Here is a 57312-nt window from a genome sequence, read left to right as displayed (position 1 = left end):
CGGCCGAGCTTAAGGGCCTTGGCGCTTTCAAGGCAATTGTCAAACATGCTGCGCCGAATGCCATCGCCCCGATCGTCAATGTGGTTGCGCTTAATCTGGCCTATCTGGTCGTTGGTGTTGTCGTGGTCGAGGTTGTCTTTGTCTATCCCGGCATGGGCCAATATATGGTCGATGCCGTGACGGTACGTGACATGCCCGTGGTTCAGGCCTGCGGCCTGATCTTTGCTGCGGTGTATATTCTGCTTAACATGGTGGCCGATCTTGTCGCCATTGTCGCCAATCCGAGACTGAGGCACCCGCGATGAGATTACGTGAAATCCCGCTGACTGCCTGGATCGGAATTCTGGGCATTGCATTTGCATTTTTCTGTGCTGTTTTCGCATCCCTGATCGCGCCCTTCGGGGAACGCGAAATTGTTGCGGGTGTTTGGGAACCGGCCAGTGACCTTTATCTTCTGGGTACCGACAATCTGGGTCGCGATTTGTTGTCGCGTCTTATTTACGGTGCACAGACAACCCTGTTCGTCTCGCTTGCAGCATCGATCCTTTCATTCTCGATCGGGATATTCCTAAGCTTCACGGCAGCGGTTTCCGGCGGTCCGATTGATCAGGGCCTGTCGCGATTAAACGACTTGATGATGTCGATCCCGACATTGATCTTTGCCCTCGTGGTTTTGGCCGTTTTGCCGCAAAACATCTTCATCCTGATTGCGGTGATGGCCATTTTGGATTCCACTCGTGTTTATCGACTGGGACGCGCTGTTGCACTTGACGTTGCTGTAATGGAATTTGTCGAAGCGGCCAAACTGCGCGGCGAAGGCCGGATGTGGATCATCTTCCGCGAAATCCTCCCCAATACGCTATCACCGCTTTTGGCAGAATTTGGTTTGCGTTTCGCATTCTCGATCCTGTTCCTGTCCACGCTTTCCTTCCTTGGCCTTGGCATTCAACCGCCTGCAGCCGATTGGGGTGGCATGGTCAAAGACAACAAGGACGGCATCATTTTCGGTATTCAGGCGGCCCTTATTCCCGGCGGCGCGATTGCCGCTTTGGCTGTTTGTGTGAATATGGTGGTCGACTGGTTGCTTAAACGTACGTCCAGCCTGAAAGGAGGACGCGGCGATGTCTGATCTTTTATCGGTACGCGATCTGCGCATTGGCGCGACCATCTTTCCACCGGGTGAAGACCCGCAGGATATTGAGATTGTCCATGGCATTTCCTTTGATCTGCAACGGGGCAAAGTCCTGGGCCTGATCGGGGAATCTGGTGCGGGAAAATCAACCATCGGCCTTGCTGCCCTTGCCTATGGCCGGGGGGGTGTTCGCATCACCGGCGGTCAGGTGATGCTGGATGGCAAAGATATCCTGACACTGAATAAAAAGGGTATCCGCAGCATTCGTGGTGCCCGCGTTTGTTATGTTGCACAATCAGCCGCAGCATCCTTTAACCCGGCGCACAAGCTGGGCGATCAGGTGATTGAAGGCGCACTTGAACACGGTCTTATGACCCGAGAAGAAGCCCGTGAACGGGCCAATTACCTGTTTGAAATCCTTGGCCTTCCTGATCCGCAGAACTTTGGCGATCGGTATCCTCATCAGGTTTCAGGCGGTCAATTGCAACGTGCAATGACGGCAATGGCGCTTTGCCCCAAACCGGAACTGATTGTCTTTGATGAACCGACCACCGCCCTTGATGTAACCACCCAGATTGACGTTCTGGCCGCCATCAAAAACGCGATCGACAAAACCGGAACTGCGGCCCTCTACATCACCCACGATCTGGCCGTTGTCGCCCAAATTTCCGATGACATCATGGTTCTGCGCAACGGGGATACGGTCGAATATGGTCCGGTCGCACAGATCATCGAAAACCCGCGCCAAGACTATACCAAGGCACTGGTCAATGTCCGTCAGACCAAGCTGGCCGAAGCCCGCGATCAGTCTGATGCGTTACTTAAGGTCGAAAACATTTCGGCGGCCTATGGCAATGGCGTGCAGGTTCTTCATGACGTATCGCTGCATGTACCACGCGGTCAAACCTTGGCCGTGGTTGGGGAATCTGGATCGGGCAAGTCAACCTTGGCCCGTGTGATTACCGGTCTTTTGCCCCCATTCGAAGGCAAAATTACCTTTGGCGACGATGAACTTTCAGCCGAACAAAAACATCGGTCCCGTGATCAATTACGCCGTATTCAGTTGATCTATCAAATGGCTGATACTGCTATGAACCCCCGTCAAACGGTGGGGCAGATCATTGGCCGACCGCTGCAATTCTATTTCGGTGTTCGCGGTGCGCAGCGCAAAGCAAAAGTCATCGAACTTCTTGATGAAATCGAGATGGGCGAAACTTTTTATGATCGTTATCCGGCCGAGCTTTCCGGTGGTCAAAAACAGCGCGTTGCAATTGCACGTGCCTTGGCTGCCAAGCCGGAATTGATCTTGTGCGATGAACCGACCTCGGCCCTTGATCCGTTGGTGGCCGAAGGCATTCTTGATTTGCTGATGCGCCTGCAAAAGAACTATCAGGTGTCCTATCTGTTCATCACCCATGACATTGCAATTGTCCGCGCGATTGCCGATTCTGTTGCCGTCATGCTGCAGGGCAAGCTGGTCGATTTCGGGCCACGCTCCGAAGTCCTTAACCCGCCATTTGACGATTACACCGATCTTCTGTTGAAATCGGTGCCGGAAATGGAACTGGGATGGCTGGAAAAGGTTCTTGCCACGCGCAAAATGGAAAGTGCCGGCCACTAAAACCGGCCCCAACATAGATAAAAGGCGGCCCCGTCAAACGGGCCGCCTTTTCTGATAACCCACCATAATACAGTCAACATCAGCCCCAAAGGACGCCCCACAATGTCCGGACGCGACTATCACGTTATTGAAAACACCTTCATCACACTTGCCGATGGCACCCGCCTTGCGGCCCGCATATGGATGCCAGACGGCACAGAAACCGACCCGGTTCCCGCCGTTTTTGAATTCCTGCCCTATCGCAAGGGCGATGGCACCTGTGCGCGCGACGAAGCAACCTATCCTGAATTTGCCAAGGCCGGCATTGCCGGTGTGCGGATTGATATCCGTGGATCAGGTGAATCAGATGGTGTTATTGACGGCGAATATAGCGAACTTGAACTGGCCAATGCGTGCGAGTTGATCGCATGGATCGCCGATCAGTCATGGTGCAACGGATCGGTCGGGATGATGGGAATTTCCTGGGGTGGGTTTAACTGCCTGCAGGTTGCTGCCCTGAACCCGCCCGCCCTTAAGGCGGTGATTTCCATCGCATCAACGGTGGACCGCTATAACGACGACATTCACTATAAAAATGGCTGTCAGTTGGCTGTGCAATTGTCTTGGGCGGCCACCATGCTGGCCTATCAATCGCGCACACCTGACCCGGATCTGGTTGGTGATGACTGGCGGGCAATGTGGTTACATCGCCTTAAGGGTGAGCCATTCTTTATGGAAGAATGGCTCGCCCACCAAACCCGCGATGAATTCTGGAAACATGCTTCAATCTGCGAAGATTTTGACGCGGTAAAAATCCCGTCCATGGTTCTGGCCGGTTGGGCGGATGGCTATCGCAACACCCCGGTGCGGGCGATTGAAGGCATGCCAGACCGTGCCAAGGCGCTGATTGGTCCGTGGGTGCATAAATACCCGCACTTCGCCTGGCCCAAGCCGCGCGCAGACTTCACGGGCGAGGCCATCAAATGGTGGAACAAATGGCTGCGTGGTGAGGACAATGGCGTTGAAAACCTGCCTCAGATGCGCGCCTATATCCTTGACGGGGTTAAACCCGCCCCCCGCCGCGATTTTGATCCGGGATTCTGGATTGCCAAAGACAACTGGACCACGCCGGAAACAAGCACGCTTTATGTTTCAGATGGCAAGCTGTCCTTTGAGGCAGGGGATGAAACAAACCCGGCGGCGGACATATATCTGAAATCACCGCTAGATACCGGGACGGCATCGGGGGAATATTTCACACTGAAACCTGATGCCGAAATGGCAATTGATCAGCGCAGCGACGATGCCGGATCACTGGTCTTTGAAACCACCCCACTTGAAGCCGAAATCGATCTTTTAGGGCGCCCGGCTCTAAACATTGATCTGGCATGTGACGCCGATTGGTCAAACCTGTGTGCGCGTCTGGTTGATGTCCATCCCGATGGCACGGCAACCCGTGTGTCATTCGGGGTCTTAAACCTTGCGCATCGTGATCTGGATGCGAATTACGCCGATCCCAAACCGATGCCCCATGGTCAGAAAGTCCCCATCACGCTAACCCTTGATGCCTGCGGATATCGTTTTAAGCCCGGACACCGTATTCGTTTGTCCCTCTCGACATCCTATTGGCCAATGATCTTGCCGCCACCCTTTGATGCCGGGCTTAGCATTGCACCATCCTCAATCCGTTTTGATCTGCCATTGCTTGGCGAACACCAAAAGATCACGGTCAAGGAACCTGACAACCCTGATCCGCTGCCACGCTATATCGAACATAAACCCAGCCGGACCGAACGCAGTGTTCAGCGCAATCTGACGCAAAACGAAACGCGCTATCGGATCTATGAAGATACCGGTTTGTTCGAACATCCCGGTTCACGCCTTGCAACCCGCGAAGTCCGCAGTGAAACTTGGGAAATCAATCCGCTTGATCCCAATTCGATGCGCGGTGAAGCCGCATGGACATGCGATCTGGAACGTGATGACTGGTCTGTCAGAACCGACTGTCACGCCGAACTAAGCTGTGATCGCGATAATTGGTATGTATCGGCATGGGTGATTGCCTATGAAGGCAGTGATCCGATTTTTGAAAAGAAATGGGGAAAAGCCATTCCCCGCAATTTCATGTAATCCGCCAAACGATCCTCAGAACAAAACAAGGGCCGGTTATCCGGCCCTTCAGACTGCAGACAAAGTCCTCGCCAAGAGCGGTGACTTTTGATTCAATGGGGCATGCTGAAAAAGAAAGAACCCCATCAGGAAGAACTGGAAATGGTGACACTGTCATCTCTGGTGCCGTCCGATCATTTGCTGCGCAAGATTGATGCGGTGATTGATTTCAGTTTCATCCATGATCGGGTGGCACATTTGTATTGTGCGAATAACGGACGCCCCGCACTTGATCCGGTGATGTTGTTCAAGATGCTGTTTGTCGGCTATCTGTTTGGCATTCGCTCGGAACGGCAATTGATGCGCGAGATCGAGGTCAATGTTGCCTATCGTTGGTTCTTGCATCTTCGCCTGACCGACAAGGTGCCAGATGCCAGCACGATCAGTCAGCACCGTCGACGGCGTTTTAACAACAGCGAGATTTATCAGGACATCTTTGACGAGATTGTCGAGCAGGCGATCCGGGTCGGCCTGATTGATGGCACGGTGCTCTATAGTGACAACACACACCTTAAGGCCAGTGCGAACAAGAACAAGTTTGACCGGCATGTGGTCGAGAAATCGCGTGCGGATTATCTTGCTGCCTTGATACTGATATTGCCAAGGATCGGGCCGATCATGGCAAGAAGCCGCTCAACCGGTTCTGACGGTCATCACCAGTCTAAATCTGATTTTAACCACAAAACCCAAAAACACTGGTCAACAATCCAATACAAAACCCCGCATCAAAAAGACGGGGTTCGTCAGCAGTCTGAGGCGCCATATGGCGCCATTCTTTATGTTCAGTCGCAGCGTGATTGAGATGGCCAGAAACTTAAGGTGCGCTTGGAGTAAATTTCATCACAGCTTTGCCGTTGCTATCGCTAAGTACCAGCATACCGTCTGAAACCTGCCAGTTGGCAACTTGTCCGGTCGCATTGTTAAAGGCATTCTCGACGTTCATCGCAGTGTTGATACAGGCCATTCTGGTTGCACCAAGTGGCGAGAATGTCAGGTTCTCTGCGTTTTGGGTATATGTGCCAAAATAGCTGTTACAGCCGTTTGACCCGCTGACCTTCCCGTCATCGGCAAAATGGGCACTGGCAGTCACAGGTGCCGTCGGGCTGAGCATTTTATCCCGATCCACCACCATCGTGAGTTGCCAGTCCTTGCCGGTGACAGATGACCAGTCACTTGCCATATCGTTTTGGCCGGTGGTGTTGCACGCCGCCAGTAACAGGGCGGCTGAAAGTGCGATGGAAGAAAGCATCATCGGTTTAACGCTGAACATATTTGAATTCCTGTGTTTGATCGCAGTCCCATACGATCATTGAAATCAATCTTGTGTGCTTCAGATTAAGCCAAGCAGCATTTTGACAGCACGTGTAAGTAAGGTTCGGGCAGGGTGATGCATGTTTAGGGCGAGATTTTAGCACAGTGTCAGATATTTTTAAGGGGCGGTTATGTGCTGTGAAACCTATGGCGCATATGAAAACATCTTTGCCTGATGGCCGATCATGGGACTATGTTTGCAACAGGCTCTAAACCACCTGCCATCCTTTGCCAAAATCCCGCAATATCCAAAACCCAAGGTCCCATCACGATGAAGATTTCCCTGTCTGATGCCCACGCGCTTGTCAGCAACACCTTGATGCGCTGCAATGTAAGTCAAGATAATGCGGCCTCGGTTGCAACCGCGCTGGTTGCGGCTGAGGCATCCGGGCAGGGCGGACATGGTTTCCGGCGCGTTCCGGCATATTCCGCACAAGCCCGGGCTGGTAAGGTTGACGGGGTTGCCGTGCCACAGGCGGAAAAGCCCGCACCGGGTGTTTTGCGGATTGATGCGCAGCATGGGTTTGCCTATCCGGCACTTGATCTGATGATGGATCACTTACCCGATATGGCCCGCAAGCAGGGGATTGCGATTGCCTCTATATATAAGTCACATCATGCGGGGGTGATGGGCCTGACGGTGGAACGTCTCGCACAACGGGGTTTGGCCGCGATGATGTTTGCAAATGCGCCGGCTGCGATGGCGGCATGGGGTGGGCGGCGACCAATGTTTGGCACCAATCCGATTGCCTTTGGTGTACCGGTCGGTACTGCCGGTGATCCGATCATTATTGATTTGGCCCTGTCAAAAGTGGCGCGGGGCAAGATCATGGCAGCCAAGCAAAAGGGTGTGGCCATTCCTGATGACTGGGCGTTTGATCCGGATGGCAATCCAACAACGGACCCGGTCAAGGCATTGGACGGCACAATGGTTCCTGCGGGCGGGGTAAAGGGTGCTGCCCTTGCCATGATGGTTGAACTTCTTGCTGCCGGACTGACGGGTGCACAGTTTGGTCATCAGTCATCGTCGTTGTTCGATGATAAAGGCAAGCCACCGGCATTGGGGCAAATGATCATTGCAATTGATCCCGCAGCATCGGGTGGGCCGGGGGTGAGTGAACACCTTGCTGAAATTGCCAACGCACTTGCTGCGGAAGAGGGCGTTCGTCTTCCGGGGCGTCGGGGAAAGTCAGCGCGTCTTGCGGCAGAAGCGGATGGAATTGAAATCGAAGAAGACGTGATCGCAGCAATCGAAGAACTTAAGTAGTTTGTCATTTATGAGGTAACTGGTTTGCAGTGCGCACTATAAATTGTGTGTGTTTTTTTATTGTACACTTAAATATTGAATATTTTCACATAATTTATCTTGGATAATCATGTTTTGTTACAGTTCTTGTTTAAATAACTCGTTTGAGTATTTGTTCTAATACTTGATGTATAGACAAGTTTGATTGTTATCCGGAGAATTTAGCTGCCGTAATCATTGAACTGTAACATCAGTGTCACCGTAGAGTCGCCGTTCATGCGTAGTTTCATCTTCCAGCGAAACACATGCAGGCGATTCTTTGATGCTGGTTGTAGATATCTCTGGACTGAACAAAAGCTTTACCCGTGACAAGCGTGCGCTGAATGGCGTCAAGCTGCAGGTGCGGGAAGGCGAAATGGTGGCGCTGATTGGTGCATCGGGTTCAGGAAAATCCACGCTTATCCGTCACATTGCAGGTTTGCTGCGCGGCGATCGTGATGGCGGCAAAATTGTCGTGTTTGGCGAAACCATTCAGGAAAACGGCAAAATTTCCCGCGGGGCACGCAAAGTCCGGGCGGAAATTGGCGTTGTTTTCCAACAATTCAACCTTGTAAGCCGTTTGACGGTTATGACCAATGTGCTGATGGGCCTGTTGGGCCGTGTGCCATCATGGCGCGGGTCACTTTGCCTGTTTACCAAGGCGGAAAAAATGCGCGCGATGAACGCACTTCATCGTGTGGGCATTGATGGCCATGCCAGCAAAAAGGCCCGTAATCTTTCCGGTGGTCAGCAACAGCGTGCGGCGATTGCGCGGACCATCACACAGGGTGCGCGTCTGATCCTTGCGGATGAGCCGATTGCGTCGCTTGACCCGGCATCCTCGCGCAAGGTGATGAACACACTTGATCGCGTAAACCGCGAAGACAACGTGACCGTTATCGTTTCTCTTCATCAGGTTGATTACGCCAAGGATTACTGCAAACGTACCATCGCCATGCGCGATGGTGAAGTCGTATTTGACGGGCCTTCAACCCAGTTGACGCCGGAATTCCTGCACGAACTTTACGGCGAATATTCTTCCGAGCTTTTTGCGGATGGTTCTGATGACACCGACATGCCGGTGAAGGAAGCCGTCGCAGAAAAGGCACTGGCTAAAGCAATGAGCTAGCCGGGCCAGTTTTCATGACTGCCTTACCTCTTTGAAATCATGTCTAACCAAATCTGACAGGGGACTTCTTATGAACGTTAAGACAATTGCATCCGCAGCATTTGCAGCCACGATGCTGGCATCTGTTGTTGCCAAAGCCGATGTTGAATTCAAGCCGCTTGAAAAAGACCCGGAAACCCTCGTTTTCGGTTTCATCTCGACTGAGTCCAGTTCCAATCTGAAAGCCCAATGGCAGCCGATGATTGACGACATGGAAGAAGCACTCGGTATGGAAATTGAGGCATTCTTCGCACCAGATTATGCCGGTATCATCGAAGGCATGCGTTTTGGCAAGGTTCACGTTGGCTGGTTCGGCAACAAGTCGGCAATGGAAGCTGTTGACCGTGCAGGCGGTGAAGTTTTCGTTCAGACGACCAAGGCAGATGGCACTGACGGCTATTTTTCCCACATCATCACCCAGGCAAGTAACGACAAGGTCAAAACCCTTGAAGACATGCTCAAATGTGATGGTTCGCTGAATTTCGGTATTGGTGATCCGAACTCGACCTCGGGCTTCCTGGTTCCGTCTTACTATGTGTTTGCCAAAAACGGTGTTGACCCGAAAGAGTGCTTCAAAACCGTCCGTAACGCGAACCACGAAACCAACCTGATGGCGACTGCCAACAGTCAGGTTGATGTTGCTGCCAACAATTCCGAGCAGCTTGCACGTACCAAGATGGTCAAACCGGAAGTTACCGATAAAGTTCGTGTTATCTGGACCTCGCCGCTGATCCCGTCTGACCCGATGGTTTATCGTAAAGACATGTCGCGCGACCTGAAATCCGAAATCAAGGCGTTCTTCCTTGGTTACGGCCGTATGGGCGACACGGTTGCTGCGGAAAAAGTTCTGTCGGGTATTCAGGATGGCATGGGTAAATTCATGGAAAGCTCCAACGCGCAGCTTTACCCGATCCGTCAGCTTGCCCTGTTCAAAGACAAGTTGAAAATCCAGAACACCGAAGAGCTTTCTGCTGAAGAAAAAGCAGAGCGTGTTGCTGAGATCGACAAGAAACTGGCTGAACTCGACGTTCTGGTTTCTTACCAGTAATCGGCCTTTCGACAGGGAGTGCACCACAAGTGCGCTCCCTGTTTGCATTTACCATCCGGGATTAACACGATGAATAGCAGCATTTCTTCCGCATCATCTGCCGCAACGGAACTTCCGCCGCGTGACCTTAAACGGTCGGCAACGAGCTTCCTGCTTTGGGCGATTGTTCTTGGCCTTCTGGCCTGGTCATGGGAAGGGGCGGATATGCGCCCGATGTCGCTGATTGAAAACAGCGGCAACATGGTCGACTTTGCCGATGGCTTCTTCCCGCCTGATTTTCTGATGTGGAAGATGTATGTCGAAGAAATGTGGATCACCATCCAGATCGCGATCTGGGGAACGGCATTGTCTATCGTCTGTTCCATTCCGTTTGGCATTCTAAGTTCGGAAAACATTGTTCCGGTCTGGGTATATCAGCCGGTACGTCGCCTGATGGATTCCTTCCGTGCGATCAACGAAATGGTCTTTGCCATGCTGTTCGTGGTGGCCGTCGGTCTTGGTCCGTTTGCCGGTGTTCTTGCGCTTTGGATTCATACAACCGGTGTTTTGGCCAAACTGTTTTCCGAGGCGGTTGAGGCCATTGACCCTGAACCGGTTGAAGGCATTCGGGCAACCGGTGCCAACGCGCTGCAGGAAGTGATCTTTGGCGTTATCCCCCAGGTCTTGCCACTTTGGATTTCCTATTCGCTTTACCGGTTTGAATCCAATGTCCGTTCGGCAACCGTTCTTGGCATCGTTGGTGCGGGTGGTATCGGCATGGTTCTGTGGGAATATATCCGCGGGTTCTATTATGCGGAAACGGCTGCTGTCATGATCATCATCATCATTTCGGTCAGTTTGCTCGATATGGTTTCACAGCGTCTGCGTAAACTGGTGACCTGATCCATGAGCTTTCATATCACGCAGGCCAAACCGGCCATGAAGGCATTGTCACAGGAACCGACCATTGATCAGACAGCTATCGTTGTAGATTGCGACATGGGGATGTGGACCGAAGTTGGTCCGCGTACCTCGGTCCGGGAAACCAAAATGGATGATTATTCCTATGTCGTGAATGACAGCGAAATCATCTATTCCGACATTGGCAAGTTTGTAAATATCGCGGCCCATACCCGGATCAATCCGGGGCAACATCCGATGGACCGGGCATCGATGCATCACTTTCAATATCGTTCCAGCGCCTATGAGTTGGGGGACGATGACCCAAGCTTTTTCGACTGGCGTCGGGAAAAGCGGGTGAAGCTAGATCACGACGTATGGATTGGTCACGGGGCGATTGTTCAAGGCGGGGTAACGATCGGGATTGGATCGGTCGTTGGATCCGGTGCGGTGGTGACGAAAGACGTCGCCCCCTACACGATTGTAACGGGTGTTCCGGCCGCACCGCTGCGACCACGGTTTGAGGCCGATATCATCGATGCCCTGTTGCGCATTCGATGGTGGGACTGGAGCCATGAAATGCTGCGCGAAAGTCTGAACGATTTTCGCAGGCTTCCAGTTCGGGAATTTTGCCTGAAATACGATACGATCTAAGGGATCATATTTCATGGATGCGCTGAAACATATGCCGGAGGTAAAGTGACCTCCGGCATTTTTCTTCAATTTCAAAGTTGCCTTGCATCACCAAGATTCCCAAACTGCATCTACGTTGTTCAAAGCCAGCCTTTCAAAGAGTTTTCATGACCGATTTTCAACGTTATGCGATCTATTTTGCCCCAAACCCGCAAAGTGCCCTTGGGCAGTTTGGGGATGCCTGGCTTGGCCGGGATTGCATCAGTGGTGCTGATGTTGCGCGACTGAACGTCGATGGTCTTGATCCCGGCGAGATTGCCACGGCGACAACATCGCCGGTGCGGTATGGTTTTCACGGCACCTTGAAACCGCCGTTTGCCCTGCGGCCCGGTTACAGTCGTTCGGATCTGGAAGCGGCGATCAACGCATGTTGTGCAAAGATTGCACCGGTTTTGTGCGGACCTTTGACGTTGAAAGCCATCGGGCGTTTCTTGGCGTTGGTGCCGACCGATCCGGTTGCGCCATCGGGTGATCTGGCGGCGTCTTTGGTCCGGGGTCTTGATGGTTTTCGTGAACCGGAAGATGAAGCGGCGATGAATAAACGCCGTGCGGTGGGGCTGACAGATCGGCAGGAAGCTTATCTGACCCAGTGGGGTTATCCTTATGTGATGGAAGAATTCCGTTTCCATCTGACCCTGACCAACAAGCTTGAAACCGATCAGGTCTGCCGGTTTGAAAACGCCCTTAAACCGGTTGTCGGACCTCTGTGCAAAGATCCATTTGCAATCGCGGATGTCTGCCTGTTTGGTGATCCGGGGGGCGGTAAACCTTTCCGGCTTTTAAGCCGGTTCGCCCTGACGGGATAACAAAAATGCTGCAGCAAAACACTGCAGCATTTTTTGTGAAATAGAGTGGCCCGGATCGAACGTTACGCCCGATTGGCAATCGGCATGGGCATTTCAACGGCTTCGATGAACCGCGTAATCCCGGTTTCCAAATCCCCGTCATTATCGACATGGACGATATTGTCGCCATCCACATGATAGGCGGATGCACGGGCCAAGCGGCGTTCGATATCAAGGGCATCTTCACGCCCGCGGGCATGAAGGCGTTGGCGCAACACATCAATATTGGCGCGGATGCTGACCACCCGGACATTGTCCCGACCGACAAGACTATGGGCATCGTCAATCACGCTGCGTGATACATTGACGATGACTGTCTTGCCCGATGCCACATCATCCTGAACATGGCGTGGGATGCCATAGCACAGATTATGTGCCTTCCAGCTCAGCAGAAAGGCACCTTGTCGTGCCATCTGACCGAAATCTTCCGGCCGAACGGGAATATGGGCTTCCCCAATTGCGCCGGCTGGACGGGTGATGCAGCGGCGCGGAAAGCAAATATGGGGGGTGTTGCTCAGACGATCGCGCGCTGCATCAAGAAGCGTGTCCTTGCCGACCCCGCTGGGGCCGACAACGAGGACAAGAAGTCCAGATTGGGGGGCGCCATCTTTTGCATGGCGCCCGGTCATGATACGCGCCGACCTTGACGCCAGACACCGCGCACGATCGGGTGATGCGGTGAATGATGCACCCGGATCAGATCACCGCGTTTGCCAATCGCAATTTCACCGCGATCGGTCAGGCCAACATGGGTTGCCGGGTTGAGGGAAATGGTGCGAATGGCGCGGGGTAAATCATACCCGTCAAAGTCATCAAACAGCTTCATCGCACCATGCAGCAAGCTGTGCGGGACATAGTCGCTGGAAATAATGTCAAGATAACCGTTCCTGGCCAGATCACCGGCGGCAACGTTGCCACTATGTGATCCCCCACGCACAAGGTTCGGTCCACCCATCATGACGCCAAGCCCACCTTCATGGGATGCCTTTGCTGCCTCAAGGGTTGTCGGGAACTCTGCCACGGTCATTTTATCTTCAACCGCCTCGGCCACATGGGCCGTTGTCGCGTCATCATGACTTGCAAGGGCAAGACCCTTGGCATGGGCGGTTTCGACAACATGACGGCGATGCTTTACCGAATAAAGTTCGGCATCGCGTTTACGCGTCGCGATGAATTTGCGCATCTCTTCATCGTTCAGGCCATATTTCCCCTGATAGTAGGTGTAATAGGCATCCAGACTGACAAACTGGCGCTGCCCCGGTGTGTGATCCATCACCGACAGCATTTTGACCAATGGCATATCGACAAGTTTGCCAAGGGCCTCGATCATACCGGGGAAAGATGTTTCACAGCGCAGATGCAATTTATGGTCGGCACGCAAAAGATCATTGTCCTGCGCATGGCCAAGGGCCTCGACCGATTCAACCAACCGAACAATCCGCTCGGACCCTTCATTGACATCGCCAATCGATACAGCATCAAACACCGTGGTAATTCCGGCACTGGCAACCTGATTGTCATGCGCAACCACGGCAGCCGTGGCGGGCCAGCGGGTTTTAGGGCGCGGGGTCAGGTGTTTGTCGAGATTATCGGTATGAAGTTCGACCAGACCGGGCATCAGGTAATCCCCGCCCATGTCTTCCGCCCCCGGAAGGTTGGAAGGCCGGTCGGAAACATCCGTGATCAGGCCGTCTTTGACCTGAACCGAACCGTCAATGACTTCATTGGCCAGAACAAGTTTGGCGTTGGTAAAAATCTGTTCAGTCATTGGCCCCAACTTTAAACGAAGTCACATCAAACGACCCGGTGCAGACGGCATCACGGGTCTCGTGGTCATGGAAAATGCCGGCAATGGCGGCACCGCGTTTCTTGGCTTCTTCAATCAATTCCAGAACAGTGGCACGATTTTGGGCGTCAAGCGATGCGGTCGGTTCATCAAGCAGCATGATCGGATAATCGGCAATGAAGCCGCGCGCAATATTCACACGTTGCTGCTCCCCACCCGAAAAGGTCAATGGGGAAAGCTGCCACAGACGTTCAGGGATACGGAGGCGGGTTAAAAGATCACGCGCCTTATCCATTGCAGCTTCGCGTGATGTGCCCAATGCGACAAGTGGTTCAGCGACAATTTCAAGGGTTGGAACACGCGGGATCACACGCAAGAACTGGCTGACATAGCCCAATGTGCGTTTGCGAACATCAAGGATCGAATGCGGGTTTGCTGTGGTCAGGTCAAGCCAGCCGCCATCATGAAGAACCTTGATGGAGCCTTGTGAACATGTGTAATTGGCATAAAGCATGCGCATGAAGGTACTTTTTCCCGATCCGGATTCCCCGGTCAGCACGATGCATTCCCCGGCCGACAGGCCAAATTCCACGCCTTCAAAAACCGGAATTGTCACGCTGCCTTGGGTATGGAGCGTAAAGCTTTTGGCGACGTTATGAGCATGAAGCATTTCAGACATTTTCTGCGCCCCGGTCTAGTTCTGAAGAATGGAAGAAACAAGCAGCTGGGTATAGGCATGCTGCGGGTCATCAAGGACCTGATCGGTCAGGCCATGTTCAATGACCTTACCCTGTTGCATCACCATCAGCCGGTGCGACAGAAGACGTGCGACCGCCAAGTCATGGGTCACGATAATCACCGCCAGATTAAGGTCGTGAACCAGCCCGCGCAGCAGATCGAGCAATCTGGCCTGAACAGAGACATCCAGGCCACCCGTGGGTTCGTCCATGAAGACGAGGCGCGGGCTGGTTACGAGGTTACGGGCAATCTGCAGACGTTGCTGCATCCCCCCCGAAAAAGTTGACGGCAAATCATCAAGGCGTTCAGACGCGATTTCGACCTTGCCCAGCCAGTTATCGGCATTTTGGCGAATATTGCCGTAATGACGATCCCCGATGGCCATCAGGCGTTCACCGATATTGGCCCCGGCACTGACATTCATCCGAAGACCGTCGCGCGGGTTCTGATGCACGAACGCCCAATCGGTGCGCATCAAAAGGCGGCGCTGGGCTTCGGACATCTGATAGACATCACGGGTGCCATCAATGCGGGTTTGATATTCAACAATGCCTTTGGTCGGTTCCTGCTGGGCAGAAATGCTGCGCAGCAAAGTTGACTTGCCAGAACCGGATTCTCCAACAATGCCAAGAACTTCACCCGGACGGAGTTCAAAGCTGACATCCTTACAGCCAACCCGGTCACCATACATCATGGTCAGGTTGTCAACGTGCAGAAGCGGATCATTCATGCTGGTCATTATTCTGCTGCCTTTCCGCTCTGGGAGCTGCCAAGGGGTTGGTCATGATGTTGCTGGCCGCGATGGCCTGCTTCCTGGCGTTCTGCGCAGTAATCGGTGTCGGAACAGACAAACATGCGGTTGCCCTTGTCATCGAGGATGACTTCATCAAGGTAACTGTCACGTGCGCCGCACATACCGCATTCATCTTCCCAGGTCTGGATGTCAAACGGATGATCTTCGAAATCGAGGCTTTTGACCTTGGTGTAAGGTGGGAGGGCGTAGATGCGTTTTTCACGCCCGGCACCAAACAACTGCAAGGCCGCCATATCGTTCATTTTCGGGTTATCAAACTTGGGTGTCGGGGACGGATCCATGACATAGCGATCATCAACCATCACCGGATAGGCATAGGTGGTTGCGATGTGACCGTGACGCGCAATGTCTTCATACAATTTCACATGCATCAGGCCATATTCTTCAAGCGCATGCATTTTCCGTGTTTCGGTTTCACGTGGCTCAAGGAAACGAAGCGGTTCTGGGATCGGCACCTGATAGACAAGGATCTGATCTTCGCGCAGTTCCTTTTCTGGAATGCGGTGGCGGGTCTGAATGATCGATGCCTCGGCGGTTTTTTCCGTGGTGGCAACATTGGCGGTCTTGGCAAAGAACTGACGGATCGACACCGCATTGGTGGTGTCATCTGCGCCCTGATCAATGACCTTCAATGTATCATCCGGGCCAATGACGGCGGCAGTCACCTGAACGCCACCCGTGCCCCAGCCATAGGGCATAGGCATTTCACGACCGGCGAACGGCACCTGATATCCCGGAATTGCAACGGCTTTAAGCAATGCACGCCGGATCATGCGTTTGGTTTGTTCATCAAGATAGGCGAAGTTATAGGCCGTTGCCCCATCCGCCGGATTATATGCAGTTTGTTCCATGGGATTACTCCGCGGCTTTGGGTTGGGATTTGGCGTCTTCGTCGTCAAGCTTGGCAAGGCGTTCTTCGACTTCGGTCCGCATGCGGCGCACCAGTTCAAGTTCACCCTGGAAATCGACATAGTGCGGCAGCTTGATATGTTCGACAAAGCCGGTGGATTGCACATTGTCGCTATGTTCCATAACGAACTCGCTATCCTGTGCCGGGCCCATGATCTGTTCGCCCATTTCATTGGCGCGCATGGCCCGGTCAACCAGTGCCATCGAAATGGATTTGCGTTCGTTTTGACCAAACACCAAGCCATATCCACGGGTGAATTGCGGCAGTTTGGTTTTCGATCCTTTGAACTTATTGACCGTTTCACATTCGGTCAGTTCGATATCGCCAATATCAATCGCAAAGCCAAGTTCTTCGGGCTCGATTTCGACCGATACCGTGCCATAGCGGATTTCACCAACAAAGGCGTGGCTGTTGGCGTAACCGCGCTGGGTGGAATACCCCAATGCCAGAACGAAACCTTCGTCGCCTCGCGACAAGTTTTGCAGGCGCAGATCGCGACCTGCCGGGAATTTAACCGGTTCACGGGTTAGATCGGCAACCGGGGCATTTTCATCGACCGGGGTCGGTTCATCCTGAATCAGGCCTTCGTAATTCAGGATATCATCCAGAACACGTGGCATATTTTCATCAACCGGGAAATCACCGCTTGGTGCGTCGGCCGGTTCTTGGCCATTGGCCATCAGGGTGAAGTCCAAAAGTCGGTGGGTATAGTCAAAGGTCGGGCCCAAAATCTGCCCGCCCGGAAGATCTTTAAAGGTTGCGGAAATACGGCGCGATATGTCCATTTCTGCCGTTTTGATCGGCTTTGAAAAGGCAAAGCGCGGCAAGGTCGTGCGATAGGCGCGCATCAGGAAGATGGCCTCGATCAAGTCACCGCGGCCCTGTTTGATGGCAAGGGCGGCAAGATCGCGGTCATAAAGCGACCCTTCGGCCATAACGCGCGTTACCGACAGTGAAAGTTGTTGTTCGATCTGATCGGTTTCGATTTCGGTGACGTCTTTATCGCCCCGGCGCTGTTCTGCCAGCAACCGGTGGGCATTGTTGATGGCACGTTCGCCACCTTTAACGGCAACATACATGATTAAAAAACCTCAACCTTGGTGGTGCGCGAAAGGGCGGCGATCTTGGTGGGGCTTGCGAAGATCACATCAACACCGCAGGGGAAAAGATGATGGTTATCGGCCCGCCAGGCATGGAAATCTGCCGTAAGACCTTTGACCTCAAGATCATGGCTGTCTTTGATGCCCGGACCCTTAAGCGTCATGGAGGGGGCATTGGTGATATCGTCGACCATCAGGATCAAAGTGGCGGATTGATCGGGATATTCGGCATTCCCCACCGAAAGATCGGTGATGAAAGATAAATCATCCTCAATCTTTGCGACGGCAAAATCAGCCTGTGTGACGTCGGTTGTAATCGGGCAGCCGCAATGGAATTTCAAATGACTGGTTGCCGGTTTGCCCGCGCAGGATGGAGACAGCCAGATGGTGGTGTCCATATCGGCCATGGCAAGTAAGGCTGCCGTGGTTGTTGCGTTCAACCCGTCAGGGGACGCAATTGCAAGTGGCAGGTCATAAATCCGGCCCGGACGCGACATGGCATCAAGCAGGATCCGAAATACCGCGTTTGAATCAAATGCTGCATGATCAAAACCCGGAAGCACTTCAGTTGTCTGGAGCTGCACACTCATTCGTCTTCTCCGCGGACAAGGGTAAAGAAATCAACTTTGGTGGCAGCAACCTTGCGGGCATGATCGCGTTTGGCATTCGCCTGCGTTTCGGCCAGATCATCGATGAAATTGCTTGCCGATCCATCACGCAACATGATCGCGTCAAACAGGGCGGCATATTGTGCCTGCACCCGGTCGCGACCTTTGACGTAGGAATGGCCGACTGTTCCGTCCGACAATGTGACGGCACAGCGTGTCACGGTCATTTCGCCAAGGTTAAAACGTTGTCCGGCCCCGCCGGCACGACCGCGAACCATCACCATGCCGATTTGCGGTTCGCGCAGATGGGTCCAGTTCTCGTCGCCGTATTGCGCAGACCACTGGGTTTCAAGAGTGATGCGTGGTGTGCGGGCGAGAACAGACATCCAGCGTTGCCGCGCAGCGGTTGCTGCATCGACAGTCTCACTTGGGTTTTGACCTTGGCCGGGCCGGTCGGTCGGGGCGGTTTGCACCGTCATCAATCTGATCCTTCTTTCCTGCAACTCGACAAATGATAAATTTGTCTAGACGTCTATACCTATTGACGTTATAAGACGATTCATCGACCTTGGCAAAGGTCTTGCAGTGAAAGTTTTGTGAACGGGGAATGTAATGGATTGGGAGCCAGGGCTATCTATCTGGAAACAAATTGAAAAACAGCTTCTGAGTGATATTTCAGAAGGTGTGTTTGCGCCCGGTGACAAGATGCCAACTGAAATGGAAATGGTTCGGCGCTTTGGGGTGAACCGCCATACGGTGCGGCGCGCCATAGCAGCACTTGTCGATTCCAACGTTGTTCGGGTGGAGCAAGGGCGCGGTGCCTTTGTGCAGGAACAGATCCTTGATTATCCGCTCGGCTCAAAAACACGATTTTCTCAGATTGTTTCAGGCCGTCATCGACTGCCAGATAAAAGGTTGGTGTCACACGAAGTGCTAAAAGCCAGTGCGGCAGTCGCGCAACACCTTGATGTTAAACCCGGCACGCGCGTGATTGAGCTTTTTTCCGTTTCCGAAGCCGATGGCGTGCCTCTTGCCGTGTCGACAAGCTATCTGCCCGCTGGCCGGTTTGACGGCATCGTCGAAATTTTCATGGAAACCAAATCACTGACCGAGGCATTGAAGCGTTTCGGGATTGATGACTACAGCCGCAAAACCACACGCATATCGGCTACCTTGCCGTCCTCACGTGTAGCAAGCCTGCTTAAACAGGCCAAAAACCGCCCGGTGATTTCGACCGAAAGTGTCGATGTTGATTTTGCAGGTGTTCCAATTGAATACGGTGTGACTGCTTTTTCAAGCGACCGCGTTCAGTTGATCGTAGAATAACTCGATGGTCCGTTGTCAACTTGCAGGCTTTCGGCACCAGAACTGATACATGCCGCGGAAGGTGTCCGGACGCTGTGTTTCGTATTCGTGCCAAAGCAGAAGCTTTTCATTTGATGACCGGTCGGAAATTGAATCCCTGAACCTGATCAGATCACCGGCGAAGGCCATCTCAAAATCCAGAAATTCAAGCTGTAGCTTTTCAAGATGCTGTTGGACCATCGGAAGGCTGAACCGGTGTTCTTGCACGTGAAAGATCAAGTCGCGAAATGCGCTCAGGCTGAAGAAATCGCTGCGACGGCTTAGCTGCTGCAGATCCAGGTGTCCTTTGGTAGCCTCTTCAATCACAAACTGTCGACACTTGCGCATATCGTCGGCCGTTGCGGAGAAGCCATGTTCTTTGACAATTCGTCGGCCTGCGACGACATCTTTGCGTGCAAGTTCGCTATATAGACCGATTTTCATGAGCCCACCTGGGCGAAGCAGCTTGGTCAAAACTTGCCAACCCGCCATAGGGTCTTCCAGGTGATGCAAAACGCCAACACATTCGACGACGTCAAAGCTCTGGTTCAAGGCAGAAAGCTCAAGGATGTCTGCACGACCAAATTCTATGTTGGTGACACCAAGTTTTTTACTTTGGCGTTGCGCATAGGCAAGGCTGCTTGTGCTTAGGTCTATTGCTGTAACGCGCGCATTGGAAAAGCGCGTTGCAGGTTGAAGCGCGTGTTGCCCGGTCCCACATCCGGCAACAAGAATCTCAGGGGAAGCAGGGGCTTTGTAATCTGCCAAATTCATGTTTAGTGGCGCTGATTGGAGGCATTCAGACACGGATCTTGGATTGGTGACCGTCGTCGTATGAATCCAGCGTGGATACGGGTTTTCTTCATATTGGGAACGGACGGCTTTGGAAACGTTGTTTGAACTTCCAGTCCAATCAGGAATGCTGTTCCGTATTGATTGTTCTTCACATGGTTCTCGAACTTGCCGGGTAAGGACTTTTTCCATGTCTGGTGGAAAAGCGCTGTCTAAGAAATCATTGGTTTCAAATACCTTAAAGAGTGGCTCGTAACAGCCAAGCAATGCGAGTTTGGCAGGGTCGATTGAATGACCTTCGTTAATTTGGTCGCGAAGATGCTGTTTCAGTTTTTCTAGTTGCGTTTCTTCTTCTTGTGAAACGAGATAAGTATATTCCGTATTGAAGCATTGCAGGGCAAGGGCGCAAACAAACGGAAGCTTGATCTCGTCAATTGGAATAGAGCTAAGCAAAATATGCTGTCGTAAGGTTGTGAGAACTTTTTCGATCAGAATATTGGTAACCGGGTAGTCTGAAAGCAATCGCAGCAGCAAAGGCATTTGTACAAGTTGGCTGATATCTTGTGATATCGTTGCAACTGGGATGGTTTCTGCGGTGACATGTCGGGCATAGCGACCAATGATCTCGCGAAAGGCAGTCTTATGGAATAAGGCGCCTGCGATCGGCATCATAAGGTCATGCGGGGCGTGATCACCTTTCGCCATTATGATTTCAAGCTTGTCTTCCACATTGCCGGCAGGTGTCGGGAGTAACCCGTTAATACATGCACAAAAGGCTGCCCAGTGGCGGTTTTCACCCGGTTCGATACAGATTGCGAGGCTATTGAATTCCATTGCCTCGCGAAAACGGTTCTGCAACTGAAATGCGATGCCAGTATCGGTTTGCAGATTGGCATCTCTGGCATTGATCGAAAGTGCCTTTTCGAAAATCAGAAGCGCCTTGTCTGGTTGATCCATATGGAGCAAAGCATTTCCATAGGATTTCAAGACTTCAACGTGCTTGGGTGCATGCGAAAGGGCGGTTTGAAAATAGCCAATTGCCTCAGAAAATTTCTGCCGGTTAAAACAAATTAATCCCAGATTTCGGTAGGCTTCTACATTGTCAGGTTTCTGCTTTATCGCGGCCTGAAAATGTATTTCAGCTTCGTCGAACCGATTAAGTGAACAAAGTGTGGCCCCAAGACTATTTTGTGCCGAGGGATTGTTCGGGTTTATTTCCAACGACCTTTGAATATAGCCGGCGGCATCCGACAACGCATTCTGCTGACGTAGGCATAGGCCAAGGTAATGCAAAGCATCCACATGTTTCGGATCTTTACCAAGGACCGACTTATACAGCGATTTAGCATCTTCCAGACGGTCTGTTTTCTGCGCAATTGTGGCGAGCTCAAACAGTTCTTCGGCTGTTTTCGTGCTATCCGTATTCATCGATCCACCGGTACCTTTATGCGCCATAACGCCCGCCTTATCTTACTCTGTAATGATGATCAGCTTTCTGCTCTTGGCTTAACCTAAGGTCTGAAAGTTAATATTCACGACCGGGACGGGCTTTATAGACCGGGAAGCTGATGCGGAACTTGATCGCGCTGGCACGTAGTATGAAAGAGGCAAAGAACGCGATTGCGCCAACCGGTCCACGCGGTAATTCCAGAATGGCGGTGCCAAGAACATAGATGCTGGCGCCCAATAATGCGCAGCTGATGTAAATTTCGGGCCGCAGGATAAGTGGAATTTCATTGCAGACAACGTCACGCACCATCCCGCCAAATGTTGCGGTGATCATGCCAAGAATGATGGCAACCAATGGTGAAACGCCAAGGTTAAGGCCAATCGCTGCCCCGGTGACACCAAACAGGGACAGCCCCAGCGCATCGAGCCAAATCAGGGCAACGTAGCGCCGTTCAACCAGATGGGCGGTGAAATAGGTAAAGATCGCAGCCCCGATACAGGTCACAAGCCAGGTCGGGTCCTTGATCCAGAAAACCGGCGTTGCGCCGGTAATCACATCACGGACGGTGCCACCCCCAATTCCGGTAAAAGTCGCGATCAGGACAAAGCCAACGACATCCATCTGTCGGCGAGATGCTTCAAGTGCACCTGTAATGGCAAAGACAGCAACTCCGGCCAGTTCAAGCCAATAGATGATCTGGATAATGGTCATGATGTCCTGTCAACTTGCCTACTGTGTGAACGGATGTTTGATTGACGCTTGTTCGTTGATTGCCGGGCAGAATTCGGAAATAGCAATAAAGTTAGTTATCCGTAAAACGACGTTACGATCAACATCTTGATGTTCAAACATTTCAACATATTGACTACAAATAGTTTTGAACCTTGATGTCGAGATATAAGTGTCTGCTGGATAAACAGGTTTTCTTGACTTTAAGGATCGGCATCGTAATAAGCAGTTTATGACAATTTCATCGGAAAAAGAACTCGACCACATGCGCCGGATTGGGCGCATTTGTGCACGTGTCCGTGATGTAATGGGGGCTGCTGCGGTTCCGGGAATTACCACGGCGGAACTTGATCATATTGGCCGCAAAATTCTTGAGGATGCCGGTGCAATTTCTGCACCGGAAAGTGAATATAAATTCCCCGGTGCAACATGCATTAGCGTGAACGAAGCTGTCGCGCATGGCATTCCCGGCGATCAGGTTCTGGCCGATGGTGATCTGGTCAATATTGACGTATCGGCGTCTTTGGATGGGTATTTTTCCGATACCGGGGCCAGTTTTATCTGCGGGACGGCAAAGCCGGAAATTGCCAAGCTTTGTGATGATGGAAAAAAGGCCATGTGGGCGGGGATCAAGGTGGTGCGCGACAAAGCACCAATCCGTGAAATCGGCCTTAAGGTTGAAAGTTTTGCCCGCAAAGGTGGCTATACCCTGATCCGCAATCTGGCCAGTCATGGGATTGGAAAATCCCTGCATGAGCATCCCCACACCATCCCGACATGGGATGACCCCAAAGAACGTCGCGTCCTTAAAAAGGGGCAGGTGATCACGATTGAGCCGTTTCTGTCCTATGGCGCGAAATGGGCGGTCGATAGTGAAGATGGCTGGACGCTGTTTGCCGATACCGGCGATGCAACCGTTCAGTATGAACACACTCTTGTCGTCACCAATAATGGCTATGAGATCATGACGCTGGCTGGATAAGCCAAATAAAATGCTGCGCTTTATGTTGCAGCATTTTTTGCAATGAAAAAGCCGCCTGGATCAACCGGACGGCTTTTATTTCGGGTCAGTTTAATCGACAGATCGATCAGACGCCGTATTTTGCCTTGGCTTCGCGACGACGTGCGTGCAAGACCGGTTCGGTATAACCGTTTGGCTGTTCGCGTCCTTTAAACACAAGATCACAGGCCGCAGCAAAGGCAACATTGCCGTCAAAATTCGGTGCCATATTGCGATAGGTCGGATCACCGGCATTTTGTTTATCAACAACCGCTGCCATGCGTTTCAGGGTTTCCATCACCTGTTCTTCGGTGCAAAGCCCATGATGCAGCCAGTTGGCAATATGCTGACTTGAAATGCGAAGTGTTGCGCGGTCTTCCATCAGGCCAACATCATTGATGTCGGGCACTTTGGAACAGCCAACGCCGCTATCAATCCAGCGGACAACATAGCCAAGAATACCTTGGGCGTTGTTGTCGAGTTCTTCCTGAATTTCACTTGGCATCGGTTTGATATCGCCAAGGCGCGGGATTGCCAGAATGTCATCAAGGCTGGCACGTTCGCGTTTGCCGATTTCATCCTGAACCGCACGAACATCAACCTGATGATAGTGAATGGCGTGCAGGGTGGCGGCCGTTGGGGACGGAACCCATGCGCATTTCGCACCGGCTTTTGGATGACCAATCTTGACTTGCATCATTTCGGCCATGCGGTCCGGTTTGGCCCACATGCCTTTACCGATCTGGGCAACGCCTTTCATGCCGCACTGAAGACCGACATCCACATTCCAGTTTTCATATGCTGAAATCCAGTATTGGTCTTTCATCGCTTCTTTGCGAACAACCGGGCCTGCTTCCATGCTGGTGTGGATTTCATCGCCGGTACGGTCAAGGAAGCCTGTATTGATAAACACAACGCGGTCCTTAGCCGCACGGATGCATTCTTTAAGGTTCACGGTGGTGCGGCGTTCCTCATCCATGATGCCGACCTTAAGCGTGTTTTCCGGAACGTTAATCGCACCTTCGACAAAGGCGAACAGGTCACTGGTCAGTTCGACTTCTTCGGGGCCGTGCATTTTCGGTTTAACGATATAGACGCTGCCATGGCGCGAATTGGCCAGTTCGTTCTTGCCTTCGACGTCATGCTTGGCAATCAGGCCCGTGATCATGGCATCAAGGAAGCCTTCAGGGACTTCATTGCCATTGGCATCGAGAATCGCATCGGACGTCATCAGATGTCCGACATTGCGTACCAGCATCAGGCTACGCCCCGGCAGAACAACCTCGTGACCATCAACACCCTTATAGGTGCGGTCCGGGTTGAGGCGACGGGTGACGGTCTTGCCACCTTTCTCGAATTTTTCTTCGAGCGTACCTTTCATCAGGCCAAGCCAGTTGCGATAGGCCAGTACCTTGTCTTCGGCATCGACTGCGGCGACGGAATCTTCGCAATCCTGAATGGTTGTGACGGCCGATTCCATGATCACATCGCAAACGCCCGCAGCATGTTCCTTGCCAATCGGGTGGGTTGGATCAATGCAGATTTCGATATGCAGGCTGTGTTTCCGAAGCAGGATTTCAGAAAGCGCGCCGTTCTTTTCATTGTAACCAATGAACTGGGATGGCTGTGCCAGTGCGCTTTCACTGCCATCGGACAAGGTCACAACCAGCGTCCACCAGCCTGAACCATCGTCGCGGACTTCGTATTTGGTGACGTCGGAATGATGCCCGGTTGCAAGCGGTGCGGCTTCATCAAGGAAGTTCGCGGCATAGGCAACCACGGCAGCACCGCGTTTCGGGTTAAAGCCCTTGGTCTTTTCCTTGCCGTCGGCATCATCAATGACGTCCGTGCCATAAAGCGCGTCATACAAGCTGCCCCAGCGGGCATTGGCGGCGTTAAGGGCATAGCGGGCATTCATCACCGGCACGACAAGCTGCGGGCCAGCAACCCGGGCAACTTCCGGGTCAACATTGGTGGTGCCGATATAGAAATCATCGCCTTCTGGCAGAAGATACCCGATCTCGGTCAGGAATTCTTTGTAGGCGGCCGGATCGCGGGGCTGGTCCTGACGTGACAGATGCCATTGATCAATTTTGGCCTGAAGATCATCACGTTTGGCCAGAAGCGCTTTGTTACGTGGGCCAAGGTCGGTGACGAGTTTTTCAAACGACGCCCAGAACTGATCAGCATTGATCTCCGTTCCCGGAATGATTTCGTTGGCAACCAGATCATGCAGAACTGCAGCAATCTGAAGGCCGCCTTTTTGAATACGTTGGGTCATGTTTTCTCTCACCAGACTTGGAACCTTCGCGGGGGCCCGGATGCACCCAACCGACGGGGTGCGTATCCATAGAACTTTTCCGCGCTATCATTTGACCCAACATATGGGCAGGAATGCCGGTGGGTCCACAGCAGGTTTTGTTATTTTGGGATGTTTTCCGCATTATGGAACGAAGTCCATTAAGCGCTGCACATGCGAAAGATCGCTGAATTTCCCGATCAACGCGCGTTCTCAGACCAAACACAAATCCGACTATTTCGCGGGACTCGCGGGTCTGTAACGCAACCCGTCAATCAAAAGGTCTACCATACGTCGTGTATGGTCCGCACCATCGGCGTCTGCCGCAACGGAAAGATTGCCAATTGCGCGAAGCAAATCAAATGGCGCAATGCCTGCGCGAATTTCACCGGCATTGACGGCGGCGTTAAGCAACGTATCAAGCGCAGGTTCAAAATTGGCCCGAAAATAGGCGGGTAAGGCATCAAAGGCCGGATCCCCAGAATGCAGGGCGCTGGCAAGACCGCGTTTGGTCGTCAAGAAGGCGGTGTAACGACGAAGCCACAGTATGAGCGCATCGCCCGGCGTGTTGTTCGCGGCCAAGGTATCGGCTTCGGCGGTGCAAGCATCAACCTCACGGCGGAAAACGGCGGCGACAAGGTCAGATCGCTTGGGGAAGCGGCGGTAAAGTGTGCCGACTCCAACCCCGGCCTTCGCAGAAATTTCCCGCACAGGCGCATCCACCCCCGATTTTGCAAAGATCTCTTTGGCGGCTTCAAGCACGGCATCTTCATTACGCTGTGCGTCAGCACGGACACGTTTTTTTTGCGACATATCAATGCCGTGTGGGGTTGCTTCCCCTTTTTCTGCCTCGGCCAAATGCTTCTCCATGTGCTGTCAAACAGCAATCATTCCGCATTACTTCTTGATAAACGGATCAGTGTTCCATATATGAATTTCGTAAACGGATCGATGTTCCATTTGTTTCTGGATCAATGTTCCGCTTCGACGTTATAGGCGAAACTACAGTTCTTTGCCACGAAAACCAGGAGTTCCCCCTTGAACAATCTTATCACCGCAGCGACGCATATTCCTTGTTCAGAGCCGTGCCAAACGATCTCTGTCAGTCCGGTCATTCTTGATGCGCCGAATCGTGGATTGCCGATCGCATTGCGGATTACGGCACCGGTCACAGGTGATCGGCTTCCGATCATTTTGCTATCTCATGGTCATGGACCGTCGCTTTATATTCCGTCAAAGGATGGATATGGGCCGCTGGTGGATTTCTATGCGGCGCATGGATTTGTTGTGATCCAGCCAACGCATGCGAATTCAAAGGTCGCTGGTCTTGATCCAAGCGCGCCGGGTGGTCCGTTATTCTGGCGATCAAGAGTGGCGGACATGAAACAGATCATTGATCAGCTTGACGAGATAGAGGTCGCTGTTCCGGCGATTGCAGGGCGTCTGGATCATAGCCGGATTGCGGCAATCGGACATTCGATGGGCGGCCAAACGGTTGGCATGTTGCTGGGCACCCGACTAACCGACATATCTGATGACACGGCTATTGATGTGAATGTGATTGAACCGCGCATTACCGCAGGGGTTCTTCTGGCGGCACCGGGCAATGGCGGTGACAGCCTCAGTGATTTTGCGCGTGAAAACTATACAGCACTGAATCCGGATTATTCACATCTGAGCACAAAGACACTGGTTGTTGTGGGCGACAGTGATGTGAACCCGAACCTGACCACACGCGGTGCGGCTTGGCATACGGATTCCTATCATCATGGGCCGGGGGCGGATGCGCTATTGACCTTAATTGGTGGAAAGCACGGCCTTGGCGGCGTGGCAGGGTATGACGCAAAGGAAACAGATGATGAAGATCCTGATCGTCTTGCCATCGTGCAGCGCATGACATGGGCTTACTTGCGTTCGACCCTTTATGATGGCGATCAATCTTGGTCGTTGGCGTGTGCGGCACTTAAAGATCATGCCAACGCCCATGCGTATGTTGATCTGAAATCATAAGATCGATCAGATCAAAAGCATTCAGGCTGCCTCGCCTATCGAAGAGCAACCTGAATGCTTGATCTTAGTTCTTTTTGGGTATTTCGGTGGTTTTGTCCGGACCATCTGTTCCATCGACGGGGACTTGGCCAAAATCATCAGGATGGGCGGTGCCATCAGGGGTCAGAAACGCGTCAGGATTGTCAGCGGCTGTGTTTTCGTCGGTCGTGCTGGCCGCGACGATCGGGTTCCCGTCTTCATCGGTTTCATCCGTGATCGGGGACAGCTCGAACGCCATTGGCGTTGTCCGGGGAACGGCAACGAACTGCCCTTGTTCTTCGATGCTGATACGACGGCCAAAGCCAGCACGGTAAATTGCAAAACTTGCAACAGAGATACCAACGATCGAAAAGAAGACCGGCATGGCCCATGGCCCGAAATACCCAATCGCCGTACCGCCCAAGAGCGGGCCAGATGCCGCAGATCCACCATAAATGATCAACAGACCACCCGATGCCGGAACGATGTCTTCGGGATTAAGGTAGTCATTCACATAGGCCACTGCCAATCCATAGATCGGCATGATGAAAACGCCCGTGATGCCGCCCCAAAGGGTCAGGTTTTCACGGACAATTTCCGGGATGGCAAGCGGGATCAGACCACAGACACCAAGACCCAGCAAAACGACAATCATGACATATTGGCGCGGTACCATGTCCGACAGCTTGCCAATCGGGAACTGCATGATCATGCCGCCCAGAATGACAAAGAACATGAAATAGGCAACGTCATTGGTCGCAAGGCCAAGGTCGGCGGCAAAGACCGGACCAACACCATAAATCGCACCGGACAATACACCGGCACCTGATGCGGCAACAAAACCAAGCGGGGAAATTTTATAAAGGCGGCGGAATGTCATGCGCTCGCCACTCACAGCGGCAGGCGGTGGCTGACGGGTCAGGGCAAGCGGCACCAATGAAAGTGACAGCAAAACAGATGCGACGGTAAAAAGCTCAAACCCGCTGATCGGCGAGACATTAAGCATTAGCTGACCAATCGCAAGACCGCCAAGTGATACGGTCATATAAATCGCAATCGTGCTTCCGCGCGACGTATTGTCAGATTGTGCATTCAGCCAGCTTTCCACCACCAGATACAAACCCGACAGGCAAAGCCCCGTCATGGCGCGGAAAAGCGACCAGGTGATTGGATCAACAAAAACCGCATGCAGCAATGTGATGGCCGAGCCGGTCGAAGCAAGGGCGGCAAAGGTCCGGATATGACCAACCCGGTTCACAAGACTTGCGCCCCAGATGATCCCGGCGACAAAACCGACATAATAGGATGCCATGATGATACCGGTATAGATCGGTGCAAACCCCTCGGCCGAGGCACGCAGTGCCAGCAGGGATGATTGCAGGGATGAGCCCGTGTTAAGTGCAAAGGCGGCAAAAAGCGTTGCAGACAATGCAATAATCATGGCGACCGGCGAACGCGGCATGGCTTCCTCGTTAGGTTTTCGGTAAAGCAGGTCTACCCTGCGGCAATGGCGTGAAACCTGTCAATCCTTACAACACTTTGATGTGGAAGGATTAACCGTGCATCTTGGCTCTAACGCCGTCCTGCATAAGAAGTTCCATTAGAATTCGTAGGCTTCCTTTAGGCCCGAACCTTGCCCGCGAACAGCGTCGGTTTTGCACAACTGGCATGTGAAAACCGGACCGCTTTGCGGTATTTTATGCCATTGGGCTCCTGCAAATCGGTACAAGCCGCTTGACCTTGAGCAGCTTGATGCTTTCTATGTCTGGGAAATTGGTTCTTTTTGCCAAAACCTTCCTGCAACATGGTTGGATTTTGCGTTTATCGCCATCAGCGGACCGGTTCGCCCCGAAGTTCGGTAGTCAAAGCCGACCTGCGAGCCACCACACAAGGGGAGGAAACCTTGAAAATATTACGTACATTCGGCGTTCTCACTGCCGGCATCATGGCCCTGTCTGTTGCAACAGCAGCACAGGCCGAAACCCGTGTTACCCTGAAATCGGCCAAAGCTGCTTCATCTTATTATCAGATGGCCGCCCAGTTCGCCGAAGCAATGAAAACCGGCACCGATGGTGACGTGATCGTCACGGTCGAAGAAAGTCAGGGTTCGGTTCAGAACGTCATGGAAGCCATGGTGCGTTCGGGCAATTATGTTTTCACATCTCCCCCCGGTCTGGTTGGCTTGGCCCAAAATGCCAAAGGTCCGTTTGAAGGTCGCCCGACTGAAAAGTTTCAGGAAGTGCGCGCCCTGTTCCCGATCCCGTCTTTGACCATGCATTTCGTGATGCGCGCGGATTCCGGCGCAACCGATTTCGCCGGTCTTGAAGGCAAAACCATTCTGTTGGGCAAGGGATCCTTTGGTGCAAGCGAAGGTGAAAAATACCTCAACCTGTTTGGTCTTGAAGGTAAGGTCGAACTGGCCGATGCCGAACTTTCCAATGCGGTTGCTGCCCTTAAAAACGGTCAGATCGATGGTTTCGTAACGGCTGGTTCATGGCCTGCACCAAACGTGATCGAAGCTGCTGCCGGAACGGATGTGACTGTTCTGTCCTTGTCAGATGAACAGCTTGCCCTGACCAAACGCGACAAGACGGTTATTCCGGCAGGTACCTATAGCGGACAGGATTCCGATATCACCACGGCATCGCTTTCGGTTGTGGCCTTTGCCACCACCCAGATGGATGACGAAACAGCTTATCAGTTGACCAAAACCTTTTGGCAGCAAAAAGCAAAGATGGGTGAAAGCTCGTCCTGGTGGAACGGTGTTGCACCGGAAATGCTGGGCAATATCGGTGGGAAAATCCACGCAGGTGCCCTGCGTTATTACGCCGAGTCAGGCTTCCCGGTCCGTGATGATCAGCGTTAAGGCCTGATCCATCCAGAAAATGACAGGCCCGGCAGTTTTGCCGGGCCATTCTTTATCAAACAAACTGAACAAACATGTCGGCCATTTCTCGCCCCTTCTGGATTATTCTTGGTGCAATTTCGATTGCATTCCATCTTTGGCTGATTTTTTCAGGCCTCGTCCCCAATCTCGTCAGTCGTCCAATTCATATGGCGCTTGCCCTGCCATGGGCGCTGATCTTTGTTGCCAAAACCCGACCGCAATACATATCGGGCTTGATCCTGACCATGATCGGTTTGCTGGGGTGTGGCTGGATTGTCTGGAACCATTCAGCCCTGTCTGATCAATACGGGTTCCTGACGGGGTATGGGCAGATCGCAATGGCAAGTGCGTTGCTGATCGTGGTTCTGGAAATGGCCCGCCGGGCAATTGGCTGGCCTTTGCCAATGGTTGCGGCCATCGCACTCCTGTATGCGCTGTTTGGCGAATATGTCCCCGGCGAGTTCGGCCATGGGGGCCTTCCGGTCGAAAGCATGTTGGGCACATTGACGATTGCCGAAGGGGGCCTTTGGGGCAGTTTGACCGGTGTTTCGGTCAGCATCGTTGCGATCTTTGTTATTTTTGGTGCTGTGCTGAATGGCGGTGAAGCCGGGCAGGGCTTTATGAATGTTGCCGGTGCGGCGGCAGGTCGCCTGAAAGGCGGGGCTGCCAAGGTGTCGGTGATTTCATCGGCTTTGTTTGGCTCCATCTCCGGGTCCGCATCGGCCAATGTTGCCTCCACCGGCGCCATTACGTTGCCTGCCATGACACGCCTTGGATATCCCAAGCGCCTTGCCGCTGCAGTCGAAGCCGTGGCGTCATCAGGGGGCCAGATCATGCCACCTTTGATGGGGGCCGGGGCCTTTGTCATGGTCGAGCTGACCGGGCGGCCCTATGTCGATATTATGGTGGCGGCAATTTTGCCTGCGATCCTGTATTTTCTGGCGGTCTGGGTTGGCATCAATGCCTTTGCCCAGCGCTATGAACTTCCGGGTGTGCCTGAAAATGATCGGCCGACTGTTCGTGCTGTCGTTATCACATCCTGCTTCTTCCTTGTGCCGTTTACCATTTTGCTATGGGGCATGTTTGGCGGGGGATATACGCCGCAATATGCCGCCTGCCTTGCCTTGGTCGCAGGGGCGGCCTTGTTGTTCTTTGATGGCAATCTGAGCTTTAGCCTGATGCGGGCAAAGGGGCGGTTTTCTGATGTCTGCCTGAATGCCGGGCGACAGGTGGCAATGATCGGATCGATCATTTTATGTGCTTCCATCGTGATTGGTGTGCTTGGCCTGACCGGGCTTGGGGTCAAGATCACCTCGCTTTTGCTATCGGGCTCTGGCGGGATGTTGTGGCCAGCATTGCTGCTAACCGCACTTGCCTGTCTGATCTTGGGTATGGAAGTCCCGACCACAGCAGCATATGTGATCTGTGTTTCGGTCGCCGGGCCTGCCTTGATCGAACTTGGTCTTGATCCATTGCAGGCACATCTGTTTGTTTTCTGGTTTGCCTTGCTTTCGACCATCACCCCGCCGGTCTGCGGGGCGGTGTTTATTGCTGCAGGCATGGTTGAAGAAAACTGGCTTAAGGTTGCCGGAACCGCCATGGCACTTGGCATCGGGCTTTATATCGTTCCGCTGGCCATGGTGGCCAATGCGTCATTGATTGATCTTGGCAATGATCCGGTTTGGGCAATTGCTGCGGGGATCAAGGTCGCCGTTGGCTTGACCGCCATTTCCTTTGGTCTGATATCACCGCGTCCGGTTTTGGTGCGGATCGGGCTTGCCGCAGTCGGGGCTGTCATGATTTTTGCCGCAGGTGTCTAAGGCACTTTGCCTTCAAGACGAACAGTTCTGCGCACAACACAAAGGCCGACAGAAATCTGTCGGCCTTTGTGTTTATTGGTACTGTCGTGATGGTTTAAACTTAAACCCGTCCGCTTCGTGGACCGGCAAAGAACCAAATGATCAAACCCAGAACCGGCAAGACAAGAACAAGAACGGTCCAAAGTACTTTTGACCCGGTGCTTGCCCCGCTGCCCATAATATTGACGATTGCCCAGATATCGGCAATCAGGATCAAAAGACCGATAATTCCACCATATTCAAACATGTTCCAACCTCGTGTTTGTTGCAGCGGTATTGAAGACCGCGTTTCACCATAAACGGTTGAAGGACATAGTTGTTCCCGTGCGGTGAAATGCACGGATTAATATACAGCATGAAATATGGATATTCTGTGTATGGTTTTGTTTGCTTAGGCAACCTGTCCCGCAGACCAGCCCGATGACCATGCCCACTGGAAATTAAATCCGCCCAGATGGCCGGTCACATCGACAACTTCGCCGATGAAATAAAGACCCGGCACATCGCGGGCTTCCATGGTTTTTGATGATAGGGCGTTGGTATCAACTCCGCCTGCCGTGACCTCGGCCGTGCGATATCCTTCGGTGCCACTGGGCATCACCGCCCATTGATTGACATCCATGGCAAGTTTGCGAAGTGCCTTATCGCCGGTTTCGCCAATCGGGCGTTCCAGATCGTGGCGCGCCGTAATCATCTGGGCAAGACGGTTGGGCAGGATACGTGACAGGACATTGTGAACAGCCTGTTTCGGGCTTTCACCCTTGGCCGTTTTCAAAAGATCAAACGCGTCTTCTTCAGGATTGAGATTGACCGTAATGTTATCGCCTTCATCCCAATAGGATGAAATTTGCAAGATCGACGGGCCTGACAAACCACGATGGGTAAACAGCATTCCTTCGCGGAACTGTTTCTTGTTGCACTGAACCACGGCATCAACCGAGATACCCGAAAGTTCCCCCGTTTTTGCCCGAAGGTCAGGATCAAACACTAACGGCACCAAGGCAGCCTTGGTCGGAATGACTTCAATGCCAAACTGACGGGCAATCTGATAACCAAACCCGGTGGCGCCGATCTTTGGGATCGAAAGGCCGCCACAGGCAACAACAAGGGATTCGCAAGTCCATTGCGCGCCAGTTCGGGTGGTGATGTCAAACCCGCTATCATCGCGGCGGATGATGTTGGAAATTTCCGTGTTCAGGCGAATTTCGACATCGGATGCATCGCATTCATCGAGCAGCATGTCGATGATCTGGAATGATGAGTCATCACAGAACAATTGACCCAGTGTTTTTTCGTGCCAGGCAATGTCGTAGCGGTTCACGAGATCAAGAAAATCATGCTGGGTATAGCGTTTCAGGGCGGAAACGCAGAACCGCTTGTTTTGCGAGATGAAGTTTTCCGGGCTGGTGTGGATGTTGGTGAAATTGCACCGTCCGCCGCCGGAAATACGGATTTTCTCGGCGGGCTTTGTTGAATGGTCAACGACCACGACGGATCGACCGCGTTTGCCTGCTTCGATCGCGCACATCAGGCCAGCAGCACCGGCACCGATGACAAGGACATCAATTTTTTTCACGTAAACCAGACCAGTTTGAATTCGATAACTTGGCCTGCCTTATACGGATAAACGCAGCACTTGTCAGCGTCTGACAATGCAAGGCCCTATGCGCCAAATACAGGCCCTTGGTTCTGACCTTAGGCCTTTGCCGCAGATTTTGTAAAGGACGCCAAAAGATCATTCTCGGTCATGACCAGATTGCGGCCACTTGATTTGGCAAGATAAAGGGCCTGATCAGCCCGTTCGATCATGCGTGCAAGCGGTTCGCCGAGTTGGTAACAGGCAACCCCGACCGAAACCGTGATCTTGCCGATAACTTCGCTGCGATTTTCGCTTATTACATCAAGCGCCTCAACCGTATGACGGATGTTTTCGGCAAGACTTTCAGCATCTTCAAGCTTGGTGTCAGGCAAAATGACGGCAAATTCCTCGCCGCCATATCGGGCAGTGATGTCACGGCCTTTGACACTTTGCGTTAATGTGTTGGCCAGTAAACGGATGACTTGATCGCCAGCCTGATGGCCAAAACGGTCGTTAATTTTTTTGAAAAAATCTACATCAACCAAAAGCATGCTCATCTCCTGACCATTTTCCATTGCGGCCATTGCAGCATTACGTAATCGTTCGTCAAATGCTTTGCGGTTGGCAATGCCGGTCAAGCCATCGGTCAGGGCTTCGTGTTTCATTTTTTCAAGATCATCGCGTAATTTAGAAACTTCGCTCGATGCTTCATCAAGACGATCTTCCAGATGATCATCTGCATCGTCTTGATAAATGGTTGTGCTTAAAACCGCGTTCAGAGCATTTTTTACGCCAGCAAGATGCGCGAGCGTACCGTCCTTGGAAAACTGATCAAGAACCTGATCAATCTGATTGCGTAAGTCAGTACTGAGTGTTTCGATGATTTCCTGTTTGCGGGGCTGCTGGAAATAGCGTTGATAAAGCTCATGGCACTGCAGATCATCAAAGTCGCGTTTGTTGCTGCGTAAAATGTCGATGGCCGTCACCAGACTTTCGTCCGATTTTTCGAAATAGGCATAAAGAACCGAAAAATTGACCGGACTCGCGCTGAGCCCCAGCTGGTCAATTAGCGCCAGCGTTTGCCGCGACAAAACACGGGATTTTTGCCTGTATTCACGTTGCTGGGGCATTGTTCCTATCTAAAAGGATAGTGTGTGATTTGCCATTTTCTTATGTAAATGGTGCTGTGCGAAGATTCTACCCCCGGTTTCTATCAGAACATCACTCAAACGGATAGCATTCTTGGGTTGCAATTTTATTGGTTTGTTCAAGCTTGTCCGATAGCTTCGTCCTCTGCGGAACGGATTTGATACGGATAGGGAAGGCAGGAAAATGCCAAAACAACTGAGTTTGGGTGCAATTTTCACGATCATGATCGGCTTGCTCATGTGTGGAAATGCGGCTACGGCACAGGAACAAGACTTATCCTCTGACAGCAACGTGACAGTGCAATCCGTTGAAGCAGCCCCGGCAACGCCGCCGCAGATTGATTTTCGCGCATTATCCGCAGACGAACGTTCCAACATGCCGCCCTTAATGGAACGGTATGTTTTGGATGAATTGAAAAACCTGCGAACCGAAATGCAGGGCATGCGCGCGGAGCTTCTGCGCGAAGTGGTTAACCGGCAGCTTGAAGCAATCGATAAGGCCATTTCCTATTCATCGAATACTGTCACCTATTTCTTCTATTTTGTTGCCGCAGTCGGTGCGCTTTTGACCATGCTGGGATGGCAGTCCCTGCGGGAGCTAAAAGGCAGCGTGCGTAATCTGGCCAATACCGAATTGCAACGCCTGTCCGATGAATTTGAAGCACGGCTGTCTTCGCTTGAAGATGAATTGCGACTAAAATCCAAAGTGATCAATGAACATCAGCATGAGATCGAGCGCACCCAGACCATTCATGCGCTGTGGCTTCAGGCAAATCAGGTGTCCAATCCACGTGCTAAAATTGAAACCTATGACAAGATTTTGGAATTGGCACCGGGTGACCCGGAAGTCATGGCTTACAAAGCCGATGCTGCCCTGCAATTAGGTGATCGTGACTGGGCGCTTAGCCTGTGCAACAGGTTGCTGGCCGAGGCACCCGAGAGTGCTAATGGCCATTACCAGCGTGCCTGTGCCAATGCCGGTCTTGGCTTCCGCGAGGCGGCTCTTGCCGATTTGCAGCGTGCGGTGGAACTTTCGGAATCCATGCGTCATCCGGCTTGGACCGAAGAAGAATTTGAACCATTGCGCGATATGCCCGAATTCGAACAAATCCTTGGCGACCACACTGAAATACCGCCAGCCGAGTAAGACCCGCCGAGCGTAATCTGGACTGGAACATGAAAAGGCCCCGCAGCATGATCTGCGGGGCCTTTGTTTGATCGGATAACGAAACGGCGGCTGAATTATTCAGCAGGCAGTTCGTTCCAAAGCGGGTGGATTGGTGCGACGTCTTCGTCGATTTTGGTAAAGCGCGCATCGCAATCAAAGAAATAGTTATCCGCCAGATCATCATTGACCTGTGAGACTTCACCGACAATCACCGGGCCTTTGCCTTCCTGCCCATAAAACCGATGCACAAGGGTGCGCGGCAGGGTCACACTTTGGCCCGGCTCCAAGACAACCTTGCCGCCAGCGGGCAGGATATTAAGCTTGCCATCGGTTCGAACATGAACGTCGTTCACGCGGTCCATTTGGCCATCTTCGGTCAGGTTGCAAAGCTCAATCACCAGATTGCCGCCGCCACGGACGATGATGTCTTCCATCTTGACCTTGTGGTAATGCCACGGGCATTCCTGATTTTCGCCAACGATCATGATTTTTTCAGCATAGGGCACTTCGCCCGGCTGACGCAGGATGCCATTACGCAGGCAAAACAGGATCAGGCCACGGGTTTTGAAATTGCCTTCGCCATAATCGGTCACGTCCCAGCCCATCTGATGGCCGCGGCACCATTTCGCAAGATCAGGTTCGCTATCCCACTGTTCGGGGCTGTAATGCGCCCATTCAGGAAGTTTGAACGCGATGGATGCGTAAAGTTCTTTGGCGTGCGTGATGCAGGCATTGATTTCAGAACGCAGCATGGATGACCTCTTGTGACGTTTGCGGGCATATGGGGTGTTGGGGCCAGAATGTCCTGACCTTTAAGCTATGGTAAACTATGGCGGCGATTTTAACATGGGCCGATCAACAATGCGACAGTTTTTGAATGCATTCAAATGATGCGATCAATCAATGTGGACTGATCATCTTCTGCCTCTCTATCGCCGCTTTTTCTGTTGATACAGTCAAATCAAGGATAAGCTTTATCACAGCGATTTTCATCCAACGGATGTAAGGGTAAGGGGTCACGTATGACGCAATCATCAGGCTTTGCAAAAGTTGTCGCCGCACTTCTTGTCGGAGGCGGGCTTGCCGCATCAGGCTGGCTGGTCGGCAATGGTCTTGAAAATATGCGGTCCCTGGATCGCTTTGTTACGGTCAAGGGATTGTCGGAACGCGATGTGAAGGCCGATAAAGCGGTTTGGCCGATTACCTTTGTTGCCACCGATGACTCGTTGCAAACCGCACAGGCCAAAATCGATGCAGATACCAAGACCCTGCTTGATTTCTTGGCCACCCACGGGATTGCCCGCGAACAGACCGAATTACAAAACCTGCAAGTAACCGATCAACTTGCCCAATCCTATCGATCAGGGCCGATTGAAAGTCGCTATATCGTCAATCAAACCATTCAGGTCCGTTCCGATGACGTCGATGCCGTGGTTGGCGCGTCACAGGATATTGGCAAATTGCTGCAAGGCGGCATTGTTCTGGGCGGGCAGGGGTATAACCCCGGTCCAAGTTACCTGTTCACCGGATTGAATGATATCAAGCCCGATATGATTGCGGCGGCGACGGAAAATGCCCGCGAAGCGGCATTACAGTTCGCGACGGATTCGGGTGGGCAGCTTGGCGGGATCCGGCGGGCGACACAGGGGCTGTTTCAGATTTTGGCAGCAGACGGTGCGCCCAACATGAACGAGGCCGGTCAGATCAACAAAACAGTCCGGGTTGTGACCACCATGGAATATCTGATCCGCGATTAAAATTTGGAAGCTGTCCCGATCATCACGCGACCGATCTGTTGACAGTCGCGTCAAAGTTGGTTTTATGCGCGCCATGGCGCAATTGATCCTGTTTAACAAGCCGTATGGCGTTTTGACCCAGTTTACCGACCGTGAAAACGGTCGGGAGACTTTGGCTGATTATATCAATCTGCCCGGTGTCTATGCCGCCGGTCGCCTTGATCGAGATAGCGAAGGTCTTTTACTGTTGACCGATCATGGGCCGCTCAATGCCCAGATTGCCCATCCGAAATACAAGAAACCCAAAACCTATCTGGTGCAGGTCGATGGCGAGCCGACCCAAGAAGCCCTTGAAGCTTTAAGGTCCGGGGTTGAGTTAAAAGACGGCATGACCCTTCCGGCCAAGGTGCGCCTGATTGATGAACCGGCCAATCTTTGGGAACGCGATCCGCCGGTGCGCTATCGCAAGGCCATCCCGACCAGCTGGATCGAACTCAGCATCACCGAAGGTAAAAACCGACAGGTGCGGCGCATGACGGCAGCTGTAGGCTTTCCGACCTTGCGCCTGATCCGCCATGCGATTGGGGATTGGGTTCTGGATGGCTTGGCGCCGGGTGAATGGAAAGTCATTGAAGTTGACGCCCCGCCGGCAACCCATCGCCGTTTGTCCCCCGGATCGGCCAAACCGCCGCGCAAGGATGAGTTGCCAGATGCGACCGGGCTTGATGCAAAAGAGGGTGGCACAGATCGCGAAGATCAACCGCGAAAGCCGCGCCGTCACGGCGGCTATAAACCGGCACGTCAGCGCAACAGATCACAAAATACGACGGCCGAAACCAGCGGTGAACAGTCCCTATCGGGGCGGAAAAAACCGCATGCCGGTGCGCGGGGCAACGCAAATGCCAAGCCCGGTGTCGCGCATAGTAAACAAAATGCCGGAAAGGCGGGCCGCAATCGTTCGCGCCCAAAGAAAGGATAAGCCGCAATGTTAAGTTATTTGCACGGTTTTCATGCCGGGAACTTTGCCGACATGCATAAGCATGCCGCATTGTGGTTGGTCCTGAACCATCTTCGCAAAAAGAATAAACCGTTCTGCGTGATTGATAGCCACGCCGGATCGGGCTGGTACGATCTTGGCAGTGCGCAGGCGGCAAAAACCGGCGAGTGGAAAGGCGGCTATGCCTTGGCAAAGGCAGCATCTTCATCCTCAGATGTGCCCGAAATGCTAAAGCAATATCTCGATCATGTTGCGGCGTTTGATCCGACCGCCAAGGGGCGGGATTACGGTGTCCGCGAGGGTGATGAAGTTGATTATACCGGGCCGTTTTATCCGGGTTCGCCGTTTATTGTGCGTGAAATGTTGCGCGAAGAGGATGAGTTGATCCTGATGGAACTTCATCCACGCGAATATGACGCCCTGTATCACCGGGTTAAACGCGATGGACGCATCCACCTGCATAAGCGGGATGGCTATGAAGGATTGGTTGCCATGATGCCGCCCGCCATTCGTCGTGGGTTGGTGTTGATGGACCCGAGTTATGACGTAAAGCAGGACTATCAAAAGGCGATCAATGCAACGCAACGCGCACGGGAACGCTGGCCGACCGGGACTTTCATGCTGTGGTATCCGATCCTTGAAGACGGATTTGATGCCGAAATGCGCAATGCATTCGGGGCGATCAAGGCATCGGGCGGGGTGCTTGCCGCTGAGATTTCATGTGATCAAGGTGGTGCAAAAGGCCGGATGCGAGGGGCGGGATTGCTTGTAATCAACCCGCCTTGGCAATTTGATCAGCAGCTTGGCGAGATTGGAAACTGGTTGGCCAAGACCTGCAAGTTACCCGGACCGGGCAAACACACAATCAAATGGCTGGTTGCTGCTGAATAAAGAAAAGCCCCAAAGGCCAATGACCTTCGGGGCTTTCTGCGTTGGGACGCAGGGTAAATCGTGATCGACCTTAGATGCCAAAGAACGGTTGCAGCAATTTTGGCAACAGTCGATTAAATCTCATCGGGGCATCGGTCGCGATCAGACAGATGCATTCTTCGGCGGTATCAGCAATCGGTTGATGATCAATATCATCATCAAGATCGGCAACATCACCTGCCCGGAACCGACCGATTTCATCGATATAGGACCCTTTGATCAACAAGGTCATTTCATGGCCGTGATGCCCGTGATCGGGGATTGAAACACCCGGTGCGATCTTCATCAGGCGCACGGTGCCCTTGCTTTCAATCGATTTCAGTTGGAAATGCTTCACACCCGGTGCCAGCGTCTTCCACGGAATATCTTCAAGCGATGTGACCCCGACCGGCAGCAGTTCTGCCAATGGACGGGGGATGGCGGTTATCGCACTTCCGGTGATGCTTTCGCCAACCGCAATCTTGCGCGGCGTGACAACTTCTTCGGGCACGATGTTTTCATTGGCGGTATCGCGTTCAAGCATCGCCATCACGTGATCAAGCGAATGATCCGCCATTTCCATCGTGTTGGTGGTTTCAAGTGCGGCACCGGCCATGGTTTCAAACCCGCTTACCTTGCCGCGGCAATGCGGGCAAACGGTCATGTGGGTCGCGACCAGAAGTTCCATGGCCTGTGACAGCGAACCACCGGCATAGTCCATCAATGTCTGGTCGGTTGGATGATGTTTAATATTCATGCGACACTTTCCAGCCCGCCACGCAGCTTGCCAAGGGCCAGCCGCAAGCGGGACTTTACTGTTCCCAACGGGATATCAAGCCGCTCGGAAATCTCGCTGTGAGAGCAATCTTCAAAAAACGACAATTCTACAACTACCTTCTGATCGGCGGGCAAATCCTGCATCGCTGCTTTGACCAAGACGGCTTCCTGATTGCGATTGACCACTTCGTCGGCCAACGGATCCTCGTCAATGATCAAAGTCGGGTCAGAATCATCCACCTCGATATGTTTGCGTTGCCGGAACCTGTCAATGCGCAGGTTCCTGGCAATGGTAAAAATCCATGTACTGGCAGCAGCCTTCGCCGGATCATACAGATGGGCTTTGCGCCAAACCTGCATCATTGCTTCCTGTGCCAGTTCCTCGGCGGTTTCAGAGTTGCCGCCAAACCGGAACATGTAGGCTTTTACGCGCGGTGCAAAATGCGCAAACAGTTGCGCAAATGCATCCCGGTCACGGGACGTCGCAACAGCAACGATCCAGTCGGCACACTTTTTCGCCTCGACAGGGTCCGTCGGTCCGGGGCGTCTTGTTGTTGTGCCGCTCATTCTGATTTCTGGTCCCCTTTGGGGCCGTGCCAAGATCATGTTCATCATACAGATCGTACGGCGGCCGCTTGCATTTGGATCAAATAAAATTTTATGGTTCTGTCAGATACTTACGATGACAACAATTAAAGAACATCCTGTGATCCGTACGGATATGTCATGCGTATTCATATGTAGTTCTGAAATCATAACTGCAAGCGGGCCAGACCCATATGAACAATGTCACTACGGGGAAACTAAACATCGCGGTTGTCGGGTCGGGTATTTCGGGCTTGTCCGCTGCTTGGCTGCTTAGCAAATCACATAATGTGACGCTGTTTGAAAAGGATGACCGTCCCGGCGGGCATTCCAACACAGTCGATGCTGGCGATACCCCGGTTGATACAGGCTTTATTGTTTATAACACCCGTTGTTATCCCAACCTGTGCGCGCTGTTTGATCATCTTGATGTCAAAACCAGTGCAACGGATATGTCCTTTGCCGCTTCGATGGATAAGGGCGGTTTGGAATATGGCGGAAGTGATCTTGCCGCGCTTTTTGCCCAAAAACGCAATATTTTCCGCCCACGGTTTCTAAAGATGGTGCGTGATATTTTGCGGTTCTACCGCGAAGCGCCCGCCGCCCTTGAAGATGGCACGGCCGAACATGTCAGTCTTGGCGACTATCTGCGCGACAATCGATATTCCAAGCCGTTTATAAATGATCATTTACTGCCGATGGGGGCCGCGATCTGGTCAACACCCGTTGATACCATGATGGCCTATCCGTTGGCGGCGTTTGTCCGGTTTTGTCAGAACCATGGACTGCTACAGATCAAGGACCGACCGCAATGGCGCACGGTCGACGGTGGATCACGCGAATATGTAAAACGCATGACGGCAGGTATTTCCGGCGGTGTTGTTTTGGACCGCGCGATCACAAAAGTCGGGCGCAACCCGCAAGGTGGGGCCTATATCGAAGACCGGTATGGCAAGCGTGAGGTGTTTGATCACGTTGTCCTGGCCTGTCACGGTGATCAGGCCTTGGCACTTCAGGAAACGCCAAATAAGCGTGTGGAAGAATTGCTTTCGGCGTTTGAATACGAACGCAACCTAGCGATCCTGCACAATGATCAAAGCCTGATGCCGCAAAATCACAAAGTCTGGTCAAGCTGGAACTATCTGGCCGAAGAACATGACGGTGAACAAAAAGTCTGTGTGACGTACTGGATGAACCGCCTGCAGCATCTTGATGAAAACAAGCCGCTGTTTGTTACGCTTAATCCGCCGCGCCAGCCCAAAGAAGGCAGCGTCATTCGTTCATTCCTGTATGACCATCCACTGTTTGATGCGGATGCCATGGCGGCGCAAAAAGACCTTTGGTCGATTCAGGGGCTGGATAACATTTGGTATTGCGGCAGTTACTTTGGCTATGGCTTCCACGAAGATGGCCTCCAGTCTGGTCTTGCCGTGGCAGAGGCCCTTGGCGGTGTCCGTCGTCCTTGGACTGTCCAGGATGAAAGTGGTCGTATCCATGTGACAGAACGCCTTTCGCAAAATCCAAGTGAGGCAGCATGAGCAAACAGCCTGCCTCAGCCAATTGGGCATCAGCCCTTTATGAAGGGGTGGTTACCCATCATCGCTTGCGCCCGAAAAAGCACAAGCTGCGCTATTCTGTGTTTTCCTTTCTGCTGGATCTTGATGAGATTGACGACCTTGCGGCAAAGCTTCGTCTGTTCAGCCGCAACCGGTTTAACCTGTTTTCCTTTCATGATCGCGATCACGCCGATGGCGGGGCTGTAAATTTACGCACCCGGCTGGAAGCCATTTTGGCCCAGCATGATCTCGGCGATTGTGCGCACAATATTCAATTGCTGTGCTATCCGCGCCTGTTGGGTTTCGTGTTCAACCCGCTGTCTGTGTATTTCTGTTATCGCGCAGACGGGGCAATCGGCGCGGTGCTGTATGAAGTTTCCAACACCTTTGGGGACCGGCACAGCTATCTCATTCCAGTTGGCGATGCGGCGGTCGATGACAAGGGTGTTTTACGCCAGTCCTGTGCGAAGGGACTTTATGTTTCCCCGTTTGTCGACATGGTTGCGGACTATCATTTCTGCATCAAGGTGCCGGGCGACACTGTTGCGGTCACCATCCGCGAAACCGATGAAAACGGCCCATTTTTAAATGCGGCCTTTGTTGGTGGTCGAAACGTGCTTTCGGACCGTAAACTGATAGGAGCCTTCATTCGCTACCCGCTGATGACCTTAAAAGTTGTCGCGGGCATCCATTGGGAAGCACTTCTTCTGTGGCGCAAGGGAATGAAATTCCACAAAAGGCCTGCCCCGCCACGTGAGGCGGTAACTTATGTGCTCGAATCTGGGACTGCAGCGGCCCAAGCAGGAAAGAGATAACAAAAATGCCCGACCGCAATCGTACTGTTTCTGGAACTGCAAATCCCCTGCGTGATCGTCTTGTGCCGATGCTGGGCAGCATGACGGGTAGCCGCAGCCTTTTAAAATCGATGCTACGCCGGGTGCTGTCGCATCTGCATTACGGGCGCCTGACAATTGTGCTGCCCGATGGTGACAATCTGTATGTAACCGGTGAGCGGGAAACCGATCTTCAGGCGGCCATTCATATTCACGACTGGCAGGCCATCCGGAAACTGGCGACCGGCGGTGATGTTGCCTTTGCCGAGGCCTATATGGATGGCAGTTGGAGCAGCCCGGACATTACCCGGATCATGCGCATCGCGATGCTAAACGAAGCCATCGTCAAGGCGCGACTGGCTGGTGGATTTTTGGCCCGGACGATTGCGCGGATCGGTCATCTTCGTAACGCCAATACGCTTGAAGGATCAAAACGAAATATCTCTTATCACTATGATCTGGGGAACGATTTTTACAGCGCGTGGCTTGATCCAAGCATGACCTATTCGTCGGGGTATTATCGCCGCACCAATATGTCTTTGGAATCCGCACAGGCCGCCAAATATCAACGCATTTGCGATTTGGCCGAACTACAACCCGGCGAGAAGGTTCTTGAAGTTGGCTGTGGTTGGGGTGGCTTTGCCGAACTGGCAGCCGGAACCTATCGCTGTAATGTGACCGGGCTTACCTTGTCACAAGAACAGCATGCCTTTGCCCGTCGCCGTTTGCTGATGCAGGGGCTTAATGATCGCACCGATATCGTGTTGCGCGATTATCGCGATCAGGAAGGCCAGTTTGATAAAATCGTTTCGATCGAGATGTTCGAAGCCGTCGGCGAAGAACATTGGCCGACCTATTTCGACATGATCCGCAATCGCCTGAAGCCCGGTGGTAAGGCTGTTTTGCAGATCATCACAATTGATGATGACCGGTTTGAAACCTATCGCAAGGGTGCGGATTTCATCCAGCGCTATATCTTCCCGGGTGGCATGTTGCCATCACCAACCGCTTTGGCCGGTGCCGTGGCAAATGCCGGATTGTATCTGCAGCATTCTGAATTTTTCGGCAAATCCTATGCCCGGACATTGGCAGAATGGCAGCGCCGTTTTCAGCATGGTTGGGATGACATTGCCAAACAGGGCTTTGATCTTCGGTTCAAACGCATGTGGGAATATTATCTGGCCTATTGCGAAATCGGATTTGATCATGGATCAATCGATGTTGGACTGTTCGTGATCGAACATCCCCAAAATGCGAGCGCCTAATTACCCCCCAAACACGACGGTTTTTTACGCCCTTCCGGCAATGGCGGCGGCTGTGCCGACCATTCCGGCCTATGTGTTGTTGCCAAGTTATTATGGTGATGACCTTGGCCTTGGATTGGCGCTGACGGGGGTTGTTCTTTTACTGGTCCGCATGATCGATATGCTGACCGATCCCCTGATCGGCTGGCTGTCTGATAAATCGGGTATGCGCAAAATTTGGATCGGGTTTGGCGCGGTGATTGCCGGGGGCGGGCTTTGGTATTTGTTCACACCGTCCGATCAACCCAGTGCCGGCTACCTTTTTATCTGGGCCAGCGTGTTGTTTCTGGGTTGGACGATGTTTCAGGTGCCTTATCTGGCCTTGGGTGCGGATCTGTCAGGGGATTATCAAAAACGCACATCCTTGACCGCCCTTCGAGAAGGGGCAGGGTTGATCGGGGTTGTTCTTGCCGGGGCTATTCCGGTTTTGATCAATGCCCCGGATCGGGCCGGTGAAATCCGATCCCTTGCCTTGGTCACACTTGTTCTTGGCGCTGTTTTCATAAGCCTTCTGGTCTGGAAAGTTCCAGATCCTGTTGCGCAGCATAAGCGCACAATCGCATCAAACAAAAACACCATCGCCCTAAACGTACGCCTTGGGTGGCGAAGCCTGCGCGACAATCGTTTGTTTGTGCGTTTGCTTTCAGCCTGGATGATCAATGGGTTGGCTGCCGGATTTCCGGCGGTCTGTTTCCCGCTTTTTGTTCGCTACTACCTGCAACTCGATCAGGACACTGAAAATACATTGATCCTTTTGTATTTCGTTGCGGCAATTGTGGCGATCCCGTTGTGGGTGTTCCTGTCTGCGCGGATGGGGAAACACCGGGTCTGGTGTGGTGCCATGCTGATGGCAATCATTGCCTTTTGCTTTGTGCCGTTTTTGGCGGCAGGCGATGCCATGGCCTTTGGGGTCATTTGTCTTGTAACCGGGGCGGCATTGGGCGCGGATCTTGCCCTGCCACCCGCAATTCAGGCCGATGTTGATGACTGGGATCATTACCGGTTTGGCAAAAGACGCACCGCCCTTTTATTCGCCCTTTGGAACATGGCCAACAAGCTTGCCATGGCGCTTGCCGCCGGGATTGCCTTGCCGATTTTGGGGGCCTTTGGCCTGACTGAAACCGGAACGGATAATTCTGCGGCTTTGGTCGTGCTTGTAATGATCTATGCGGTGATCCCCGTCGTATTAAAAGCAGGAGCAATCGGAATGATGTGGCGGTTTCCATTGGATGCCATGCATCAGGTTGCCATTCGTCGGCGCCTGTCACGCCGCACCGTTTGATCTTGGGCATGAAAGCAGGAGCAAGCTGATGCTGCGGAACTTAATCGCGTTGTGTTTTTTGATGGTCTTAACCGGATGTGGGTCGATGAAGCCGCAGGATTTTGCCCAAAAAGAACCCTACTTCGATGTCTTTGATTATTTCGAAGGAAACAGTCGGGCGTGGGGCATATTTGAAGACCGGTTTGGTAAATTGCGTCGGCAGTTTACCGTCGATATCACCGGCACGATCCAGGACGATGTGCTGACCCTTGAAGAAGATTTTATCTATGACGATGGCGAAACGGATCGACGTGTCTGGGTGATCACGAAAACCGGTGAGCACAGCTATGTCGGTCAGGCAGATGATATTGTCGGTAGTGCCGTCGGAAGCCAGTATGGCAACGCACTGAACTGGTCCTATGACATGGACCTTAAGGTTGGTGACGGGACTTGGCGGGTTGGCTTTAACGACTGGATGTTCCTGCAGCCTGATGGTGTTTTGGTCAATCGTGCACGGGTGAAAAAATGGGGCTTTGAAATTGGTGAAGTGACCCTGTTCTTCACAAAGTCCCCACGCGTCGCGCAAGCCGCCGAATAATCCAACCCAACACGGGTAATTTGCCATAAAAGTTTTGCCCGGCATCCCAATGATCAATATGGGATGTCAGCAAACCGCCATCTTCGGTGAATGTCACTGCGGACATTCCTGTAAATTTCCAATGTCCGATGACCTTGACCTTGGCGCTGAACTTCCAGCGCAGAAACCCCATATCGCCATCAATCGCACGGTGCGTGACAATAAATCGGGGATTTTCCGTATCGCTAAAGGCCTTGGCAAGATAGGCGCAAACGTCGCTTGGCCCATGCAATGTCGTAAACGGATCCTGAAACGCGAAATCATCACTCACCATTGAAGATAACTGATCGACTGTTTCGGGTGATAGCGTTTCAAAATAAGTGGCGTATGCAGCAAGCAAACTCTGCTGCCTGTCGATAATTTCGTTCATGCTCTCACCAATTTGCGCATCAGTTTGAAATAAAGCCCATAGGGCAAAATACGCGTCAGTTTTAACTGCCGGACAAAGGGCGGTGGAAAGGCAATCTCGAACCCGTTATTTCCGCATAAATTCCGGTACATGAAACCGGCCGCCTCATCGGGGGTAAGTAAATAGGGCATGGCAAAATCGTTCTTGTCGGTCAGTCTGGTTTTAACGAACCCCGGATTAATCACGCGCAGCAAAACACCACTATCGGTTAATTCCGTATGCAGCGTTTCACACAGATTAATCAAAGCGGCCTTGGTCGGGCCATAGGCCGCCGCGTTGGGCAGGCCACGATACCCCGCGACCGAGGCAACAACGGCAATTTCACCCGATTTACGCGCGCGCATTTTGGCCAGTAACGGTTCCAGACAATTCACAATACCCATGTAATTGGTATCCATGTGACTGCGGATGGTTTCAGCCGAAAACCCGGCAACCTTCATCGGTGAATAGATACCGGCAGCCAAAACCACCAAGTCAGGCAGGCCAAATTGATCTTCAATGCTAGTTATGGCCATTTTAACCGCATTTGGATCGGTCACATTGACAGCAACAGGGGTGATTCCGGGCATTTCATCTGCGAAAGCACGCAATTTATCGGCATTTCGGGCAGAAATGATGATTTTTTGATTGGGTGATGTCGGGTTTTCGTGAAATTTCTGTGCCAATGCTGCGCCGATCCCGGCGGATGCACCGACGATCCAGATGGTTTCGAATTGCTTTTTCATCCGCGATCCTCAAATGCTGTTTGGGCCGTACAATTCATGTAGCGATAGGTGATTTCTGATCCATCACGCGCCTTGAATTGCAACCCGACCCAACGGCCATCGCGATCATACCATGCATTGGTTTGCAGTTCGCCATCATAGGTAAACTGGGTCGCACGAAGCTCCCCGTTCGTTGTGCTGAGCATTGCACTGGGTTTGGCTGTGATATCAACATCGTTGGGCTTGCCCGTAATGGTATTGAGAACCGACGTGCTGCCCAGAACCCCGCAATGCCAATGATCTGTTGGAAAGATGCCAGACGGTAATGTTTCCTCGCCGTCCGGGCCGCTTACCAGAAGCCCGCTTTGATCGCGCGCGGCCTCTACGTTCGACATTTCGCCGTCGTCATCAACCTTCACTGAAAGGGCGCTAAGTTCCCCGTCTCGCCACAGGCTTTCAGACCGATAGCGAAAGCTATAGGCGTTAAAGCCAAAGAAACTGATATCGATGGCAGTTTGGGCAATTACCTGAAGTCCATCACGGCCACGGTTAAATTGCACAATGTGGCGACCAACTGGCGCATCGTTACGCCGAATTTGAAACTGCAAGATGGACCCGTATCGGCTAATCGGGTCAAACGTTTGGCAGGTTGCGGGGTCGGCAAACCCAACAGCCAATGTCGATAGGTCACGCTGATCAGTATTCGGGATCACAGGGTCGTTTTGGTTCACCGGGGATGCATGGGCGCCACCAGTCAACAGCGGTACGTTAACAACCATTGAAACAAGCAATGTGACTGCAAAGAGTAGAGGGCGAACCGGCATTCTCGAAGGCATCATGATCCTGAATGTCCCTATTGCGTTTGGACCGATTGAATAAGTGATGATTTCTTCTTGTTACGTAAGCCACACATTCATGGATCAAACGTCATGATCATTGCCGCCACCAGCCTGATGGGGTAAAGCAGGGGCATATATGAAAGGCCACGCCATGCTTCACCCAATTGCCGAAGACCTCATTGCGCATGTATTGCACCGTGATTCCAACATCATCGTGCTGAACAAGCCGCCCGGATTGGCATCGCACGGCGGGCCGAAAACCTATTTCCATGTTGATGCGTATTTGCCGGATTTGAAATTCGGCATTCAGCCCGAACCAACATTGGCCCATCGACTGGACCGCGACACGGCAGGGTGCCTGCTTTTGTGTCGTCATCCGAAATCGTCCAAGAAAATCACCCGCCTGTTTACCGAAAAGAAAATCGGTAAATCCTATTGGGCGGTGGTGCGCGGTGCGATGGCAGATGACCATGGTTTCATCGACGAGCCGATTGGCAAGACCAATGATGAAAGTGGCTGGCGCATGCTGGTCCACGAAGATGGTCAGCCGTCAAAGACCGAATATAAGGTGCTGGGTCGCGGTAAGGATGCCGATGGTCAGGACATCACCTGGCTGGAACTTGTGCCCCATACCGGGAGGACCCATCAGCTGCGTGTGCATCTGGATCATGTCGGTCATCCGGTGATTGGTGATCCGTTTTATGGTCGGGCAGACGGGGTGCCGATCTTTGGCGCACCACCGACCTTGATGCTGCTATCCCGTCAGATCATTGTTCCGTTCCACGAAGAACGTGATCCCGTGATTGTCGATGCCCCGCCGCCAGAATTGATGCGTGCCGGTTTGGAAGCCTGTGGCTTTGATGGTGAATACGCCGCCCATGCAGTATCAATTGATGCTCAGTACACCGGCGATGACAGCGACGCTGAAGGCGGAGAGTAACGTTTCCAGCGTGATGATCGATGCCATGGCATCGGGATCGCCGTTCAATTGCCGTGCAAGAATATAGGCATTTCCGGCACACGGCATACCGGCATAGAAAACTCCCATCGCCAACACCATGCCATCGATCCCGGCAAGATGCAGGCAGATGCCCGTGATCACGGGCAGTACCGCCAGCTTGATCGTTGTCGCAAGGGCGATGGCACCCAAGGCCTGTTTATCAAGGATAAAGCGAAGCCCCGCCCCGACCGATAGCAAGCTTAGCGGCAAGGCAGCCGTTTTAAACAGTGCGGCTGTATTTTCGATCGTCAGGGGCACGTGAATGTTGCTTACATTCAAAACCGCCCCCGCCCCGGCGGCAATGATGATCGGGTTTTTGACAACGCCGCCAATGATGCGTTTGGCGTTGCTTTTTCCTCTGCTAAACGCACTTAAAACCACGACACCCAGCAAGTTGGTGGCAATCACCATCACCGCAATAAAGACAATGGCAAGGGCAAGTCCCTCTGCCCCGTAAAGTGCATCGGCAACCGCCAGCAGGACGTAACTGTTATAGCGGACGGATCCTTGGAATATTGACGTGAACAGCGGCGTGTTCTGCGTGATCACGGGGCGTAGTAAAAGCAATACCCCAGATAATCCAAGTGTGGCGGCAAGGGTGATGCCAACGGCCGTTCCGGCATGCCCGCTTGAAAAATCGGCGCGGTAAATCTCGACAATCAAAAGCGATGGCAACAGCAGATAATAGGTCAGCCGATCTATCCCGGCCCAGATATCTGCACCCGTGATCAAATACCGTTTAAGCGCTGCCCCGACAAGGATTGCAGCAAAGATCGGAAAGATTGCAGCGATCAGCTCATAGGCAAGTTGCATGGCGGATGGGGCTCTTGGTGGGGCGGTGACAGATAAAGGTTACGCAAGTGATGTCGTGGGTTTTCTAGACCTTGCGATTGTTATAATCGGCAAAGACCTGTTCGGGTGAATGATCGCGATATTGTTCGCAGATTTCCTCGAACCTTGGATTGCTGATGAGAAGATCCGCCGTGCTTTGATTACACGCAATTGGTACTTCATACAGATTGGCCAACCGGATCAGTGCCCGCACATCAACATCATGGGGATGGGGCGTCATGGGATCGGTGAAAAAGAACATGGCTTGAAGTTGGCGATGCGCAATCATTGACCCAAGCTGTTGATCACCACCAAACGGGCCACTTTTCAACGGATTGATATCAAATGCGGGAAACCGTTCCTGCAACACGCGCCCGGTGGTGCCGGTGGCAAAGATGCGGGTTTTGGCAAAGCTGTCTTTGTGCTTTTCCAACCAGTCGGCCATTTCGCGTTTACGACGGTCATGGGCAACCACGCCGATGGATAAGGTCATGTTCGATCTCCGGGCGTTTAATCGTGATTGATCATCCTAATCCCGAAGGTATCAGCAGGTCACGCGCCAAAAGTACGACAATTTCGCAAAGCGGCCTTGTCTGAATGACTTAACCCAAATATCGGGGCGGGTTTGGCTACAAAATATCGCCATTTGAAAAACAAAACGGCCGCCCCAAATGGAGCGGCCGTTTGCCGATCAGACAATAGTCTGATGAATCACATGTGGATCGCGCGTTTGTCTGCATCCATCGCAGCTTCTTTGACGGATTCGCCAAGTGCCGGATGGGCGTGACAGGTACGTGCAATGTCTTCGGCAGAAGCGCCATATTCCATCGCCAGAACCACTTCGGCAATCAGATCGCCAGCAGCCGGACCGACAATATGCGCGCCGACAACGCGGTGCGTTTTCTTGTCTTCAAGGATTTTGACGAACCCTTCGGTGCTTTCCATTGCTTTGGCGCGGCCATTGGCGGTGAAGGGGAATTTGCCGACTTTATAGTCAACGCCTTCTTCCTTCAGCTGCTCTTCGGTTTTGCCAACAGCAGCAACTTCTGGCCAGGTGTAAACAACACCCGGGACCTTGCCGTAATCGACATGGCCTTCTTCGCCAGCAATCATTTCTGCCAGTGCAACGCCGTCTTCCTCAGCCTTATGGGCCAGCATCGGACCGACGATGGTATCGCCAATCGCAAAGATGCCGCCAACATTGGTCTGGAAATGTTCATCGGTTTTGACACGACCGCGTTCGTCGAGTTCAACACCAACTTTATCCAGGCCAAGGCCGGTAAGATAAGGACGACGACCGATGGCAACCAGAACCACGTCTGCTTTGATTTCCTGTGCATCGCCGCCTTTGGACGGTTCAACAGTCAGGGTCACACCAGACTTGGTGGTTTTTGCCGCAGTGACTTTATGGCCGAGTTTGAAGTCCAGACCCTGTTTGGCAAAGATGCGCTGGGTCTGTTTGACCAGATCGCCATCCATGCCCGGCAGAATGCGGTCAAGGAATTCAACAACCGTGACTTCAGAGCCAAGGCGACGCCAGACCGAACCAAGTTCAAGGCCGATCACGCCCGCACCAATGACAACCATCTTCTTTGGCACTTTCGGAAGAACCAGTGCGCCGGTCGAGGAGACGATATTTTTCTCGTCAATCTCGACACCCGGCAGCGGGGTGACTTCCGAACCCGTCGCGATGACGATGTTCTTGGTGGTCAGGGTTTCTTCGCCGCCATCAAGAAGGGCAACCTTGACCGAGGTCGGCGAGATGATCTCGCCAGCACCTTTGACATAGGTAACCTTGTTCTTTTTGAACAGGAATTCGATCCCTTTGACGTTGGAATCAACAACCTTGTCCTTGCGGGCCATCATCTTATCAAGATTGACCTTCGGCTTGGAAATTTCGATACCGTGGGTATCGAAATGCTCGGACGCCTCTTCGAACAGGTGTGATGAATGCAGCAAAGCCTTGGACGGAATGCAGCCTACATTGAGGCAGGTACCGCCAAGTGCGCCACGTTTTTCAACGCAGGCAACTTTAAGGCCAAGCTGTGCGGCGCGGATGGCGCAAACATAACCGCCAGGACCGCCACCGATCACGACAATGTCGTAGTTCTCACTCATGAGTTCTGTGATCCTTTTGTCTGATCAGATGTCGAGCAGGATGCGTTCTGGATCCTCGATGCATTCCTTGACACGTACCAGGAAGGAAACGGCTTCACGGCCGTCAATGATACGGTGGTCATAGGACAGGGCCAGATACATCATCGGACGAATTTCGACTTTGCCGTCGATTGCGACCGGGCGCATCTGGGTTTTATGCATGCCGAGGATACCGGACTGCGGTGCGTTCAGGATCGGGGATGACAGAAGCGAACCAAAGACACCACCATTCGAGATGGTAAAGGAGCCGCCGGTCATTTCGTCCATGCCGAGTTTTCCGTCACGTGCACGCTTGCCGAAATCAACAATGGTGCTTTCCAGATCAGCAAAGTTCTTTTCTTCTGCCGAACGGATAACCGGAACAACCAGACCCTGCGGGGTACCGACAGCAACGCCGATATCGCAGTAGTTTTTGTAGATGAAGCTGGTGCCGTCGATTTCGGCATTAACTGCCGGCCATTCTTTCAGCGCCGTGGTGCAGGCTTTGATGAAGAAGGACATGAAGCCAAGCTTCACACCGTGTTTCTTCTCGAAACCGTCTTTGTATTTGTTACGGCAAGCCAGAAGGTTGGTCATGTCCACTTCGTTATAAGTGGTCAGCATGGCCGCAGTGTTCTGAGCTTCTTTCAAACGGCGCGCAATGGTCTGGCGCAGTTTGGACATTTTGACACGCTCTTCACCGTCGCGCAGAGCACGTTCAGGTTTCGGAGCCGCCGGGGCACTTGCAACCGGTGCGGCTGCACGCGGTGCCGGTTTGCCACCAGCAAGATAATCCATAACGTCACCCTTGGTCAGACGACCGTCTTTGCCGGTTGCCGGGATGGCGGCCGGGTCAAGATTGTTGTCTTCGACCAGTTTGCGTACTGCCGGTGGCAGCGGGTGATCGGTGTTGGCTGCAGTTGCAGTGGCCGGTGCGGCAGCAGGTGCCGGCGCCGCTGCAGGAGCTGCTTTCTCTTCTTTGGCCGGTGCGGCTTCTGCTTTTTCTTCTGCCGGAGCAGCAGCAGCGCCAGCGGCACCTTCGTTGATCATGGCGATCAGGGCGCCAACTTCAACTTCGTCGCCTTCGGCCGCAACCAGCTCAGCAATCGCGCCGGCAACCGGTGCGTTCACTTCGACGGTTACTTTGTCGGTTTCAAGTTCGACAATCGGTTCGTCGGCAGCAACAGCATCACCAACTTTTTTGTACCATTTTGCCACTGTGGCTTCGGATACAGACTCGCCCAGCGTGGGAACTTTAACTTCAGTCGCCATTTTTTCCTCGACCGTTTTTTCAATCAGGCAGTGTGGGTCTGCCGTGATGCGAATGAATTCTAAATGAACGTAACGAACGGGCGATTTCTCGCCCGTTCGGGAAAGCTATTTGACGCTAAGTGCCGCATCGACCAATTCGGCCTGTTCACGCAAGTGGGCCTTCAGAAGACCCGTTGCCGGCGAAGCGGATGCTGCGCGACCGACATAGACGGGACGACCCGTCTTGTGTTTGATGCTGGAAAGCACGGCTTCGATACGACGATCGACAAAGTACCAGGAACCCATGTTTTCGGATTCTTCCTGACACCAGACAACATCAGCATTCGGATATTTCGCCAGTTCGGTTGCCAGTTCTTTTTCCGGCCACGGATAAAGCTGTTCAACACGGACAAGTGCAACATCGTCAATGCCACGGTTTTCACGTTCGGCGAGAAGATCGTAATAGACCTTACCCGACGACAGAACGACGCGTTTGACTTTTTTGTCATCGGTCAGCTTGCCAGCTTCGCTGATCACAGGAAGGAATGTCGTGCCTGCACTGAATTCGGACAGGGACGACACACACTGCTTGTGACGCAGAAGCGATTTCGGCGTCATCAGGATCAGCGGTTTACGGAACGAGCGACGAATCTGACGGCGCAGTATGTGGTAATAGTTTGCAGGGGTCGTGACGTTGGCCACCTGCATGTTGTTTTCACCACAAAGCTGCAGGTAACGTTCCAGACGCGCAGAACTATGTTCCGGGCCCTGGCCTTCGTAACCGTGCGGCAGAAGCATCACCAGACCCGACATGCGCAGCCATTTGGCTTCGCCCGAGCTGATGAACTGGTCAATGATGACCTGTGCACCGTTGGCAAAATCACCGAATTGAGCTTCCCAAAGAACCAAGGAGTGCGGTTCTGCAAGGGTGATGCCGTATTCAAAGCCAAGAACACCTGCTTCGGACAGTGGCGAGTTGAGAACTTCAAGCTCGGCCTGACCGGTACGGATGTTGTTGAGCGGGGTGTATTTTGCTTCGTTGGTCTGATCGATCAGTTTGGCATGACGCTGCGAGAAGGTCCCGCGTTGGCAATCCTGACCGGACAAACGAACCGGCGTTCCTTCGCACATCAGGGTACCAAATGCCATGGCTTCAGCCGTCGCCCAGTCGAAACCTTCGCCGGTTTCAAACATCTTGGCTTTGGCCTTCAACTGACGAAGGATCTTTTTGTTGATGTTGTAATCGCTTGGCGGGGTGGACAAAGCGCGTCCGACTTCGGCAAGCAGATCAGCTTCAACACCGGTTTCACCGGTCCAGTCAGCATCTTCACCATGCGATGAAGCAAGGCCCGACCATTTACCTTCAAGCCAGTCAGCTTTGTTCGGACGGTAGTTTTCTGACGCCTTGAATTCTTCATCAAGGTAGTTCTGGAATGACTTGTCCAGTTCCTTGATGCGTTCTTCGGTCAGAAGACCTTCCTTGATCAGCTGCTGCGCATAAATGTCTTTGGTGGTCGGATGTTTGCCGATCACGTCATACATTTTTGGCTGGGTGAATGCCGGTTCGTCGCTTTCATTGTGGCCAAAGCGGCGATAGCAGAACATGTCGATGACAACGTCCTGTTTGAATTCCTGACGGAATTCAGTCGCAATACGCGCGGCATGGACCACAGCTTCGGGATCATCCCCATTGACGTGCAGGATGGGTGCCTGAACGACTTTGGCAATGTCCGAGCAATAGGGCGACGAACGTGAATCGGTTGGTTTGGTCGTGAAACCGATCTGGTTGTTGACGACAAAGTGGATCGTACCGCCGGTACGATAGCCTTTGAGGTGCGACAGATCGAAGGTTTCTGCGACAAGACCCTGACCGGCAAAGGCCGCATCACCGTGCAGGAGGATACCCATAACCTGCTCGCGATTGGTGTCTTTGCGTTGCGCCTGTTTGGCGCGGACCTTACCGAGAACAACAGTGTTAACCGCCTCAAGGTGTGACGGGTTCGCCGTCAGCGAGAGGTGAACAACATTGCCGTCAAATTCGCGGTCGGCAGATGTGCCAAGGTGATATTTAACATCGCCCGAGCCCATCACATCTTCCGGCTTGGACGGGTTGCCCATGAATTCCGAGAAGATTGCCTGGAAAGGTTTGTTCAGAACGTTGGCAAGAACGTTCAAGCGGCCACGGTGCGGCATGCCGAACACAACCTCGCGGATGCCAAGTTGGCTCCCACGTTTGAGGATCTGTTCCATTGCCGGCATCAGGGCTTCGCCACCATCGATCCCGAAACGTTTGGTCCCGACATATTTGGTGTGCAGATAGTTTTCGAAACCTTCGGCTTCGACGAGGCGTTCAAGGATCGCTTCTTTGCCGCGTGCCGTAAACTGCGTCTGGTTGCCGATGCTTTCGATACGCTGTTGAATCCATGACTTCTGTTCAGGTTCCTGAATGTGCATGAATTCAATACCGATCGAGCCGCAATAGGTTTTGCGGGCAAGCGATACAATCTGGCGGATGGTCGCGGTTTCAAGGCCAAGAACATTGGCGATGTGAATCGGACGGTCCAGATCGTTTTCGGTAAAGCCGTAAGTTTTCGGATCAAGTTCCGGATGCGGATCGCGCGGAGCGATACCAAGCGGATCAAGATTGGCTTCCAGATGTCCACGCACACGATAGGATCGGATCAACATCAATGCGCGAATGGAATCATTGGTCGCAGCACGGATGACATCAGAATTTACCTGATTACCCGAAGATGCCGCATGAGCTGCCGGCGCGTAACCCATCTGGGTCGGGCGTTCGGCATGCCCTTGTGAGACGTCGTATCCCTCCATGCCGCCGACGACCTTGGTTTCCCGCGGCTGCCAGCTAGGCCCACGCATTTCTGCGAGGAGATCGGAGGCGTCGTCCTGCAACCCGTCAAAAAACTCTGCCCAGCTCTGGTCAACCGCAGACGGGTTTTCCACATACCGGGCGTAGAGTTCAGCGATGTAGGTTGCGTTCGACTCGTTCAGAATCGTGTCGAGATCTTGAGGTTTCATTTGTGGTCTTGGAAGGCATGGTCCCCAAGAAGGACCACGCCCCCCCTTGCCTTTCCTCTGACTACCCAGATTAGCCCTTCAAAGCCTTCAGCATGGTCGAGCCGAGGCTTGCAGGCGAATCAGCAACAAGAACGCCAGC

Annotated in this window: 54 protein-coding genes and 1 pseudogene (2 of these 55 only partly in view); 26 read left to right on the top strand and 29 right to left on the bottom strand. The window is 52.7% G+C overall.

All coding sequences use genetic code 11. The features are described 5' to 3' along the window. From ACQ0MK_RS15685 to ACQ0MK_RS15665, 5 genes and pseudogenes are all read left to right on the top strand, one after another. On the top strand, positions 1-305 hold the end of the coding sequence (locus ACQ0MK_RS15685; RefSeq protein ID WP_350048072.1) for an ABC transporter permease. The gene continues 703 nt to the left of window position 1, outside the view; the window shows 305 of its 1008 coding nt (coding positions 704-1008); the start codon falls outside the window, past its left edge; it ends in the stop codon at positions 303-305. After that, a complete protein-coding gene (locus ACQ0MK_RS15680; RefSeq protein WP_430473397.1) occupies positions 302-1129 on the top strand; it encodes an ABC transporter permease in 828 nt (275 codons plus the stop codon). Before ACQ0MK_RS15685 ends, ACQ0MK_RS15680 begins: the two co-directional genes overlap by 4 nt. Continuing rightward, positions 1122-2753 carry an ABC transporter ATP-binding protein gene (locus ACQ0MK_RS15675; protein WP_430473396.1) on the top strand — a complete coding sequence of 544 codons (1632 nt, stop codon included), beginning with the start codon at positions 1122-1124 and terminating at the stop codon, positions 2751-2753. The genes ACQ0MK_RS15680 and ACQ0MK_RS15675 overlap by 8 nt, the downstream gene beginning before the upstream one ends. Before the next feature lie 102 nt (positions 2754-2855). Continuing rightward, on the top strand, positions 2856-4862 hold the full coding sequence (locus tag ACQ0MK_RS15670; protein WP_430473395.1) for a CocE/NonD family hydrolase: 2007 nt from the start codon (positions 2856-2858) through the stop codon (positions 4860-4862). Between the two features lie 102 nt (positions 4863-4964). Then, positions 4965-5542 (top strand): annotated as a pseudogene (locus tag ACQ0MK_RS15665) (transposase); the annotation flags it as partial. A 173-nt stretch (positions 5543-5715) separates the two neighbouring features. Here the strand turns inward: ACQ0MK_RS15665 and ACQ0MK_RS15660 are convergent. Then, positions 5716-6171 (bottom strand): META domain-containing protein, encoded by a 456-nt coding sequence (locus ACQ0MK_RS15660; RefSeq protein WP_430473394.1) that lies wholly within the window; start codon positions 6169-6171, stop codon positions 5716-5718. A gap of 312 nt (positions 6172-6483) precedes the next feature. Here ACQ0MK_RS15660 and ACQ0MK_RS15655 point away from each other — a divergent pair, with 312 nt between their 5' ends. From ACQ0MK_RS15655 to ACQ0MK_RS15630, 6 genes are all read left to right on the top strand, one after another. Further along, positions 6484-7479 (top strand): Ldh family oxidoreductase, encoded by a 996-nt coding sequence (locus ACQ0MK_RS15655; RefSeq protein WP_430473393.1) that lies wholly within the window; start codon positions 6484-6486, stop codon positions 7477-7479. A gap of 301 nt (positions 7480-7780) precedes the next feature. Continuing rightward, positions 7781-8626 carry a phosphonate ABC transporter ATP-binding protein gene (phnC, locus tag ACQ0MK_RS15650; RefSeq protein WP_350041215.1) on the top strand — a complete coding sequence of 282 codons (846 nt, stop codon included), beginning with the start codon at positions 7781-7783 and terminating at the stop codon, positions 8624-8626. Between the two features lie 70 nt (positions 8627-8696). Then, entirely contained in the window at positions 8697-9713 is a 1017-nt protein-coding gene (gene phnD, locus ACQ0MK_RS15645; protein ID WP_350041216.1) for a phosphonate ABC transporter substrate-binding protein, read from the top strand. A 69-nt stretch (positions 9714-9782) separates the two neighbouring features. Then, positions 9783-10595, top strand: coding sequence for a phosphonate ABC transporter, permease protein PhnE (gene phnE / locus ACQ0MK_RS15640; RefSeq protein ID WP_430473392.1), 813 nt, complete (start codon positions 9783-9785; stop codon positions 10593-10595). A 3-nt stretch (positions 10596-10598) separates the two neighbouring features. Beyond that, a complete protein-coding gene (locus ACQ0MK_RS15635) occupies positions 10599-11246 on the top strand; it encodes a chloramphenicol acetyltransferase (RefSeq protein ID WP_430473391.1) in 648 nt (215 codons plus the stop codon). Positions 11247-11392: 146 nt separating this feature from the next. Then, on the top strand, positions 11393-12091 hold the full coding sequence (locus ACQ0MK_RS15630; protein ID WP_430473390.1) for a DUF1045 domain-containing protein: 699 nt from the start codon (positions 11393-11395) through the stop codon (positions 12089-12091). A gap of 62 nt (positions 12092-12153) precedes the next feature. Here the strand turns inward: ACQ0MK_RS15630 and phnN are convergent, their stop codons facing one another. The 8 genes from phnN to phnG are packed head-to-tail and all read right to left on the bottom strand — an operon-like array spanning position 12154 to position 18565. Further along, complete coding sequence (gene phnN, locus ACQ0MK_RS15625; RefSeq protein WP_430473389.1) at positions 12154-12759, bottom strand: phosphonate metabolism protein/1,5-bisphosphokinase (PRPP-forming) PhnN; 606 nt, start codon at positions 12757-12759, stop codon at positions 12154-12156. Beyond that, positions 12756-13898: an alpha-D-ribose 1-methylphosphonate 5-triphosphate diphosphatase gene (locus ACQ0MK_RS15620; protein WP_430473388.1), complete on the bottom strand. Its 1143-nt coding sequence runs from the start codon at positions 13896-13898 to the stop codon at positions 12756-12758. The genes phnN and ACQ0MK_RS15620 overlap by 4 nt, the downstream gene beginning before the upstream one ends. Further along, positions 13891-14595: a phosphonate C-P lyase system protein PhnL gene (phnL, locus tag ACQ0MK_RS15615; protein ID WP_430473387.1), complete on the bottom strand. Its 705-nt coding sequence runs from the start codon at positions 14593-14595 to the stop codon at positions 13891-13893. The genes ACQ0MK_RS15620 and phnL overlap by 8 nt, the downstream gene beginning before the upstream one ends. A gap of 15 nt (positions 14596-14610) precedes the next feature. Further along, positions 14611-15393, bottom strand: coding sequence for a phosphonate C-P lyase system protein PhnK (gene phnK, locus ACQ0MK_RS15610; RefSeq protein ID WP_430473386.1), 783 nt, complete (start codon positions 15391-15393; stop codon positions 14611-14613). Then, entirely contained in the window at positions 15393-16319 is a 927-nt protein-coding gene (locus tag ACQ0MK_RS15605; RefSeq protein WP_430473385.1) for an alpha-D-ribose 1-methylphosphonate 5-phosphate C-P-lyase PhnJ, read from the bottom strand. Before ACQ0MK_RS15605 ends, phnK begins: the two co-directional genes overlap by 1 nt. A gap of 4 nt (positions 16320-16323) precedes the next feature. Then, positions 16324-17457 carry a carbon-phosphorus lyase complex subunit PhnI gene (locus tag ACQ0MK_RS15600; protein ID WP_430473384.1) on the bottom strand — a complete coding sequence of 378 codons (1134 nt, stop codon included), beginning with the start codon at positions 17455-17457 and terminating at the stop codon, positions 16324-16326. A 2-nt stretch (positions 17458-17459) separates the two neighbouring features. Next, complete coding sequence (phnH, locus tag ACQ0MK_RS15595; protein WP_430473383.1) at positions 17460-18068, bottom strand: phosphonate C-P lyase system protein PhnH; 609 nt, start codon at positions 18066-18068, stop codon at positions 17460-17462. Then, positions 18065-18565 (bottom strand): phosphonate C-P lyase system protein PhnG, encoded by a 501-nt coding sequence (gene phnG / locus ACQ0MK_RS15590; RefSeq protein WP_430473382.1) that lies wholly within the window; start codon positions 18563-18565, stop codon positions 18065-18067. The genes phnH and phnG overlap by 4 nt, the downstream gene beginning before the upstream one ends. Before the next feature lie 133 nt (positions 18566-18698). On the opposite strand from phnG, the gene phnF reads away from it, so the two are divergent. Then, complete coding sequence (gene phnF, locus ACQ0MK_RS15585) at positions 18699-19412, top strand: phosphonate metabolism transcriptional regulator PhnF (protein ID WP_430473381.1); 714 nt, start codon at positions 18699-18701, stop codon at positions 19410-19412. A gap of 15 nt (positions 19413-19427) precedes the next feature. Here phnF and ACQ0MK_RS15580 read toward each other — a convergent pair whose 3' ends face one another. Both ACQ0MK_RS15580 and ACQ0MK_RS15575 read right to left on the bottom strand, forming a co-directional pair. Further along, the gene (locus tag ACQ0MK_RS15580) at positions 19428-21677 is read right to left on the bottom strand and encodes a tetratricopeptide repeat protein (RefSeq protein WP_430473380.1); all 2250 of its coding nucleotides are present in this window, start codon (positions 21675-21677) and stop codon (positions 19428-19430) included. A 70-nt stretch (positions 21678-21747) separates the two neighbouring features. Continuing rightward, positions 21748-22383, bottom strand: coding sequence for a trimeric intracellular cation channel family protein (locus ACQ0MK_RS15575; RefSeq protein WP_350048106.1), 636 nt, complete (start codon positions 22381-22383; stop codon positions 21748-21750). 250 nt (positions 22384-22633) lie between these two features. Here ACQ0MK_RS15575 and map point away from each other — a divergent pair, with 250 nt between their 5' ends. Next, a complete protein-coding gene (gene map, locus ACQ0MK_RS15570; RefSeq protein WP_350048110.1) occupies positions 22634-23383 on the top strand; it encodes a type I methionyl aminopeptidase in 750 nt (249 codons plus the stop codon). A gap of 106 nt (positions 23384-23489) precedes the next feature. On the opposite strand, the gene ACQ0MK_RS15565 is transcribed toward map, so the two are convergent. Continuing rightward, positions 23490-25682 carry a malate synthase G gene (locus ACQ0MK_RS15565; protein WP_430473379.1) on the bottom strand — a complete coding sequence of 731 codons (2193 nt, stop codon included), beginning with the start codon at positions 25680-25682 and terminating at the stop codon, positions 23490-23492. A 252-nt stretch (positions 25683-25934) separates the two neighbouring features. Then, on the bottom strand, positions 25935-26558 hold the full coding sequence (locus ACQ0MK_RS15560; RefSeq protein WP_430473378.1) for a TetR/AcrR family transcriptional regulator: 624 nt from the start codon (positions 26556-26558) through the stop codon (positions 25935-25937). A gap of 180 nt (positions 26559-26738) precedes the next feature. Between ACQ0MK_RS15560 and ACQ0MK_RS15555 the strand changes: the two genes are divergently transcribed. Continuing rightward, entirely contained in the window at positions 26739-27710 is a 972-nt protein-coding gene (locus ACQ0MK_RS15555) for an alpha/beta hydrolase family protein (RefSeq protein WP_430473377.1), read from the top strand. 64 nt (positions 27711-27774) lie between these two features. On the opposite strand, the gene ACQ0MK_RS15550 is transcribed toward ACQ0MK_RS15555, so the two are convergent. Beyond that, the gene (locus tag ACQ0MK_RS15550) at positions 27775-29190 is read right to left on the bottom strand and encodes an MFS transporter (RefSeq protein ID WP_430473376.1); all 1416 of its coding nucleotides are present in this window, start codon (positions 29188-29190) and stop codon (positions 27775-27777) included. A 441-nt stretch (positions 29191-29631) separates the two neighbouring features. Here ACQ0MK_RS15550 and ACQ0MK_RS15545 point away from each other — a divergent pair, with 441 nt between their 5' ends. After that, on the top strand, positions 29632-30594 hold the full coding sequence (locus ACQ0MK_RS15545) for a TAXI family TRAP transporter solute-binding subunit (protein WP_350048120.1): 963 nt from the start codon (positions 29632-29634) through the stop codon (positions 30592-30594). Positions 30595-30668: 74 nt separating this feature from the next. After that, on the top strand, positions 30669-32435 hold the full coding sequence (locus ACQ0MK_RS15540) for a TRAP transporter permease (protein ID WP_430473375.1): 1767 nt from the start codon (positions 30669-30671) through the stop codon (positions 32433-32435). Between the two features lie 100 nt (positions 32436-32535). Here ACQ0MK_RS15540 and ACQ0MK_RS15535 read toward each other — a convergent pair whose 3' ends face one another. From ACQ0MK_RS15535 to ACQ0MK_RS15525, 3 genes are all read right to left on the bottom strand, one after another. Beyond that, positions 32536-32721: a PLDc N-terminal domain-containing protein gene (locus tag ACQ0MK_RS15535; protein ID WP_350041239.1), complete on the bottom strand. Its 186-nt coding sequence runs from the start codon at positions 32719-32721 to the stop codon at positions 32536-32538. Between the two features lie 144 nt (positions 32722-32865). Beyond that, positions 32866-34050 (bottom strand): NAD(P)/FAD-dependent oxidoreductase, encoded by a 1185-nt coding sequence (locus ACQ0MK_RS15530; RefSeq protein ID WP_350048124.1) that lies wholly within the window; start codon positions 34048-34050, stop codon positions 32866-32868. Between the two features lie 119 nt (positions 34051-34169). Then, on the bottom strand, positions 34170-35183 hold the full coding sequence (locus ACQ0MK_RS15525; RefSeq protein WP_430473374.1) for a diguanylate cyclase: 1014 nt from the start codon (positions 35181-35183) through the stop codon (positions 34170-34172). A gap of 202 nt (positions 35184-35385) precedes the next feature. Here ACQ0MK_RS15525 and ACQ0MK_RS15520 point away from each other — a divergent pair, with 202 nt between their 5' ends. Then, positions 35386-36348: a tetratricopeptide repeat protein gene (locus ACQ0MK_RS15520; protein WP_430473373.1), complete on the top strand. Its 963-nt coding sequence runs from the start codon at positions 35386-35388 to the stop codon at positions 36346-36348. A gap of 95 nt (positions 36349-36443) precedes the next feature. On the opposite strand, the gene ACQ0MK_RS15515 is transcribed toward ACQ0MK_RS15520, so the two are convergent. Continuing rightward, the gene (locus ACQ0MK_RS15515; RefSeq protein WP_350048130.1) at positions 36444-37121 is read right to left on the bottom strand and encodes a D-lyxose/D-mannose family sugar isomerase; all 678 of its coding nucleotides are present in this window, start codon (positions 37119-37121) and stop codon (positions 36444-36446) included. A 270-nt stretch (positions 37122-37391) separates the two neighbouring features. Here ACQ0MK_RS15515 and ACQ0MK_RS15510 point away from each other — a divergent pair, with 270 nt between their 5' ends. The 3 genes from ACQ0MK_RS15510 (at position 37392) to ACQ0MK_RS15500 (ending at position 39993) form a co-directional block, all read left to right on the top strand. Then, complete coding sequence (locus ACQ0MK_RS15510) at positions 37392-38126, top strand: SIMPL domain-containing protein (protein WP_430473372.1); 735 nt, start codon at positions 37392-37394, stop codon at positions 38124-38126. A 73-nt stretch (positions 38127-38199) separates the two neighbouring features. Continuing rightward, positions 38200-39084 (top strand): rRNA large subunit pseudouridine synthase E, encoded by an 885-nt coding sequence (locus tag ACQ0MK_RS15505; protein ID WP_430473371.1) that lies wholly within the window; start codon positions 38200-38202, stop codon positions 39082-39084. Between the two features lie 6 nt (positions 39085-39090). Beyond that, positions 39091-39993, top strand: a complete 903-nt coding sequence (locus tag ACQ0MK_RS15500; RefSeq protein ID WP_430473370.1) for a 23S rRNA (adenine(2030)-N(6))-methyltransferase RlmJ — start codon at positions 39091-39093, stop codon at positions 39991-39993. 70 nt (positions 39994-40063) lie between these two features. Here the strand turns inward: ACQ0MK_RS15500 and ACQ0MK_RS15495 are convergent, their stop codons facing one another. After that, positions 40064-40768 (bottom strand): ChrR family anti-sigma-E factor, encoded by a 705-nt coding sequence (locus ACQ0MK_RS15495; RefSeq protein ID WP_430473369.1) that lies wholly within the window; start codon positions 40766-40768, stop codon positions 40064-40066. Beyond that, complete coding sequence (locus ACQ0MK_RS15490) at positions 40765-41355, bottom strand: sigma-70 family RNA polymerase sigma factor (RefSeq protein WP_430473368.1); 591 nt, start codon at positions 41353-41355, stop codon at positions 40765-40767. The genes ACQ0MK_RS15495 and ACQ0MK_RS15490 overlap by 4 nt, the downstream gene beginning before the upstream one ends. A gap of 212 nt (positions 41356-41567) precedes the next feature. On the opposite strand from ACQ0MK_RS15490, the gene ACQ0MK_RS15485 reads away from it, so the two are divergent. The 5 genes from ACQ0MK_RS15485 to ACQ0MK_RS15465 are packed head-to-tail and all read left to right on the top strand — an operon-like array spanning position 41568 to position 46925. After that, on the top strand, positions 41568-42911 hold the full coding sequence (locus ACQ0MK_RS15485; protein ID WP_430473367.1) for an NAD(P)/FAD-dependent oxidoreductase: 1344 nt from the start codon (positions 41568-41570) through the stop codon (positions 42909-42911). Then, positions 42908-43744 (top strand): DUF1365 domain-containing protein, encoded by an 837-nt coding sequence (locus ACQ0MK_RS15480; RefSeq protein WP_430473366.1) that lies wholly within the window; start codon positions 42908-42910, stop codon positions 43742-43744. Before ACQ0MK_RS15485 ends, ACQ0MK_RS15480 begins: the two co-directional genes overlap by 4 nt. Positions 43745-43749: 5 nt before the next feature. Further along, positions 43750-45027 (top strand): class I SAM-dependent methyltransferase, encoded by a 1278-nt coding sequence (locus tag ACQ0MK_RS15475; RefSeq protein ID WP_430473365.1) that lies wholly within the window; start codon positions 43750-43752, stop codon positions 45025-45027. After that, positions 45014-46348 (top strand): MFS transporter, encoded by a 1335-nt coding sequence (locus ACQ0MK_RS15470; RefSeq protein WP_430473364.1) that lies wholly within the window; start codon positions 45014-45016, stop codon positions 46346-46348. The genes ACQ0MK_RS15475 and ACQ0MK_RS15470 overlap by 14 nt, the downstream gene beginning before the upstream one ends. 28 nt (positions 46349-46376) lie before the next feature. Continuing rightward, entirely contained in the window at positions 46377-46925 is a 549-nt protein-coding gene (locus tag ACQ0MK_RS15465) for a DUF3833 domain-containing protein (protein WP_430473363.1), read from the top strand. Here the strand turns inward: ACQ0MK_RS15465 and ACQ0MK_RS15460 are convergent. From ACQ0MK_RS15460 to ACQ0MK_RS15450, 3 genes are read right to left on the bottom strand one after another with little or no spacing between them, the layout of a single operon-like run. Continuing rightward, a complete protein-coding gene (locus tag ACQ0MK_RS15460) occupies positions 46888-47334 on the bottom strand; it encodes a nuclear transport factor 2 family protein (RefSeq protein ID WP_430473362.1) in 447 nt (148 codons plus the stop codon). The two genes, ACQ0MK_RS15465 and ACQ0MK_RS15460, sit on opposite strands and share 38 nt — an antisense overlap. Beyond that, entirely contained in the window at positions 47331-48098 is a 768-nt protein-coding gene (locus tag ACQ0MK_RS15455) for an SDR family NAD(P)-dependent oxidoreductase (RefSeq protein ID WP_430473361.1), read from the bottom strand. The genes ACQ0MK_RS15460 and ACQ0MK_RS15455 overlap by 4 nt, the downstream gene beginning before the upstream one ends. Further along, positions 48095-48685: a DUF6134 family protein gene (locus tag ACQ0MK_RS15450; protein WP_430473360.1), complete on the bottom strand. Its 591-nt coding sequence runs from the start codon at positions 48683-48685 to the stop codon at positions 48095-48097. Before ACQ0MK_RS15450 ends, ACQ0MK_RS15455 begins: the two co-directional genes overlap by 4 nt. A gap of 382 nt (positions 48686-49067) precedes the next feature. Here ACQ0MK_RS15450 and ACQ0MK_RS15445 point away from each other — a divergent pair, with 382 nt between their 5' ends. Continuing rightward, the gene (locus tag ACQ0MK_RS15445; RefSeq protein WP_430473359.1) at positions 49068-49856 is read left to right on the top strand and encodes an RluA family pseudouridine synthase; all 789 of its coding nucleotides are present in this window, start codon (positions 49068-49070) and stop codon (positions 49854-49856) included. Here ACQ0MK_RS15445 and ACQ0MK_RS15440 read toward each other — a convergent pair. The 6 genes from ACQ0MK_RS15440 to sucD all read right to left on the bottom strand — a co-directional run. Further along, entirely contained in the window at positions 49803-50729 is a 927-nt protein-coding gene (locus tag ACQ0MK_RS15440) for an AEC family transporter (protein ID WP_430473358.1), read from the bottom strand. The genes ACQ0MK_RS15445 and ACQ0MK_RS15440 overlap by 54 nt on opposite strands. A 64-nt stretch (positions 50730-50793) precedes the next feature. Then, positions 50794-51240 (bottom strand): methylglyoxal synthase, encoded by a 447-nt coding sequence (locus ACQ0MK_RS15435; protein ID WP_350048160.1) that lies wholly within the window; start codon positions 51238-51240, stop codon positions 50794-50796. A gap of 218 nt (positions 51241-51458) precedes the next feature. Continuing rightward, on the bottom strand, positions 51459-52865 hold the full coding sequence (gene lpdA / locus ACQ0MK_RS15430; protein ID WP_430473357.1) for a dihydrolipoyl dehydrogenase: 1407 nt from the start codon (positions 52863-52865) through the stop codon (positions 51459-51461). 24 nt (positions 52866-52889) lie between these two features. After that, complete coding sequence (gene odhB / locus ACQ0MK_RS15425) at positions 52890-54155, bottom strand: 2-oxoglutarate dehydrogenase complex dihydrolipoyllysine-residue succinyltransferase (RefSeq protein ID WP_430473356.1); 1266 nt, start codon at positions 54153-54155, stop codon at positions 52890-52892. A gap of 105 nt (positions 54156-54260) precedes the next feature. Beyond that, entirely contained in the window at positions 54261-57173 is a 2913-nt protein-coding gene (locus tag ACQ0MK_RS15420; protein ID WP_430473355.1) for a 2-oxoglutarate dehydrogenase E1 component, read from the bottom strand. A 70-nt stretch (positions 57174-57243) separates the two neighbouring features. Continuing rightward, positions 57244-57312 carry the end of a succinate--CoA ligase subunit alpha gene (gene sucD / locus ACQ0MK_RS15415; protein WP_350042671.1) on the bottom strand. It continues 807 nt past the right edge of the window, so the window shows 69 of its 876 coding nt (coding positions 808-876); the start codon falls outside the window, past its right edge; the stop codon is at positions 57244-57246.

The organism is Thalassospira lucentensis, assembly GCF_050516545.1.
Classification (GTDB): Bacteria; Pseudomonadota; Alphaproteobacteria; order Rhodospirillales; family Thalassospiraceae; genus Thalassospira; species Thalassospira lucentensis_C.
The sequence above is the reverse complement of the archived record's forward strand: the minus strand, read 5'-3'. Positions and strand labels throughout refer to the sequence as shown.

What these genes read in the sequence shown, in the direction of transcription:
- phnD (WP_350041216.1), top strand. Translation starts at nt 8,697, where the DNA reads ATGAACGTTAAGACAATTGCATCCGCAGCATTTGCAGCCACGATGCTG.
- ACQ0MK_RS15495 (WP_430473369.1), bottom strand. Translation starts at nt 40,768, where the DNA reads ATGAATATTAAACATCATCCAACCGACCAGACATTGATGGACTATGCC.
- ACQ0MK_RS15435 (WP_350048160.1), bottom strand. Translation starts at nt 51,240, where the DNA reads ATGACCTTATCCATCGGCGTGGTTGCCCATGACCGTCGTAAACGCGAA.
- phnK (WP_430473386.1), bottom strand. Translation starts at nt 15,393, where the DNA reads ATGACCAGCATGAATGATCCGCTTCTGCACGTTGACAACCTGACCATG.
- ACQ0MK_RS15550 (WP_430473376.1), bottom strand. Translation starts at nt 29,190, where the DNA reads ATGCCGCGTTCGCCGGTCGCCATGATTATTGCATTGTCTGCAACGCTT.
- lpdA (WP_430473357.1), bottom strand. Translation starts at nt 52,865, where the DNA reads ATGAGTGAGAACTACGACATTGTCGTGATCGGTGGCGGTCCTGGCGGT.
- ACQ0MK_RS15500 (WP_430473370.1), top strand. Translation starts at nt 39,091, where the DNA reads ATGTTAAGTTATTTGCACGGTTTTCATGCCGGGAACTTTGCCGACATG.
- ACQ0MK_RS15535 (WP_350041239.1), bottom strand. Translation starts at nt 32,721, where the DNA reads ATGTTTGAATATGGTGGAATTATCGGTCTTTTGATCCTGATTGCCGAT.
- ACQ0MK_RS15455 (WP_430473361.1), bottom strand. Translation starts at nt 48,098, where the DNA reads ATGAAAAAGCAATTCGAAACCATCTGGATCGTCGGTGCATCCGCCGGG.
- phnE (WP_430473392.1), top strand. Translation starts at nt 9,783, where the DNA reads ATGAATAGCAGCATTTCTTCCGCATCATCTGCCGCAACGGAACTTCCG.
- ACQ0MK_RS15525 (WP_430473374.1), bottom strand. Translation starts at nt 35,183, where the DNA reads ATGCCCCAGCAACGTGAATACAGGCAAAAATCCCGTGTTTTGTCGCGG.
- ACQ0MK_RS15470 (WP_430473364.1), top strand. Translation starts at nt 45,014, where the DNA reads ATGCGAGCGCCTAATTACCCCCCAAACACGACGGTTTTTTACGCCCTT.
- phnH (WP_430473383.1), bottom strand. Translation starts at nt 18,068, where the DNA reads ATGAGTGTGCAGCTCCAGACAACTGAAGTGCTTCCGGGTTTTGATCAT.
- ACQ0MK_RS15675 (WP_430473396.1), top strand. Translation starts at nt 1,122, where the DNA reads ATGTCTGATCTTTTATCGGTACGCGATCTGCGCATTGGCGCGACCATC.
- ACQ0MK_RS15600 (WP_430473384.1), bottom strand. Translation starts at nt 17,457, where the DNA reads ATGTATGTTGCCGTTAAAGGTGGCGAACGTGCCATCAACAATGCCCAC.
- ACQ0MK_RS15465 (WP_430473363.1), top strand. Translation starts at nt 46,377, where the DNA reads ATGCTGCGGAACTTAATCGCGTTGTGTTTTTTGATGGTCTTAACCGGA.
- ACQ0MK_RS15515 (WP_350048130.1), bottom strand. Translation starts at nt 37,121, where the DNA reads ATGCTGCGTTCTGAAATCAATGCCTGCATCACGCACGCCAAAGAACTT.
- odhB (WP_430473356.1), bottom strand. Translation starts at nt 54,155, where the DNA reads ATGGCGACTGAAGTTAAAGTTCCCACGCTGGGCGAGTCTGTATCCGAA.
- ACQ0MK_RS15490 (WP_430473368.1), bottom strand. Translation starts at nt 41,355, where the DNA reads ATGAGCGGCACAACAACAAGACGCCCCGGACCGACGGACCCTGTCGAG.
- ACQ0MK_RS15620 (WP_430473388.1), bottom strand. Translation starts at nt 13,898, where the DNA reads ATGACTGAACAGATTTTTACCAACGCCAAACTTGTTCTGGCCAATGAA.
- phnN (WP_430473389.1), bottom strand. Translation starts at nt 12,759, where the DNA reads ATGACCGGGCGCCATGCAAAAGATGGCGCCCCCCAATCTGGACTTCTT.
- ACQ0MK_RS15575 (WP_350048106.1), bottom strand. Translation starts at nt 22,383, where the DNA reads ATGACCATTATCCAGATCATCTATTGGCTTGAACTGGCCGGAGTTGCT.
- ACQ0MK_RS15605 (WP_430473385.1), bottom strand. Translation starts at nt 16,319, where the DNA reads ATGGAACAAACTGCATATAATCCGGCGGATGGGGCAACGGCCTATAAC.
- map (WP_350048110.1), top strand. Translation starts at nt 22,634, where the DNA reads ATGACAATTTCATCGGAAAAAGAACTCGACCACATGCGCCGGATTGGG.
- ACQ0MK_RS15660 (WP_430473394.1), bottom strand. Translation starts at nt 6,171, where the DNA reads ATGTTCAGCGTTAAACCGATGATGCTTTCTTCCATCGCACTTTCAGCC.
- ACQ0MK_RS15445 (WP_430473359.1), top strand. Translation starts at nt 49,068, where the DNA reads ATGCTTCACCCAATTGCCGAAGACCTCATTGCGCATGTATTGCACCGT.
- ACQ0MK_RS15475 (WP_430473365.1), top strand. Translation starts at nt 43,750, where the DNA reads ATGCCCGACCGCAATCGTACTGTTTCTGGAACTGCAAATCCCCTGCGT.
- phnG (WP_430473382.1), bottom strand. Translation starts at nt 18,565, where the DNA reads ATGACGGTGCAAACCGCCCCGACCGACCGGCCCGGCCAAGGTCAAAAC.
- ACQ0MK_RS15680 (WP_430473397.1), top strand. Translation starts at nt 302, where the DNA reads ATGAGATTACGTGAAATCCCGCTGACTGCCTGGATCGGAATTCTGGGC.
- ACQ0MK_RS15580 (WP_430473380.1), bottom strand. Translation starts at nt 21,677, where the DNA reads ATGGCGCATAAAGGTACCGGTGGATCGATGAATACGGATAGCACGAAA.
- ACQ0MK_RS15655 (WP_430473393.1), top strand. Translation starts at nt 6,484, where the DNA reads ATGAAGATTTCCCTGTCTGATGCCCACGCGCTTGTCAGCAACACCTTG.
- ACQ0MK_RS15630 (WP_430473390.1), top strand. Translation starts at nt 11,393, where the DNA reads ATGACCGATTTTCAACGTTATGCGATCTATTTTGCCCCAAACCCGCAA.
- ACQ0MK_RS15480 (WP_430473366.1), top strand. Translation starts at nt 42,908, where the DNA reads ATGAGCAAACAGCCTGCCTCAGCCAATTGGGCATCAGCCCTTTATGAA.
- ACQ0MK_RS15420 (WP_430473355.1), bottom strand. Translation starts at nt 57,173, where the DNA reads ATGAAACCTCAAGATCTCGACACGATTCTGAACGAGTCGAACGCAACC.
- ACQ0MK_RS15670 (WP_430473395.1), top strand. Translation starts at nt 2,856, where the DNA reads ATGTCCGGACGCGACTATCACGTTATTGAAAACACCTTCATCACACTT.
- ACQ0MK_RS15540 (WP_430473375.1), top strand. Translation starts at nt 30,669, where the DNA reads ATGTCGGCCATTTCTCGCCCCTTCTGGATTATTCTTGGTGCAATTTCG.
- ACQ0MK_RS15485 (WP_430473367.1), top strand. Translation starts at nt 41,568, where the DNA reads ATGAACAATGTCACTACGGGGAAACTAAACATCGCGGTTGTCGGGTCG.
- ACQ0MK_RS15505 (WP_430473371.1), top strand. Translation starts at nt 38,200, where the DNA reads ATGGCGCAATTGATCCTGTTTAACAAGCCGTATGGCGTTTTGACCCAG.
- phnL (WP_430473387.1), bottom strand. Translation starts at nt 14,595, where the DNA reads ATGTCTGAAATGCTTCATGCTCATAACGTCGCCAAAAGCTTTACGCTC.
- ACQ0MK_RS15510 (WP_430473372.1), top strand. Translation starts at nt 37,392, where the DNA reads ATGACGCAATCATCAGGCTTTGCAAAAGTTGTCGCCGCACTTCTTGTC.
- ACQ0MK_RS15460 (WP_430473362.1), bottom strand. Translation starts at nt 47,334, where the DNA reads ATGAACGAAATTATCGACAGGCAGCAGAGTTTGCTTGCTGCATACGCC.
- phnC (WP_350041215.1), top strand. Translation starts at nt 7,781, where the DNA reads ATGCTGGTTGTAGATATCTCTGGACTGAACAAAAGCTTTACCCGTGAC.
- phnF (WP_430473381.1), top strand. Translation starts at nt 18,699, where the DNA reads ATGGATTGGGAGCCAGGGCTATCTATCTGGAAACAAATTGAAAAACAG.
- ACQ0MK_RS15440 (WP_430473358.1), bottom strand. Translation starts at nt 50,729, where the DNA reads ATGCAACTTGCCTATGAGCTGATCGCTGCAATCTTTCCGATCTTTGCT.
- ACQ0MK_RS15635 (WP_430473391.1), top strand. Translation starts at nt 10,599, where the DNA reads ATGAGCTTTCATATCACGCAGGCCAAACCGGCCATGAAGGCATTGTCA.
- ACQ0MK_RS15520 (WP_430473373.1), top strand. Translation starts at nt 35,386, where the DNA reads ATGCCAAAACAACTGAGTTTGGGTGCAATTTTCACGATCATGATCGGC.
- ACQ0MK_RS15565 (WP_430473379.1), bottom strand. Translation starts at nt 25,682, where the DNA reads ATGACCCAACGTATTCAAAAAGGCGGCCTTCAGATTGCTGCAGTTCTG.